36 protein-coding genes and 1 pseudogene are annotated in these 48538 nt (G+C 72.4%); 12 read left to right on the forward strand and 25 right to left on the reverse strand.

Annotated elements, in window-relative coordinates; genetic code table 11:
- Nucleotides 1-460 (reverse strand): annotated as a pseudogene (locus C7C46_RS15395) (hypothetical protein); the annotation flags it as partial.
- Between the two features lie 281 nt (nt 461-741).
- Between C7C46_RS15395 and C7C46_RS15400 the strand changes: the two are divergent.
- Nucleotides 742-2940: an FG-GAP-like repeat-containing protein gene (locus C7C46_RS15400; RefSeq protein WP_181442366.1), complete on the forward strand. Its 2199-nt coding sequence runs from the start codon at nt 742-744 to the stop codon at nt 2938-2940.
- Nucleotides 2941-3027: 87 nt separating this feature from the next.
- Here C7C46_RS15400 and C7C46_RS37315 read toward each other — a convergent pair whose 3' ends face one another.
- Together C7C46_RS37315 and C7C46_RS15410 are read right to left on the reverse strand one after the other, a co-directional pair.
- Nucleotides 3028-4989, reverse strand: a complete 1962-nt coding sequence (locus C7C46_RS37315; protein WP_110669964.1) for an FtsX-like permease family protein — start codon at nt 4987-4989, stop codon at nt 3028-3030.
- A complete protein-coding gene (locus C7C46_RS15410) occupies nt 4986-5744 on the reverse strand; it encodes an ABC transporter ATP-binding protein (RefSeq protein WP_181442369.1) in 759 nt (252 codons plus the stop codon). Before C7C46_RS15410 ends, C7C46_RS37315 begins: the two co-directional genes overlap by 4 nt.
- Before the next feature lie 145 nt (nt 5745-5889).
- On the opposite strand from C7C46_RS15410, the gene C7C46_RS35045 reads away from it, so the two are divergent.
- Nucleotides 5890-6729 carry a hypothetical protein gene (locus C7C46_RS35045; RefSeq protein WP_181442367.1) on the forward strand — a complete coding sequence of 280 codons (840 nt, stop codon included), beginning with the start codon at nt 5890-5892 and terminating at the stop codon, nt 6727-6729.
- Between the two features lie 183 nt (nt 6730-6912).
- On the opposite strand, the gene C7C46_RS15420 is transcribed toward C7C46_RS35045, so the two are convergent.
- The 7 genes from C7C46_RS15420 to C7C46_RS15450 form a co-directional block, all read right to left on the reverse strand.
- Nucleotides 6913-7860, reverse strand: a complete 948-nt coding sequence (locus C7C46_RS15420) for an endo-beta-N-acetylglucosaminidase H (protein ID WP_110669968.1) — start codon at nt 7858-7860, stop codon at nt 6913-6915.
- A gap of 131 nt (nt 7861-7991) precedes the next feature.
- The gene (locus C7C46_RS15425; protein WP_110669970.1) at nt 7992-8282 is read right to left on the reverse strand and encodes a hypothetical protein; all 291 of its coding nucleotides are present in this window, start codon (nt 8280-8282) and stop codon (nt 7992-7994) included.
- A gap of 211 nt (nt 8283-8493) precedes the next feature.
- Nucleotides 8494-11523 carry an alpha-mannosidase gene (locus C7C46_RS15430; RefSeq protein ID WP_110669972.1) on the reverse strand — a complete coding sequence of 1010 codons (3030 nt, stop codon included), beginning with the start codon at nt 11521-11523 and terminating at the stop codon, nt 8494-8496.
- A 213-nt stretch (nt 11524-11736) separates the two neighbouring features.
- The gene (locus C7C46_RS15435) at nt 11737-12993 is read right to left on the reverse strand and encodes a glycoside hydrolase 5 family protein (protein WP_110669974.1); all 1257 of its coding nucleotides are present in this window, start codon (nt 12991-12993) and stop codon (nt 11737-11739) included.
- Nucleotides 12994-13018: 25 nt separating this feature from the next.
- A complete protein-coding gene (locus C7C46_RS15440) occupies nt 13019-13882 on the reverse strand; it encodes a carbohydrate ABC transporter permease (RefSeq protein ID WP_425470079.1) in 864 nt (287 codons plus the stop codon).
- Nucleotides 13879-14769: a carbohydrate ABC transporter permease gene (locus C7C46_RS15445; RefSeq protein ID WP_245984436.1), complete on the reverse strand. Its 891-nt coding sequence runs from the start codon at nt 14767-14769 to the stop codon at nt 13879-13881. Before C7C46_RS15445 ends, C7C46_RS15440 begins: the two co-directional genes overlap by 4 nt.
- A gap of 14 nt (nt 14770-14783) precedes the next feature.
- Complete coding sequence (locus C7C46_RS15450) at nt 14784-16079, reverse strand: ABC transporter substrate-binding protein (RefSeq protein WP_110669976.1); 1296 nt, start codon at nt 16077-16079, stop codon at nt 14784-14786.
- Between the two features lie 195 nt (nt 16080-16274).
- Between C7C46_RS15450 and C7C46_RS15455 the strand changes: the two genes are divergently transcribed.
- Nucleotides 16275-17294, forward strand: a complete 1020-nt coding sequence (locus tag C7C46_RS15455; RefSeq protein WP_110669978.1) for a LacI family DNA-binding transcriptional regulator — start codon at nt 16275-16277, stop codon at nt 17292-17294.
- Between the two features lie 166 nt (nt 17295-17460).
- Here C7C46_RS15455 and C7C46_RS15460 read toward each other — a convergent pair whose 3' ends face one another.
- From C7C46_RS15460 to C7C46_RS15470, 3 genes are all read right to left on the reverse strand, one after another.
- Nucleotides 17461-17880, reverse strand: a complete 420-nt coding sequence (locus C7C46_RS15460; protein ID WP_245984437.1) for an OB-fold nucleic acid binding domain-containing protein — start codon at nt 17878-17880, stop codon at nt 17461-17463.
- 58 nt (nt 17881-17938) lie between these two features.
- The gene (locus C7C46_RS15465) at nt 17939-19867 is read right to left on the reverse strand and encodes an APC family permease (RefSeq protein WP_110669981.1); all 1929 of its coding nucleotides are present in this window, start codon (nt 19865-19867) and stop codon (nt 17939-17941) included.
- Nucleotides 19868-20116: 249 nt separating this feature from the next.
- Nucleotides 20117-21352 carry an MFS transporter gene (locus C7C46_RS15470; RefSeq protein WP_146259095.1) on the reverse strand — a complete coding sequence of 412 codons (1236 nt, stop codon included), beginning with the start codon at nt 21350-21352 and terminating at the stop codon, nt 20117-20119.
- A 370-nt stretch (nt 21353-21722) separates the two neighbouring features.
- Here C7C46_RS15470 and C7C46_RS15480 point away from each other — a divergent pair, with 370 nt between their 5' ends.
- The 4 genes from C7C46_RS15480 to C7C46_RS15495 all read left to right on the forward strand — a co-directional run bounded on the left by C7C46_RS15480 (nt 21723) and on the right by C7C46_RS15495 (nt 30968).
- Nucleotides 21723-23417 (forward strand): CHAP domain-containing protein, encoded by a 1695-nt coding sequence (locus C7C46_RS15480; protein ID WP_110669987.1) that lies wholly within the window; start codon nt 21723-21725, stop codon nt 23415-23417.
- Between the two features lie 259 nt (nt 23418-23676).
- Nucleotides 23677-24123 carry a hypothetical protein gene (locus C7C46_RS15485; RefSeq protein ID WP_110669989.1) on the forward strand — a complete coding sequence of 149 codons (447 nt, stop codon included), beginning with the start codon at nt 23677-23679 and terminating at the stop codon, nt 24121-24123.
- Nucleotides 24124-24225: 102 nt separating this feature from the next.
- Nucleotides 24226-28494, forward strand: a complete 4269-nt coding sequence (locus C7C46_RS15490) for a HAMP domain-containing protein (RefSeq protein WP_110669991.1) — start codon at nt 24226-24228, stop codon at nt 28492-28494.
- A 20-nt stretch (nt 28495-28514) separates the two neighbouring features.
- Nucleotides 28515-30968: a SpoIIE family protein phosphatase gene (locus C7C46_RS15495; protein ID WP_220040630.1), complete on the forward strand. Its 2454-nt coding sequence runs from the start codon at nt 28515-28517 to the stop codon at nt 30966-30968.
- A 23-nt stretch (nt 30969-30991) separates the two neighbouring features.
- On the opposite strand, the gene C7C46_RS15500 is transcribed toward C7C46_RS15495, so the two are convergent.
- The 9 genes from C7C46_RS15500 to C7C46_RS15540 all read right to left on the reverse strand — a co-directional run bounded on the left by C7C46_RS15500 (nt 30992) and on the right by C7C46_RS15540 (nt 40351).
- A complete protein-coding gene (locus C7C46_RS15500) occupies nt 30992-31774 on the reverse strand; it encodes a DeoR/GlpR family DNA-binding transcription regulator (RefSeq protein ID WP_110669993.1) in 783 nt (260 codons plus the stop codon).
- Nucleotides 31775-31785: 11 nt separating this feature from the next.
- Nucleotides 31786-32625, reverse strand: a complete 840-nt coding sequence (locus C7C46_RS15505; RefSeq protein ID WP_110669995.1) for a carbohydrate ABC transporter permease — start codon at nt 32623-32625, stop codon at nt 31786-31788.
- A 3-nt stretch (nt 32626-32628) separates the two neighbouring features.
- Nucleotides 32629-33603: a carbohydrate ABC transporter permease gene (locus C7C46_RS15510; RefSeq protein WP_425470080.1), complete on the reverse strand. Its 975-nt coding sequence runs from the start codon at nt 33601-33603 to the stop codon at nt 32629-32631.
- Nucleotides 33604-33686: 83 nt separating this feature from the next.
- Complete coding sequence (locus C7C46_RS15515) at nt 33687-34961, reverse strand: extracellular solute-binding protein (protein ID WP_110669997.1); 1275 nt, start codon at nt 34959-34961, stop codon at nt 33687-33689.
- Nucleotides 34962-35202: 241 nt separating this feature from the next.
- A complete protein-coding gene (locus tag C7C46_RS15520; protein WP_110669999.1) occupies nt 35203-36039 on the reverse strand; it encodes a class II fructose-bisphosphate aldolase in 837 nt (278 codons plus the stop codon).
- Nucleotides 36040-36084: 45 nt separating this feature from the next.
- Nucleotides 36085-37008 carry a 1-phosphofructokinase family hexose kinase gene (locus tag C7C46_RS15525; RefSeq protein WP_110670001.1) on the reverse strand — a complete coding sequence of 308 codons (924 nt, stop codon included), beginning with the start codon at nt 37006-37008 and terminating at the stop codon, nt 36085-36087.
- Nucleotides 37005-37946: an ROK family protein gene (locus tag C7C46_RS15530; protein ID WP_110670003.1), complete on the reverse strand. Its 942-nt coding sequence runs from the start codon at nt 37944-37946 to the stop codon at nt 37005-37007. The genes C7C46_RS15525 and C7C46_RS15530 overlap by 4 nt, the downstream gene beginning before the upstream one ends.
- Nucleotides 37943-38821, reverse strand: coding sequence for an SIS domain-containing protein (locus tag C7C46_RS15535; protein ID WP_110670005.1), 879 nt, complete (start codon nt 38819-38821; stop codon nt 37943-37945). The genes C7C46_RS15530 and C7C46_RS15535 overlap by 4 nt, the downstream gene beginning before the upstream one ends.
- A 261-nt stretch (nt 38822-39082) precedes the next feature.
- Nucleotides 39083-40351: an extracellular solute-binding protein gene (locus tag C7C46_RS15540; RefSeq protein WP_110670007.1), complete on the reverse strand. Its 1269-nt coding sequence runs from the start codon at nt 40349-40351 to the stop codon at nt 39083-39085.
- Nucleotides 40352-40489: 138 nt separating this feature from the next.
- Here C7C46_RS15540 and C7C46_RS15545 point away from each other — a divergent pair, with 138 nt between their 5' ends.
- Nucleotides 40490-41278, forward strand: coding sequence for a DeoR/GlpR family DNA-binding transcription regulator (locus C7C46_RS15545; protein ID WP_110670009.1), 789 nt, complete (start codon nt 40490-40492; stop codon nt 41276-41278).
- Nucleotides 41279-41459: 181 nt separating this feature from the next.
- On the opposite strand, the gene C7C46_RS15550 is transcribed toward C7C46_RS15545, so the two are convergent.
- Entirely contained in the window at nt 41460-41780 is a 321-nt protein-coding gene (locus C7C46_RS15550) for a UBP-type zinc finger domain-containing protein (protein WP_110670011.1), read from the reverse strand.
- Nucleotides 41781-41882: 102 nt separating this feature from the next.
- Here C7C46_RS15550 and C7C46_RS15555 point away from each other — a divergent pair, with 102 nt between their 5' ends.
- Complete coding sequence (locus C7C46_RS15555; RefSeq protein WP_110670013.1) at nt 41883-42320, forward strand: SRPBCC family protein; 438 nt, start codon at nt 41883-41885, stop codon at nt 42318-42320.
- 210 nt (nt 42321-42530) lie between these two features.
- On the opposite strand, the gene C7C46_RS15560 is transcribed toward C7C46_RS15555, so the two are convergent.
- Nucleotides 42531-43316 (reverse strand): DeoR/GlpR family DNA-binding transcription regulator, encoded by a 786-nt coding sequence (locus tag C7C46_RS15560; protein ID WP_110670015.1) that lies wholly within the window; start codon nt 43314-43316, stop codon nt 42531-42533.
- Between the two features lie 110 nt (nt 43317-43426).
- Complete coding sequence (locus C7C46_RS35050) at nt 43427-43858, reverse strand: hypothetical protein (RefSeq protein WP_181442368.1); 432 nt, start codon at nt 43856-43858, stop codon at nt 43427-43429.
- 679 nt (nt 43859-44537) lie between these two features.
- Between C7C46_RS35050 and C7C46_RS15570 the strand changes: the two genes are divergently transcribed.
- From C7C46_RS15570 to C7C46_RS15580, 3 genes are all read left to right on the forward strand, one after another.
- Nucleotides 44538-46343, forward strand: coding sequence for a ricin-type beta-trefoil lectin domain protein (locus tag C7C46_RS15570; protein WP_110670017.1), 1806 nt, complete (start codon nt 44538-44540; stop codon nt 46341-46343).
- A 351-nt stretch (nt 46344-46694) separates the two neighbouring features.
- Nucleotides 46695-47609, forward strand: a complete 915-nt coding sequence (locus C7C46_RS15575) for a C40 family peptidase (protein WP_146259096.1) — start codon at nt 46695-46697, stop codon at nt 47607-47609.
- Between the two features lie 394 nt (nt 47610-48003).
- On the forward strand, nt 48004-48538 hold a 535-nt coding region (locus tag C7C46_RS15580), incomplete at its 3' end, for an alkaline phosphatase family protein (protein ID WP_281278546.1).

Genomic DNA, 48538 nt, shown 5'->3' on the forward strand with positions numbered 1-48538 from the left:
TCAACTGTGGAACGCAGGGCCGCGGGCCGGACCGGGCGGGCAGGGTGGGCGCGGCCGGTTCGGTGCTGCCCGGCTCGCCGACCGGTGCGGGCGCGGTGGCCGCGTCAGCCGCGGTGGCGGGCGTGGCGGGCGTGACGGCGGGCCCCGGGGCGTCGAGCGGGACGGCGTGCTCCATACGCTCGGCCGTCCAGTACGCCTGCATGGCCTCTGCGGCAGCGGGCGAGTCGACGGGGGTGGCGTCCGGGCGGGCCGCGGGCGAGCTGCTGGAGCCGGCCGTAGCCGGGGTCGTGGCTGCGGTCTTGGCCGGAGCCACGACCGCTGCTGGGGCCGGCCCGGCGCAGGCGAAGGCCAGGACGGCCGCCGTGGCCAGCGAGAGCAGTGCTCCCGGGCGCCGGAACCCGCGCTCGACCCGGCCGCCGTGCCGCCGATCGGGCTGATGCCGTGTCACTTCGGTCTGCACGGCTCACCTCCAAGGGAGTCAATGGTTCCCCCGCTGGCGATCAGGCTAGACGGCCGCCCGGACCTGGACGGGGTGCACCGCCCGGGTGGCTTCGTAGTCGAACCGATTGGACGCAGGGCCTTGCGGTCGCGCCGGTGCCGGCCGAGCAGGATCCTCCTTGACCGCACGGCAAAGCTGATGGTGTGATCAGCTGACTCGCCCGTGCGCCTGCGAACTTGATGCGCAATCAGCCGAGGCCAATCCCCTTTTTCCGTTTCCTCCTTATCTTTCCTGGAGATCCGATGGATCACGCCCCTCCGTGCGCGCGCACGGGCCGGACCGGTCGCGGGGGCCGGTCACGTCTCGCGCTGCTCGCCACGGCGCTGCTGGCCTGCGCCGCGACCGCACTCGGCCCTACGGGCGCCACGGCCGCACCGCTCGCGCCGGCCACCCTGAACGTCGGCAGCCCGTCGGTCGCCACGGCCCCCGTGGGCACCCTCTTCGACGACTTCCACTACAACACCGACACCTCCGACCCGGCCTTCGCCGCACACGGGTGGACCCCGCGCGACGGCCAGCTCGGGTCCGGCCCCGGCCCGCAGGACCCGGTCACCAAGGCCGTCCTCGCCGACTGGTCGAAGGACAACGTGACCTTCCCGTTCGACCCCTCGGTCGGCGGCCCGGTGATGCAACTGCGCGCCACGAACGACGGCAGGACCGCCCACCAGGCGCAGGTCTCCACCACCCAGCGCAAGTTCACCACCGGCACCTATGCGGCGCGGGTCTACTTCAACGACCAGCCCACCAGCGGCGACCCCGGTGCCCGCCCGGTGGAGGCGTTCTACACCATCGCGCCGGAGAACCCGCTGCGCCGGGACCTCTACAGCGAGCTCGACAACGAGTACCTGCCGGCCGGCGGCTGGAGCGGCGCCTCCACCAACCCGTCGCTCTGGACCACGTCCTGGTACCACGTCGCGGAGCCGGCGGCGAAAATCGCCGAGGACAAGGCCAACTTCAACAACCACGACGCGGTGAACCACCTCCAGGGCTGGCACACCCTGGAGATGACGGTCGCCACGGCCTCCGGCGGGGCCGAAGCCGCCACCTTCTACCTGGACGGCGCGCCGTACTTCCCCGCGGACCCGAGTTACGCCCCGCGCGAGCCCATGACCATCGACTTCAACACCTGGTTCACCGCCCTGGCACCGGGCCACCCCAGCACCTGGGACGAGAAGGTGAGCTGGGTCTACTACACGAACACCGGTGCGCTGCCCCCAACCCAGCTGGACGGCCAGGTCAGCTCGTTCCACACCGCCGGCACCCACTTCGTCGACACGGTCCGTGCCCCGAAGACCGCGCACGACTACGACGGCAACGGCCTGGGCGACATCTCGATGGTCTACGACTACGGCCCGAGCGCCCCCAACACGTGCGCGCGGAGCGGTACCCGGCACACCACCTTCTTCGACCTGGCCGGACAGCCGGATCCGCGCACTCAGCTCAGCCCGGCCACCCAGTGGGACGGGCCCTGCCAGCCGGCCGGCCAGCGGTTCACCACCTCGGGCGACTTCAACGGCGACGGCCGGGCCGACCTCGCGGCGCTGTACGACTACGGCCCCACCGCGACCTGTCCGCAGGGCTCCCACGTGGCCGTGCTGGAGTGGCAGGGGACCGCGGACGGCTCGCTGCACCCCCTCGCCCAGCCCGCTTGGGAGAGCCCCTGCTTCGGCAGCGGCACCGCCTACTTCAGCGCCGGCGACTTCAACGGCGACGGCAAGAGCGACCTCGCGCTGCTCTACGACTACGGCGGCGGCGACCTCAAGCTGCTCACCCTGACCGCCGACGGCAACGGCGACGGCGGCTTCGGCGGCCTGGTCCCGCAGTGGGAGGGAAAGACCATGGGCACCAGCACCAAGTTCATGGTCACCGGTGACTACAACGGCGACGGCAAGAGCGACGTCGCGCTCTACACCGACTGCGGTGACGGCAACGGGCCGAACTGCCTGCAGGACGCCCGCCGGGCGGTGTGGACCTTCAGCGCCGACCCGGTCGGCAGCGGCGCTCTGGCCGGCCCCGTCCAGGCCTGGCACAGCCCCGGCTTCGGCAGCGGCACCAAGGCCGTCAGCTCCGGCGACATCGACGGCGACGGCAGGAGCGACCTCGTGCTGCTCTTCGACGACGGCACCCCCACCCTGCAGTTGATCACCCTCACGGCGCACGCCAACGGCGACGGCGCCTTCGGCGGCCTGGTCGAGCGCTGGCACGGTACTGCCCTGGGCGTCGTCCCGAGCTTCATGAGCGTCGGCGACTACAACGGCGACGGCAAGGCCGACATCGCACTCTTCACGGACTACGGCGCCACCGGCAGCAGCTGCGGCCCTGGCGGCCACCAGTCCGTCTACGCCCTCACCGCCGACCCCTACGGCACCGGCGGCCTGCAGGACCCGGTCCGGGTCTGGGACAGCCCCTGCTGGGGGCAGGGCACCAGATCGGTGAACTGACGCCCAGTCAGCGCGAAACGCCGGCGCCGGGCGGACCCCATCACGGGGTCCGCCCGGCGCCGGCCTTCTGTCGGCGGTGCGCAGCGGTCAGGCCGTCCGGCCCGGCCCCGACAGCGCCAGCCGGCTCGGCAGCAGGCTGGCGGCCAGCGCTAGCAGCACGCAGAGCAGACCGGCGCCGCCCAGCGGCAGCCAGGGCAGGTGCAGCGCCACGCTGGTCTGCCCGGCCAGGATCCGGTGGTTGAGCAGGGCGGAGGTGCCGACCTGGGTGACCGCCGTGACCAGCAGCCCCAGCACGGCGGCGGTCGCCACCACCAGCAGCGCCTCCAGTGCGACCATGCCGAGCACCTGGCGGCGCTCGGTGCCGGCCAGCCGCAGCACGGCGAAGTCGCGCCGGCGGTCCGCGGCCGACATCACCATGGTGTTGACGATCGCGAGCAGCGCGTAGAGCAGGGCCGGGCCCAGGACCGTGGTCATCACGATCCAGGAGTAGCGGGCGCCGGGATCGGGTCCGGGGTGCTGGGCATCCGTCAGCACGGTGCCGGGCGGCGGCGCGGCGGGTGCCGTGCCGAGGTAGACCGCGCTCGGGTGGGTGCCGCCCAGGTGGCCGGCCACCGCGTCGCCCGCGATCAGCACCTCGTCCAGACCCAGCTGGGTGCGGTAGACCAGGCTCAGGCGCAGCGACACCACCGTGTCGTCGGCCAGCCGCAGCCGCACCTGGTCGCCGAGGTGCCAGTCGTGCGCGGCGGCCTGGTCGGTGGAGGCGGCCAGGCTCTGGCCGTGCAGGTCGGCGGCGGTCCCGTGGACGGCGGGCAGCGTGAAGGCGGTCGCCAGGTCGCCGTCGACGACGGTGGCAGCAGAGGGGACGGAGGCGGCGGAGTTTTCGGAGCGGTCGGCGAAGGACGCGGCGTCGGCACCGAGTCCGCTGATCACCAGCGAGGTGGTCGCGGTGGCCCGCAGACCCGGCTGAGCGGTGGTCAGCTGCCGGGCGGCGTCGGCGGGCAGCGGTGCGGTGCCCGGGCGCAGCACGTAGCGGGCGGCCGTGGCGGCCCGGCCCTGGGCGGTCATCGCGTCGGCGAAGGCCGCGGTGCTGCCCACCGCCGTGCCGGTCAGCGCGATCACCAGGAAGGCCGGGGTCGCGGTGGAGACCGTGCGGCGCACCGAGGTCAGCGCGTTCTGCCGCGCCAGCAGTGCGGGGGCGCTCACCGTCCGGCGCAGCGGCCAGGTGAGCAGCCGGACCAGCGCGGGCACCAGCAGCGGGGCGAACAGGCTCAGCGCCACGATCGCCATCAGGTCGATCGCCATCACCCACTGGGTGGCGAACTGCGGATCCTGGACCTGGGCGCCACCGCCGCCGCCCGGGGCCGAGGGCAGCAGGGGAGAGCACAGGTAGAACGCCAGGGTGGCGAGCAGCCCGCCCAGTTGCAGCGCGGCGCAGGCCCAGCGCACCGGGGTCATCACCCGGCCGTCCACTGCGGCCTCGCCGAGCGCCTCGACCGGGCGCACCTGGCTGGCTCGGACCGAGGCGGCGAAGGCACCGAGCAGCGCGACCGCCAGACCGACGGCGGCCGCCACCAGCAGCGGTGCCGGCGCGGGCTGCGCGGTGAACCCGGCCGGGGCGGCTCCTCTGGCGACCAGCCAGGCGGCCAGCACCGGCGCCGCCGGCAGGGCCAGCAGGCAGCCCGAGACCACGGCGGCCAGCGCGATCACCAGCGCCTCACCCATGATCAGCAGCTGGACCTGACGGGGCGTCGCACCGACCGCGCGCAGCAGCGCCGTCTCCTGGCGGCGCTGGGCCACCGCGAAGGCGAAGGTGCTGGCCACCACGAAGACCGCGACGAAGGCAGCCATCCCGGAGGCGAAGGTCAGCACCTTGTGCAGGGAGGGCGCACCGAGCGGGGAGTCGTCGCCGATGGTGTCGTTGAGCAGCACCCCGGTGGTGGCCACCAGGGTGACGCCCAGGGTGAGGGCGAGGTACGAGCCGGCGAAGGCGGCCCGGCGGCGGCGCAGGCTCGCCGCGGCGACGGGCAGCAGGGTCAGCAGGGTGCTCACCGGCCCACCTGCGTGGGGCTGTGCGGGGCCGTCTCCAGCGCGGTCATCCGCTCGGCGACCTGCTGCGCGGTGGGCGCCGCGAGATCGTCCACCAGCTTGCCGTCGGCGAGGAAGAGCACCCGGTCGGCGTGCGCGGCGGCGACCGGGTCGTGGGTCACCATCACGGTGCTCTGGCCCTCCTCGTCCACCAGCGAGCGCAGCAGCGCGAGCACGTCGCGGCTGCTGGAGCTGTCCAGCGCGCCGGTCGGCTCGTCGGCGAAGAGCACCTTGGGCCGGCTGATCAGCGCCCGGGCGATGGCGACCCGCTGCTGCTGGCCGCCGGACAGCTGCGAGGGCAGGTGCCCCATCCGATGGCCGAGCCCGACCTGGCCCAGCGCCCGCTCGACCTCGGCGCGGTCCGGGCGTCTGCCCGCCAGGCGCAGCGGCAGGCCGACATTCTGCTCCGCCGTCAGCGAGCCGACCAGGTTGAAGGCCTGGAAGACAAAGCCCAGCAAATCTCTCCTCAGCACCGTGAGCTGAGTTTCCGTCAGCTTCCCGAGCTCCACCCCGTCCAGCACCACCCGCCCCGAGTCCGGCCGGTCCAGGCCCGCCGCGCACTGCAGCAGGGTGCTCTTGCCGGACCCGGACGGGCCCATCACCGCCGTGAAGGTCCCCCGAGCAAAGCCGACGTCCACCCCCGCAAGCGCGTGCACGGCCTCCGGGCCGGTGCCGTAGGTGCGGTGCAACTGTTCCAGTCCTAGGACCGTATCCCCCATGATCATCACAGGGCGTATACCTACCATGCGCCCGACCACCTCGGCCACCGCTATTCGCCCAGCGAGGCCGGGTCGCTCGGCCACTCCGAAGGCGCGGTGCGCCGACACCCAGGTCCGAGTGGCAACGCATCGAAGCCCCCGGACTGTGCTCGACGATTCGCCGAATGTTCCGGTGACCCGGTTTGTCGGACAGACGATCCGTTCGGTTCGGCAGATCGCCTACAACGACGGCCATGTCGGCTTCACAGCTGGCCTCACGCTCCAGTTCCCCAGCGGCAGCATCCGCCTGCTCGGTCTCGTGGACGACCTCCTCATCGCCCAGGACCAGCGACTGGGTCCTGTCGAGGCCTACCTGCACGAGGATGTGACCCTCGCGCGGGTGGTGCGTACCTCCGGGGCCTGCCCGTCGCAGTGGGACGCCTGGACGACCACGGGTCAGTACCTGTACCTGCGGTACCGGCACGGCGAGGGAACCGTCGAGCAGCATCCGAGCGAGGACCTCGACACCTGGGATGGCGAGGCGTCGAGGCTCTGGACCAGTTGGGACGACGGGACCGACGGCGGCTGGATCGAACTCTCCGATTTCCTCGCCATGGCCGGTCTGCGGCTCGCCCCGGACGCCGAGGTCCGACCTCCGCTCGACGTGAAGGCCTGGACCCCAGTCAGCCGGGGCCCGTTGCTGCCGGACGAGGTCCAGCCCCAGGTGATCCCCGACAAGGACCCGGTGCGCGAGCCGACGGTGCGCTCCCGAGCAGGCGAGCAGCCCGGGAGCGCACCGGCTGACCCGGGCCGGTCGCAGCGGCCAGGACCGGGCCGGTCGGGCGCGGCAGTTCGCCGTGGAAGGCGGGGGGGACCGAGCTGCCGACGGCGACGGCGACGGCAGCAGCGGGTGGGGCGGAGGCCGGCGCCGTCGGCGCGGCTGCGGCGGACCCGGCCAGCGGGACGGACAGGGCGAGGGCGAGGGCGAGGGCGGCGGCGCTCGTGATGCGGCGGGTTCGGTTCATGTCCGTGAGCGTAGGTTCGCGCTCCACGGCGCCGGATCGCTCGAAATGATGCGTTCTCAGCTCCCGGTCATCCCTGGGGATCAGCCGTGTCGTCCTTCGGGATGACCGGGTGCGCAGGCCGGTCCGGGCTGACGTGCGGCCTGGACCCGCCGGCCGGGTCGGGTTCAGGGCTTGTACACCGCTCGGCTGCCGTACAGCGCGCGGGTGAAGCTCGAGATGTAGCTGTGGACGTCCGTGCTGGTCAGGTTGTAGGTGAGGTACGCCCCGTAGCCCCCGCTCACGGTCTGCTGCGCGAGGTAGGTCGCGTCGGAGGCCGGGGTCGAGCCGAGGTCGATCGCCGCCGGGCCGAGCCGGCTGTCCGGCAGGGACACCTCCGGCACGCTGAAGGAGTCGTAGTACGGGTTCCACGAGTAGTCGAAGAGCGGGCCGACGTCCGTGCCGTTGTAGACCAGGCTCGACGCCGACGGGCCGATGTCGTACAGCGTGATGAGCTTGTGCGGCAGCGCGCTGCGCAGCGCCTGGACCAGGTAGACGAAGGAGCTGTCGTTGGGCTGGGCGGTCCCGTTCACGCCGTAGTCGGCGTACTCGTCGTCGAAGTCGACGCCGTCCAGGCCGTACCGGGTGACGGCGCTGGACAGCTGCTGGGCGAAGGCCGCCGCGGCGGCCTGGGAGGGGAAGTTGGCGAAGCCGGCGCCCTGGTGGTTGCCCAGGACCGACAGTTCGACCTTGATGCCCTTCGCCTGGAGCGGCTTGATCTGTGTCGCCGCGTTGTCGAGGACGCTCTGCACCTGCGGGTTGAAGGAGAGGTAGGCGTTGCTGCCGTCGTAGTTGATGTTCGCGGCGAAGATAACCGCGATGTCGAACACGTTGGCGCCGTTGCTGGCCAACTTGTACTTGCCCACGTTGAGCATGCTGTTGCTGTTGACCTCCACGTAGGCGATGGAGACCGGTCCGGTCTTCGTCGCACCGCCCACTGGCCGCTGCTGGGCCGGCCCGGGCTGCCCGAGGGGTGCGGGAGCGGCCTGTGCGACGCCTGCCGCCGCGCCCGACGTGAGCGTCAGGACGGCGGTGAGCAGCGACGCCCACCTCACTCCGGATCTGGAACCACGCATGGCCGATCGACCTCCCTGGAGGTAAAACGATTTAGTTGTTGTGAGGATGCTCCCGGAGTCGTGAGTGCGTCAAGACCCCTGCCCGCAGCGGTTGTTGGGGACGAACCGCTGCGGAGCAGGAATCTCGGAGGTCAGCGGACGCGGCGCACCCAGCCGGCCGCGAGGTGGCCCAGGAACAGGTAGACCAGGGCAGGGAGGCCGTAGTTGAGCAGGGTTCGCAGCCAGCCTTGGGAGGGGGTGAAGAGGTCGTGGGCCCACCCGGACAGCCAGTCGGCCGCCGAGTGGACCCAGCTCGCCAGGTCGTTGGAGGGGTTGGCGTTGAGCAGGTAGAGGGCGATCCACAGGCACAGCAGGCCTGCGACGATGTCGGTGACGAGTATGACTGTGCGGGCCGCTCCTGGCCCGGCGTATCTGCCATTCATGAGTGGCGTGTAGCCGCTGTCCGCAACCGCAAACCGGGGCGGTACACGGCAGGCCGCGCCTGGGTGACACGGCGTCGGGCCGCCGCCGGGCGGGGGGCGCTCGCCGCCCCCGCAGAGCGGGGGCCCGGCCGGGAGCAGCCCGCCCGCCCTGGCCGGTATCAGCGACCCGGGCCTGACTGGAAGTCAGCCCTCAGGAAGACCTGACCAGCAGTCAGCCCAGCCCCAGCCGCAGGGTCAGCAACTGGAACGGCCGCAGCGCCAGCGCGACCGCGCCGTCACGCAGCGGTGGGTGCCCGTCCGGCAGCGGCCGTTCGAGCAGGTCGCAGGCGTGGACCGAGACCACCGGCAGGTCCGTGCGCAGCGTGGTCCGGCTGCGGGTACCGGTGGCCTGGTAGAGGCGCACCACCAGGTCACCGCTGCCGTCGTCGGCCAGCTTCACGGCGCTCGCCACCACCTCCTCGCCGTCCAGCTCGACCAGCGGCACGACCGCCGCGGCGGCCCCGAGCACCGTGCGCTCGGGCAGGTTGACCAGGTGGCCCTCCCGGACGGCGTCCGCGATCGTGGCGCCGGGGACCAGGGCGTGGCGGAACCGGTGCCGGCCCTGGTCGGTGTGCGGGTCGGGGAAGCGCGGGGCGCGCAGCAGGGAGGCGCGCACCGTGGTGTTGACCCCGTGGTCGGCCGGGCGCACGGTTCGGGTGACGTCGTGGCCGTAGGTGGAGGCGGTGACCAGTGCGACGCCCCAGTCGGGTTCGGCGAAGTGGGTGAACCGGTGGTTGCAGGCCTCGAACTTGGCGGCCTCCCAGCTGGTGTTGGTGTGGGTGGGCCGGTACTGGTGGCCGAACTGGGTCTCGGCGGCGTAGCGGTCGGCGTGCAGGTCGAGCGGGAAGGCGAGCTTGAGGAACTTCTCCGTCTCGTGCCAGTCCACCTCGGTGTCCAGGTCGATGCGGTGGGCGCCGGCGGCCAGGGTCAGGGTCTGGACCGCGGTGGAGGCGCCGAAGGAGCGGGTCACCCGGACGGCGACGGCCTCGGGCTTGTCGGCGAGCACGGTCAGCTCGTCCACCCCGGTCAGGTCGGTGCCGGTGTTGCGGTAGAACTGGTCGACGTCCCAGGCGTCCCACATGTTCGGGAAGTCGGGGTGCAGCTGCAACAGGTTGGCGGCCGCGCCGGGGGCGACGGTCTCGCGCCCGGCGGTGAGGTCGTAGGCGGAGACCAGCAGGCCGCGCCCGTCCAGCTCGACCCGCAGCCGGCCGTTGGCCAGCACGTACCCGCCGCCCGCCCGCTCCCGCAGGGTGCAGCCGTCCGACGGCGCGGCGGCGGGGGCGGCGCCGCCGGCCGGGACACCCGAGCGCTGGTGCGGGGCGGAGTTGAAGACCAGCGCGGTCCCGCCCTGCCCGGCCAGGGTGCGCTGTGCGGCCTCGACGATCGCCGTCAGCTCGGTGGCGACGGCGGCATAGGTCGCCTCGGCCTCCCGGTGCACCCAGGCGATCGAGGACCCGGGCAGGATGTCGTGGAACTGGTGCAGCAGCACGGTCTTCCAGATCCGGTCCAACTCGGCGTACGGGTAGGGGAACCCGGCCCGCAGCGCGGCGGTGGCGGCCCACAGCTCGGCCTCCCGGAGCAGGTTCTCGCTGAGCCGGTTGCCCTGCTTGGTCCTCGCCTGGCTGGTCAGGGTCGCCCGGTGCAGCTCCAGGTACAGCTCGCCCACCCAGACCGGCGGGTCGGGGTACTCGGCCTGCGCCTGGGTGAAGAACTCGGCCGGCGTCTCCCAGCGGACCGCTGCGGAGCCCTCCAGGCTCCGCAGCCGGGCCGCCTTGCCGACCATCTCCCGGGTGGTGCCGCCCCCGCCGTCGCCCCACCCGGTCGGTGCCAGCGACCGGGTGGCCCGGCCCTTCTCCTTGAAGTTGCGGACGGCGTGCGCGATCTCGCTGCCCTTCATCGAGCAGTTGTAGGTGTCGACCGGCGGGAAGTGGGTGTAGATCCGGGTGCCGTCGATGCCCTCCCACCAGAAGGTGTGGTGCGGGAAGGAGTTGACCTGGCTCCAGGAGATCTTCTGGGTGAGCAGCCACCGCGAGCCGGCCGCCCGGATGATCTGCGGCAGGCCGCCGGTGAAGCCGAAGGTGTCCGGCAGCCAGGCCTCCTTGTTCTCCACCCCGAACTCCTCCAGGAAGAACCGCTTGCCGTGGACGAACTGACGGGCCATTGCCTCCGAACCGGGCATGTTGGTGTCCGACTCCACCCACATGCCGCCGGCCGGCACGAACCGCCCCCCGGCCACCGCCTCCTTGACCTTCGCGTACACCTCCGGCCGGTGCTCCTTGATCCAGGCGTACTGCTGGGCCTGCGACATGGTGTAGACGAACTCGGGGTGGTCGGCCAGCAGGGCGGTCATGTTCGCCGTGGTCCGGGCCACCTTGCGCACCGTCTCGCGCAGCGGCCACAGCCAGGCGGAGTCGATGTGCGCGTGGCCGACCGCGCTGATCCGGTGCGCGGACGGTGCGGCGGGAGCGGCCAGCACCTCCGCCAGCGCGGCCCGGGCGGCGGCCGCGGTGGCGTTGACGTCCTGCAGGTCGACCGCGTCCAGCGCCCGCTCGACCGCGCGCAGCAGCTCCCAGCGGCGGGCCCCGTCCACCGGCAGCTCGGCCATCAGCTCGCCGACCACCTCCAGGTCCAGCACCAGCTCCCAGACCGTCCGGTCGAAGACGGCCAGGTCCATCCGGGTCAGCCGGTACTGCGGTTCACGGCCGGCCGTCGCCAGTTCGCCCAACCCGGTGGGCAGGAAGGGGTGGTAGTCGAGGACCACCGGGTTGGCCGCGGCCTCGACGTGCAGCAGCACCTGCTCGCCGCCGACCGCCCGCCCGGCGATCGGGACCCACTGGTTGTTCGGGTTCAGCCCCTTCACCGGGCTGCCGTCCGGACGGTAGACCAGGCCCTCGCACTGGAAGCCGGGCATGTTCTTGTCGAAGCCCAGGTCGATCAGCGCCTCCACACACCGGCCGGCCCACTCCTCGGGCACCGTGCCGGCCACCGTCAGCCAGCTGGTGCTCCACGGCGCGCCCCACCGGTCGCCGACCGCGACCGGACTGCGCGGCGCGGCCAGCCCCTCGGCCACCGGGACCGGCTCCCCGGGGGCGGTCCAGGCGCCGACCGACAGCGGTACCGACTCCGGGTACACCGCGGGGCGGATCCGCTCCTCCAGCACACGCTTGAGCCGGGCTTCGACCAGGGTGCGGTCGTCATGCATGGGCGCTACTCCCCATCTGGTGGTCCGTCAGGTGCGGCCGTCGACATCCGGTCGTGCGTCAGGTGCGGTCGTCGACATCCGGTGGTGCGTCAGGTGCGGTCGTCGACATCCGGTGGTGCGTCAGATGTGGCCGTCGACATCCGGTGGTGCGTCGGGCGAGGTCGCCGCCGCCCGGTGGTGCGTCAGGTGCGGCCGTCCACCCCCGGTGGTGCGTCAGGTGAGGTCGGCGACCGTGACGATCTCGGTGATACCCCGCGCCGCCAGGCCCGAAGGGTCCGCGACACGCTCGGCCAGCAGCACGGTGGGGCGGGCGCCGTCGGCTGCCAGCCGCATGAAGGCCTCGAAGAAGGCCCCGCCCGGCGCGCAGGTGGAGCGCTTGGGCGCGGCCTCGGGCAGGTCCAGCACCAGCGCGGTGCGCCGCGGCCCGGGCGGGCGCCAGTCCTGCCGCGCCTCGGCCACCGCCTCGGCCAGCGCCCGGCCGCCCGGCTTGACCCGCTGGTCGGTGGTCAGCAGTCCGAGGGTGTACTCCAGTTCGGGGAAGTCGGCGAGCGCGCGGTCCACGTCGTGCGAGCACCACCAGGTGATGCCCCACAGGTCGGGGCAGTCCAGCGCGGCGGCCACGGTGGCGCGGGTGAACGCGCCGGCCCGCCCGGGAGCGATGTGCGGGGCCGGTGCGCCCACCTCCTGCAGCCAGACCGGGCGGTGCGGGTCCTGGGCCCAGGCCTTGGCCAGCTCGACCAGGTAGGCGGCGTGCTGCACGGTGGCCGCCGAATCCGGGCCGTAGCGCTGGGCGGTGCCGTTGAAGACCCAGGAGTGCACCGCCGTGACGGCGCCGAGCCGGGCCGAGTGGGCGGGGGTGAACGGGTGGTCGTCCTGGTAGAACGCGGCGTCGTAGGAGGCGTGCAGGTGCAGCCGGCCCGGCGCGCCGCGCTCGCAGGCGGCCAGCAGTCCGGTCAGCCAGTCGGCGGCCCGGGCGGGGGAGATGCGGTCCGGATCGGGGTGCGGGTCGCCGGAGAACTGGTTGACCTCGTTGCCGACCGTCAGGCCGAGGAAGTTCGCCCGGCCGGCCAGCGCGCGGCCCAGGGTCTCCAGGTAGGCGGCCTGGGCGGCGACCACCGCGGGATCGGTGAACAGGTTGCGCCGGTGCCAGCTGGTGGTCCACGCGGGCAAGAAGTCGAAGCTGGACAGGTGGCCCTGGAGGCCGTCGACCGCGACGTCCAGCCCGCGCTCGCCCGCCGCGTCCACCAGCGCGGCCAGCTGCTCGAGGGCCCGGGGGCGGATCAGCGTGCGGTTGGGCTGGAAGAGCGGCCAGAGCGGGAAGACCCGCAGGTGGTCCAGGCCGAGCGCGGCGATCGCGTCCAGGTCGCGCCGCACCGGGTCGAGGTCGAAGTCCAGCCAGTGGTGGAACCAGCCGCGGCTGGGCGTGTAGTTGACGCCGAACCGCGGAGCGGCCCCCGTCGAGTAGGTCATCCGGTCCTCCGGTCGGGTCGGCCGCTCATCCCTTGACGGCGCCTTCGCCGACGCCGCGGAAGAAGTACCGCTGCAAGGTGACGAAGAGGGCGAGCACGGGCAGCAGGGCGATCACGGCGCCGGCCGCGACGGTGCGCGGGTCGGCGCTGAAGGCGCCGCGCAGGTAGGAGAGGCCGACCGTGAGGGTCAGTCTGCCGGGGCTCTGCAGCACCAGCAGCGGCCACAGGAAGTCGTCCCAGGCGCCGATGAAGGTGAGGATGGCGATCACGCTCAGGGTGCCCCTGACCGCCGGCAGTGCGACGAACCGCAGGCGTTGCAGCACCGTGGCCCCGTCGATGACCGCCGCCTCCTCCAGTTCGGCCGGGACGGCGAGGAAGGCGTTGCGCATCAGCAGCACGTTCAGCGCGCCGATCATTCCGGGCAGCCCCACGCCGAGCAGGGAGTCGCCCAGGCCCAGCTTCGCGACGGTCTGGTACTGCGAGATGATCGTCACCTCGCCCGGCAGCACCAGGGTGGACAGGAAGAGCCCCACCACCAGGCGGCGGCCGCGGAACGGGAGCCGGGCCAGCGCGTAGCCGGCGAGGGTGGCGCCCACCAGGTTCCCCGTGACGTCGGCCAGCGCCACCAGGACCGAGTTGAGTGCGAAGTGGCCGACCGGGACCAGCCTGGCCACCCGGCCGTAGTTGCCGAGGGTCGGGTGCTGCGGGAGCAGCCGCGGACTGGCGGTGTAGACGTCCTCCGCGATGCTCTTCAGCGAGGTGGCCAGTTCCCAGAGCATCGGACCGACGGTGATCGCCAGGACCAGCAGCAGCGTCAGGTAACGCGCCGTCAGGCCGAGCGGGGTGACCGAGTCGAAGACCGCCGAGCGGCGGCGGGGCGGGCGCCTCACCGCTCCCCCCGCCGGTTCCAGCGGGCCAGCAGCAGCAACGGCCCGGCGGTGAGGGCGAAGAGCAGGACGCTGAGGGCGGACGCGTAGCCGATCCGGCCGTCGCTGCCGGCGGCGGCCTGCTGGATCAGCATCACCAGCGAGACGTCCTGGCCGCCCACCCCGCCGGTGCGCCCGCCCAGCACGTACAGCTCGGTGAACACCCGCATCGAGCTGACCGCGATCAGCACCGAGACCAGCGCCATGGTCCCGCGCACCCCGGGCACGGTGACCGAGCGGAACCGGCGCACCGCACCGGCCCCGTCCACCGCGGCCGCCTCGTGCAGGTCCCGGCGCACGTTTCCGAGCGCCGAGAGGTAGAGCACCATGTAGTACCCCAGTCCCTTCCAGACGGTCAGCGCGATGGCGCTGGCGAGCAGCAGCCAGCGGTCGGTGAGGAACGGCACGGCGTGGTGCAGCAGGCCGGCCTGTCGGCCCAGGCCGTTGACCAGACCGCGGTCGTCCAGCAGCCACTGCCAGATCAGCGCCACCACCACGGCGGAGGCGATCACCGGGAAGTAGAAGACGGTCCGGAAGAAGCCCATGAACGGCAGGGTGCGCTGCACCAGCAGGGCCAGCAGCAGCGGCAGCACGGTCAGCAGCGGGACGCAGACGGCCATGAAGATCAGCGTGTTGACGATCGCGTCGCGCAGCAGCGGGTCCTGCCACATCAGCGCGTAGTTGTGCAGCCCGGTGAAGCGGCCGCCGCTGAGGATGTGCACGTTGGTGAAGGAGAGCACCGCGGTGTTGAGCGCGGGCCACAGGCTGAAGACCGCCAGCCAGAGCAGGGCGGGCGCGACCAGCAGCCACGGCGTGTACCGGCGGTGGGCCCTCGTCAGGTGCGGCCGCACCGGCGCCCTCCCGATCACTGGTCGAGCAGCTGGTTCGCGCGGTCCTGGGCGCTCTGCAGCGCCTGGGTGCTGCTCTCCTTGCCGGTCATCGCCAGGGCGATCTGCTGGTTGAGGAAGGTGTCCATGGCGTTGGTCCACACCGGTGGGGTGAAGTTCACCGCCTTCTGCATGTCCTGGTAGGCGAAGACCGCGGCGTCGCCCTGGGGCGTCCCGTCGCTCCTGCTGTACGCCGGGTCGGCGGCGGCCGCCGTGGTGCCGGGCAGGTAGCCGGGGGCCAGTTTGACGAACGCGGCCTGGTTGGCGTTGTCGGTGGCGAACTGGGCGAAGGCCAGGGCGAGCGGCAGGTTCTTGCTCCTCGCCGAGACCGACAGGCCCTGGACGTACAGCGGGGCGGTGTCCAGCGCGGGGGAGGGGATGATCTGCGGGACCAGGCTGGGGTTGGTCTGCCGGGTGCTGGAGATGTAGTTGCCGCCGCCGGTGGTCCAGGCCACCACCTGCTTGTTGAACAGCGCCGAGTTGCCCTCGTAGGTGCTGGTGAGCACGTCGGACGGGAGGTAGCCGGCTGCGTAGGCGGCGGTGTACTTGTCCAGCATGGCGGCCGCGCCCGCGGTGGCGAAGGCGAACTTCTTGCCGTCCGGCGTCATCAGCGGGGTGCCGGAGTTGACGATGTCCGAGAGCCCGGGCGGACGGCTCATCAGGTAGTCCTTGCCACCGGAGCGGTCGTGCATGGTCCTGGCCTGGGCGACCAGCTCGTCGAAGGTCTTCGGCAGGTGGGCCGGGTCCAGGCCGTCGCGCTGCAGCATGCCCTTGTTCCACAGGCTGATGTCGGTGCCCAGGTACCAGGGGAAGCCGTAGGTGCCGGTGCCCAGGTCGGCGTAGGTGTAGGCGGTCAGGCCGCTGCCCACGTAGTCCTTCGTCAGGGTGGGCGCGTTCCTGGCCAGGTCGAGCAGGCCGCCCACCTTGGCCACCGAGTGCGCGATGTCCGGCGGCAGGTTGACCACGTCGGGCAGGTTGCCCCCGGTGACCTGGCTGGTGACCTTGTCGCTGTAGCCCTCGCCGGGCTGGTCCAGCCAGTCGACCGTGGTGCCGGGGTGCTGGTTCTCGAAGTCCTTGACCAGGGCGTCGAAGTAGGGGGTGAACTTCTCGTTCTTCAGTGACCAGGTCTGGAAGGTGATGCTGCCCGAGAGCGGCCGGCCGGTGGCCACGGCCTGGTCGCCGCCGGCTGAACTGCTGCCGCCGCCGACGCCGCAGGCGGTGAGGGTGAGCGACGCGAGGGCCGCGAGGGTGACGGTTGCCCTGACACTGCGCATGGCGGTCTCCGTGGGAACGGGGAACGGGAACGGGGGACGAGGGTGCACGTGCGACTGCTGCCGCTTGCCTGACGTCCAGTCAAGGATCAGGAACGAGAGGGCGGTTGTGGCCCGCACGGACTTACTAAACCGTTCTAGCGAGGTGTGTGGGACTATGCTCCTGCGCGCCAGGGGTGTCAAGAGAGGACCGCACACGTGGGCAGACCGACCATCGAGGACATCGCCCGTGCGGCGGGGGTCTCCAAAGGCGCGGTCTCCTTCGCGCTGAACGGGCGCCCTGGGGTCAGCGAGCAGACCCGCCGGCGGATCCTGCAGGTCGCCGAGGCGATGAACTGGCGCCCGCACAGCGCGGCCCGGGTGCTCGGCGGGGCCAGGATCGGCGCTGTCGGGCTGGTGCTGGCCCGCCCGGCCCGCACCATCGGGGTGGAGCCGTTCTTCGCCCAGCTGCTCTCCGGCCTGCAGGCCGAGCTCTCCCGCCGCCAGACGGCGCTGCAACTGCTGGTGGTGGAGGACACCGCCGCCGAGATCGAGGTCTACCGCCGCTGGACCTCGGAGCACCGGGTGGACGGCTTCGTCCTGGTGGACCTGCAGGTCCGCGACCCGCGGATCGCGGTGCTGGAGGAGCTCGGCATGCCCACCGTGGTGCTCGGCGGACCCGGCCGGCACGGCAGCCTGCCCGCGGTCTGGGCCGACGACCGGGAGGCGATGCTCTCGGTGGTCGAGTACCTGGCCGCGCTCGGCCACCGGCGGATCGCCCACCTGGCCGGCCTGCCGGCCTTCCAGCACACCCAGCGCCGGATCCGGGCGCTGCGCGACGCGGCCGGGCGGCTCGGGCTGGCCGAGACGGTCTCGGTGCCGACCGACTTCAGCGACGCGCAGGGCGCCGCGGCCACCCGGGCGCTGCTGGCCAGGCGGCAGCGGCCGACCGCGATCGTCTACGACAGCGACGTGATGGCGGTGGCCGGGCTCGGGGTGGCCACCGAGATGGGCGTGCGGGTGCCGCAGGAGCTGTCGGTGGTCTGCTTCGACGACTCGGTGCTGGCCCGGATCGTCCACCCGCCGCTGACCGCGCTCTCCCGGGACACCTTCGCCCTCGGCGAGCAGGTGGCCCGGTCGCTGCTCGGCGTCCTGGACGACCCGGCGACGGCGGCGGACCTGAAGACGCCGACGCCGCGGCTGACCGTGCGCGAGAGCACCGGCGTCCCGCCGGGCTGACCGGCCGTCGACTGCGCGGGGCCCCGTTGACGGGCCCGGTGAAGACGAGGCCGGCCGGCGGCTCCGGGCCGGGCCGGGCACCGTCACCCGGGTACGAGTGCGCCCCGGCGGGGTCGGCAGGGCGGCGGGCCCTGCCGACCCCGCCGGGGCGGTCGGTGGAGGTGGGTCAGTGGGCTGCCTGGGCCCGGAGTTCGTAGGCGGGGTTGTAGAGGGTGCGCCGGCCCCGCGCGCGGCTGAGCCGCCCGCGGACCTCGATGGTGCGGCCGGACAGGATGCCCGGTATCTCGCGGCGCCCGAGCCAGATCACCACGACCTCACCGGTGCCGTCCCACAGATGCGCCTCCAACGCCGGCGCCCCGCCCACCGGGCGCAGCGTGACGGTCCGCAAGGTGCCGATCAGCCGGACCATCTCGCGGTCCTCGGTGTCCGCTATCCGGGTGGCGTGCGCCGAGGTGACGGCGGCGGCCAGCTGTTCGGCCTGCAGGTCGCTGCTGGACCGGGAGAGGCGGGCCAGTGCGCGGCGGACCGTGGACCAGCCCGCAGGACGCGGCGCGCTGTGCGGGCCCGTACCGTTCGACGTCTCCATGGCTACGATCTCCTCCGGGTTCAGGGCGCTCAGGCTCAGATCACTCAGGCTCGAACACTCAAGACGTGCGGTCGTTGGCGGACTGCAGCTGGTACGGGACGCTGGCCACCACGACCCGGCGCTGGAACAGCAGCCGGCCCTTGAGCCGCAGCGCCGACTGGTTGTGCAGGATCTGCTCCCACCAGTGGCCGAGCACGTACTCGGGGATGTAGACGGTCACGATGTCGTCCGGCTTCTCGGTGCGCAGCTGCCGGACGTAGTCCACCACCGGGCTGGTGATCTCCCGGTAGGGCGAGGCGACCACGGTGAGCGGGATCTCGATCTCGCGCGACTTCCACTCCTGCTTGAGGGCTTCGGTCTCCACCGGGTCGAGGTCGACGGTGACGGCTTCCAGGCGGGTCGGGCGGGTGGTGCTGGCGTAGCCGAGCGCGCGGATGGTCGGCAGGTGGAGCTTGGAGACCAGCACGATGGCGTGGTTGTTGGAGGGCGGGGTGACGCCCTTGCCGGGCGGCGGGGTCAGCTCGGCGGAGACGGCCGCGTAGTGCCGCTGGATCCCGCGCATGACCAGCCAGATCAGCGGCATCGCGACCACGACGATCCAGGCGCCCTTGGCGAACTTGGTGGTCAGCACGATGGTCAGGACCACGCCGGTGACACCGGCCCCGACGGCGTTGATCGCCCGCGAGCGGATCATGTGGTTGCGGGCGGCCGGGTCGGTGGTGGTCTTCAGGTTCCGGTTCCAGTGCCGGATCATGCCGGTCTGGCTGCAGACGAAGGAGACGAAGACGCCGACGATGTACAGCTGGATCAGCCGGGTCGGCGAGGCCTGGAAGACGACCACCAGCAGGATGGCCGCGCCGGACAGCAGCATGATGCCGTTGGAGAAGGCGAGCCGGTCGCCGCGGGTGTGCAGCTGGCGCGGCAGGTAGCCGTCCTTGGCCAGGATCGAGCCGAGCACCGGGAAGCCGTTGAAGGCGGTGTTGGCGGCGAGCACCAGGATCAGCGCGGTGACGAACTGCAGGACGTAGAAGAGCGGTGACGCCCCGCCGAAGACCGAGCGGGCCACCTGGGCGATCACGGTGCGCGGGGTCTGCCCGTCGGCCAGGCCGACCAGGTTGGCCGGCTCGGCGGCGTGCACGTGGCCGGCCAGCGCGAGCGCGGTGACGCCGGCGAACATCGACACGGCGATCGCGCCGAGCAGCGCCAGCGTGGTCGCGGCGTTCTTGCTCTTCGGCGGCTTGAAGGCGGGCACGCCGTTGCTGATCGCCTCGACGCCGGTCAGCGCGGTGCAGCCGGAGGCGAAGGCGCGCAGCAGCAGGAAGATCAGGCCGACGCCGCCGAACGTGCCGGTCGCCTTGATCTGGTAGTTCTCGCTCTCGGCGTGCAGCGGGTGACCGGTGACGATCTTGAACAGGCCCCAGCCGATCATGACGACGATCGCGACGATGAAGCAGTAGGTGGGGATGGCGAAGGCGGTGCCCGACTCGCGCACGCCGCGCAGGTTCAGCAGCGTGATCACCGCGATGATCAGCACCGCTATCAGCACCACGTGGTTGTTGAGCGAGGGGAACGCGGAGGCGAGGTTGGCCACGCCGGAGGAGACGGAGACGGCCACGGTCAGGATGTAGTCGACCATCAGCGCGCTGGCGACGGTCAGACCGACCTTCGGCCCGAGGTTGGTGGTGGCGACCTCGTAGTCGCCGCCGCCCGACGGGTAGGCGTGCACGTTCTGCCGGTAGGAAGCGACCACGACCAGCATGAGCAGGGCGACCGCGGCAGCGACCCACCAGGTGAAGTGGAAGAAGGCCAGGCCTCCGGCGGAGAGCACCAAGAGGATCTCCTCGGTCGCGTAGGCGACCGAAGACAGCGCGTCCGAGGCGAACACCGGCAGCGCGATCTTCTTCGGCAGGGTGGCTTCGCCGAGCATTTCGTTGTGCATCGGCTGGCCGACCAGCAGCCGTTTGATGAGTCCCATTGTCGAAGGCATGCGGGGCATCGTACGGCCATGGCTGGTGCCATGGCACACCCCGGTCGGCAAATGTCAAGGAAACGGGCATCAGGATGCCGACAGGGATTCCTTGCCGGCTCCTTGGTTCGGCGGTACCCGCACGGTCGGGGCTGACCAGGCAGGGGAGTCGGGGCGGGGTGCCGGCGGCCGGTTCGGCGGGTCCGCGTCAAGGCAGCGGGCGTCAAGGAGGCGTCAAAAGGCCGTCAGGGGCGGGGGTGGCCGCCCGGCTCAGGCGCGGACCTGTGCGCGGCGCGCCGGGGCCGCCGCGGGCCGTGCGTACCGCCGGGCCGTCGCCGTGGCGGCCGCCAGCAGCAGGGCCGAGCCGGCGGCGACGCAGGTGACGGTGAACGGGGCGGCGGGCCCGGCCGCGGCCACCAGCCAGCCGGCCGCCACCGTGCCCGCGGCCTGGGCCAGCGTGATGCTGCTCACCAGGCCGGCCATCGCCTCGCCCAGCCGGGCGGTGGGGACGGTCCGTTCGACCAGGCCGAACATCGTGATCATCTGCGGTGCGACGGCCAGTCCCACGCAGCCGACGGCTGCCGCCAGGCCGCCCAGGGTGCCGCCCACCAGCGGCAGCAGCAGGGCGGCGGACAGCAGCAGCGCCGTCGCCGCGCGCAGCCGGGCGGGCAGGTCGAACCGGGCCGGCAGCGCGGCCATCGCGATGCCCGCGCAGGCGCTCGCGCCGCCCATCAGCCCGTAGATCGGACCGGCGGCGCCGGGGTGGCCCACGTGTGCGGTGGTCGCGGTGACACCGACCTGGATCGACCCGAAGGCCACCCCGAGCAGCGCCATCCCGGCGAGCAGCAGCCCGTAAGGGGCGGTCAGCAGCCGGGCCGGCGGGCGCGGGCGGCCGCCGGTGGCCGCGATGCTGGGCGGGGCGGAGGGGTGCAGCGCGAACAGCGTCGCGCAGACGCCGGCCAGGGCGGCCGCGAGCAGCATCCCGGCGGCCGGCGCGAGCAGGCTGGCCAGCAGACCGACCACGGCCGGCCCGGTGGTGAAGCTCACCTCGTCCATCAGGCCGTCGAGCCAGAGCGCGGCCGAGGCCTGCTCGGCGCGCCCGTCGGCCAGCCAGAGCCAGCGGCTGCGCGCCAGCGGCCCGACCAGCGGCACCGAGAGCCCGGCCACCGCTGCGAACAGCAGTTGCCAGCCCAGCGCGGCCCGCAACTGCGAGGCGGTGACGAGGGCGAGGAGCGCCACGGTGTTCAGCGCAGCAGCGGCCAGTCCGACCCGCCGCTGTCCGCGCCGGTCGGCGGCGCGGCCCACCAGCGGCCCGCCGGTGGCCTGACCCAGCGCCAGCGCGCCGGTGACGGCGGAGGCCCGCCAGACGCTGCCGGTGTGCTGGCTGACCATCAGCAGGGTGCCGATCGGGCACATCGCGGCCGGCAGCCGCCCCAGCAGCGACCAGGCCAGCACTCGACCCCCCGTCAGGTCGACGGCAGCACGGAACTTCCCCACAGCGGCCACGCACGGCCCCCCACCGGGCCGACCCGGGGCGCCCGCCTCCCCGCCGTCGGCCCCCAGGTGAGCAACCAGCGGGTGAGTGCTCAGCGTATGGCGGGGCAGTACGCACCGTCATCGTATGATCCTCCAAGTCGGGCTCGCAGCGCGGGAGCTGCCGGTTCGGTGGACGGAAGGTGCCAGGCCGGAGGCGGCCAGGCGCCACCGGTTCCACGAGCGGCAGGTGGTCGGCAGACTCGTGGTGCGCGGCCGGAAGGCCCGGCGGGTCGGCAGGGTCGGCCCGGTCCCGGAGCGGCTGCGGGTCGACGACCGGATCCGGATCCGGTCCGTTTGCTGACGTCCCGTCACCTCCACTCTCTTCCATCGGAGTACAGCCATGCCCCGCAACCCCTTTGTCCGGACCGCCACCCTGACCGCCGCCCTCGCGGTCGCCAGCAGCAGCATGCTGGCGCTCGCCACCACCCCGGCGAGCGCGGCCGCCAGTCGTAGCGCGATCGTCTCGGCGGCGCACAGCCAGCTGGGCCACAGCTGCAGCTCGGCCTACGACGGCATGGACTGCAGCCTCAACTGGTGCGCCGCGTTCGCCACCTGGGCCTGGGGCCAGGGCGGCGTGGACGTCTCCAAACTCGGCTGGACGGTCACCACCTTCGTCAACTACGGCGACAACAACGGCACCTGGCACGATCCCGGCACCTACACACCGCAGCCCGGCGACGCGATGATCTTCGGCGGCTCGGGCTTCCCGACCAAGGCCAGCGGCGGCGCGCACATCGGCCTCGTCGAGTCCGTCGGCTCCAACGGCACCGTCACCGAGATCGGCGGCAACCAGGGCGGCCTGGTCACCGAGCACACCGGGACCGCCGACCAGATCGAGCACGCCGTCGAAGGCTCCGCCTACAACTTCCTGGGCTACGTCAGCCCTGTCGGCGCCTCGGGGATCCCGGCGGGCTTCAACGTCACCCTGGCCGGCGTCGGTGCGGGCCAGAGCGTCAGCGGCACGCTCAACCTGCGAGCCAACGCGAGCCAGAGCGGCGTCATCGAGTGGCTCGACTACGTGATCACCGGGCCGAACGGGTACCGCAACGAGGTCCGGGCCGGCAGCGGCGCGTCCGGCTACCCGTACGCGCTGGACACCACCGCGCTGGCGAACGGCGGGTACAGCATCTCGATGACCGCCCACGAGATCGACGGCGCCAACCACACCTACGCCGGTACGAACGTCACCGTGGCCAACCAGAGCGCGATCGTCTCCGGTGAGCGGGTCTACGGCCTGGCGCCCGACAAGAGCGCCGTCTCGGTCTACAACGGCAGCGGCACCGGCCCGGGGGCCTGGACCCAGATCGGCGGCGTGGCCACCGACCTCTATGCGAGCGACGCGGGTCTGTTCGCGACCAACCCGGACGACGGCAGTATCAGCCGGTACAACGGCAGCGGTGCCGGTCCGGGTGCGTGGACGGTGGTGGGTGGGGCGGGTGCGCAGTTCGCCACCGGCGGGGGACACCTGTACGGCCTGGCGCCGGATCGGTCGAGTGTCTCCGTGTGGAACGGGACGCCCAACTCCTGGACCCAGATCGGCGGTGCGGCGACCGCCATCTATGCGAGCGACGCGGGTCTGTTCGCGACCAACCCGGACGACGGCAGTATCAGCCGGTACAACGGCAGCGGTGCCGGTCCGGGTGCGTGGACGGTGGTGGGTGGGGCGGGTGCGCAGTTCGCCACCGGCGGGGGACACCTGTACGGCCTGGCGCCGGATCGGTCGAGTGTCTCCGTGTGGAACGGGACGCCCAACTCCTGGACCCAGATCGGCGGTGCGGCCACCACGCTGTACGCCGGCGGGGACGGCCTGCTGGCCGTCAACCCCAACGACGGCAGCGTGAGCCGCTACAACGGCACCCCGGGCGACTGGACCCCGATCGGCGGTGCGGCTAGCGCCTTCGCCGTCGGCGCCGGCCACGTCGTCGGCCTGTCCGTCGACGGCAGCGCCGTCTCGGTCTGGAACGGTAGCGGAACGGGCCCGGGCGCCTGGACGGTCATCGGCTCCGGCGCCAGCGAGGTGGTGATCGGTTCCTGACGGCCGGTCAGGAAGAGGCGGGCGCCCGCACGGCGGTGCCCGCCGGCCGAGGATCCGCCGGCGGGCACCTGGCTGGTGCGGGGCTGCTTCACCATCGGTACCAGCGTCCGCGCTCCCCGGCGGAGGTGGTCCCCCGGGCGAGGAACCGGCCGGTTGCCGGGTACCGGGGGCGACCCGCGCACTCGTTAGTTAACGGCGGTGATCCGGGGCATACGGCTGGCCAGGATGCGTGCGCGCAGGACAGGGGAGGCGAGCTGCGGTGCTGGTGTGGTTGCTGGAGGTGCTCGGCGGATACGGGCTGGGGGCCCTGATGACGGCTCGTGCGGTCTTCGCGTACGGCAGGGCGGGGTACCTCTCCGGTCCGGCGCGGGGCAGGGTGAGCCCGCACTCGGTGGCCGAGTTCGAGCGGCGGGAGCGCGAGCACGTCGAGGCGATCGCCCTGTGCGCCGCGCTGCTGTGGGTGGTCGCCGTCCCCGTCCTGCTGCTGCGGCAGTTCGTCACCAGGGTGCTCTTCGCCCGCGGGTGCACCAGTACCCCGGAGCCGAAACAGGTGCTGGACAGCATCGACGAGCTGGAGCGTGCCCTGGGCATGGGCCGCTACGCGGGCGGCGTTGCGGTGCCCGTCCAGGGCCGGGCGGCCCGAGTGGCCCGGGCGGTCGAGCCCGGGACGGCCGGCGGCCCCGGCCGCAGTTCCCGGCTTACCTGATCCGATCCATGCTGGGGTAGCCTCCCAGCGGTACATGCCCGCGTGATCTGCCCGGCCGCAACTGCTGCCGGGGGCGGGCTTCTGGCAGGGAGGCGACGATCGATGGCTGGCCCAGCAACGCCCAACAGCACGCGCAGGAACGCGAGCTCCGACGCGGCCCAGGTCGGTGTGCCGGAACTGCGACTGCTGCTTGCCGGCTTGACGGCGGTGCGCGACGGTGACTTCGGCACCCGGCTGCCGGACGACGCCGACGACCTGCTGGGCGAGATCGCGACGGTCTTCAACGGCATGGTCGACCAGCTCTCCCGCTTCACCTCCGAGGTGACCCGGGTGGCGCGCGAGGTCGGCACCGAGGGCCGCCTCGGCGGCCAGGCCCAGGTGCCCGGGGTGTCGGGGACCTGGGCGGACCTGACCGACTCGGTCAACGCGATGGCCGGCAACCTCACCACCCAGGTCCGCGACATCGCCCAGGTGGCCACCGCGGTGGCGAAGGGCGACCTGTCGCAGAAGATCACCGTCGACGCCCGGGGCGAGATCCTGGAGCTGAAGAACACCGTCAACACCATGGTCGACCAGCTGGGCTCGTTCGCGGGCGAGGTGACCCGGGTGGCCCGTGAGGTCGGCACCGAGGGCATCCTGGGCGGTCAGGCCGACGTGAAGGGCGTGTCGGGCACCTGGCGCGACCTGACCGACTCGGTGAACTTCATGGCCGGCAACCTGACCGGCCAGGTCCGCGCCATCGCCCAGGTGGCCACCGCGGTGGCCAAGGGCGACCTGTCGCAGAAGATCACCGTCAATGCCCGGGGCGAGATCCTGGAGCTGAAGAACACCATCAACACGATGGTCGACCAGCTCGGTGCGTTCGCGGGCGAGGTGACCCGGGTGGCGCGCGAGGTCGGCACCGAGGGGCGCCTCGGCGGCCAGGCCGACGTCCGTGACGTCTCCGGCACCTGGAAGGACCTGACCGAGTCCGTCAACGTGATGGCGGACAACCTGACCGCCCAGGTCCGCTCGATCGCCTCGGTCACCACCGCGGTCGCCCAGGGCGACCTCTCGCAGAAGATCCGGGTGGACGCCCGCGGCGAGATCCTCGAACTCAAGGAGACCATCAACACGATGGTCGACCAGCTCTCCGCCTTCGCGGACGAGGTGACCCGAGTGGCCCGCGAGGTCGGCACCGAGGGCAACCTCGGGGGCCAGGCGACGGTGCGCGGCGTCTCCGGCACCTGGAAGGACCTCACCGAGAACGTCAACGTGATGGCGTCCAACCTGACCGGCCAGGTCCGCTCGATCTCCCAGGTCGCCACGGCGGTGGCCCGTGGCGACCTGTCGCAGAAGATCACGGTGGAGGCCAAGGGCGAGGTCGCCGCGCTGGCCGGCACGATCAACACCATGGTCGACACTCTCTCCGCCTTCGCGGACGAGGTGACCCGGGTGGCGCGCGAGGTGGGCACCGAGGGGCAGCTGGGCGGTCAGGCGCGGGTGGCGAACGTGGCGGGGACCTGGAAGGACCTGACCGACAACGTCAACTTCATGGCGCACAACCTGACCAGTCAGGTCCGCAACATCGCCCAGGTCACCACGGCGGTGGCCAACGGGGACCTGACCCGCAAGATCGACGTGGACGCCCGCGGCGAAATTCTCGAACTCAAGACCACCATCAACACCATGGTCGACCAGCTCGGCTCGTTCGCCGCGGAGGTGACCCGGGTGGCCCGCGAGGTGGGCAGTGAGGGGCGCCTGGGCGGGCAGGCCGAGGTCGAGGGCGTCTCCGGCACCTGGAAGCGGCTGACCGAGAACGTCAACGAGCTGGCGGGCAACCTGACCCGCCAGGTCCGGGCGATCGCGGAGGTGACCGGTGCGGTGGCGGCCGGCGACCTGACCCGCTCGATCACCGTGGACGCCTCCGGCGAGGTCGCCGACCTCAAGGACAACATCAACTTCATGGTCGAGTCGCTGCGCGAGACCACTCGCGCCAACGAGGACCAGGACTGGCTGAAGACCAACCTGGCCCGCATCGCGGCGCTGATGCAGGGCCGGCGCGACCTCGCGGCCGTCGCCGAGTCCATCATGGACGAGCTGACCCCCCTGGTCGGCGCGCAGTGCGGCGCCTTCTACCTGGCCGAGGAGACCGACGACAGCACGGTGCTGCGCCTGGTGGCCTCCTACGCCTTCCCGCACGACGCGCGGCCGAGCCCGTTCCGCCTCGGCGAGTCGTTCGTCGGCCAGGCGGCGCGCAGCCGGCGCACCATCGCCGTCGACCGGCTCCCGCAGGGGTACCTGTCCGCGGCCTCGGGCCTGGGCCGCACCGAGGCGCTGGCCCTGATGGTGCTGCCGATCACGGTCGAGGACCAGGTCCTCGGCGTCATCGAGCTCGCGGCCGTCCAGCCGTTCACCGCGGTCCACCGCGACTTCCTCGACCAGCTGATGGAGACCATCGGGGTCAACGTCAACACCATCGTCGCCAACGCCCGCACCGACGAGCTGCTCGGCGAGTCCCAGCGCCTCACCGCCGAACTCCAGGCCCGCTCCCAGGAGCTGCAGGCGCGTCAGGAGGAGCTCCAGGTCTCCAACGCCGAGCTGGAGGAGAAGGCGCAGCTGCTGGAGGCCCAGAAGAGCGACATCGAGGCGAAGAACCTGGAGATCGAGCAGGCCCGCCAGGAACTCGAGGACCGCGCCCACCAGCTTTCCGTCGCCTCCAAGTACAAGTCCGAGTTCCTGGCCAACATGAGCCACGAGCTGCGCACCCCGCTCAACAGCCTGCTCATCCTCGCCCAGTTGCTGGCCCAGAACCCGTCCCGGAACCTGACAGCCAAGCAGGTCGAGTACGCCGGCATCATCCACTCCGCCGGCTCCGACCTGCTCCAGCTGATCAACGACATCCTCGACCTGTCCAAGGTCGAGGCGGGCAAGATGGACCTGAACATCGAGACGGTCTCGCTGGCCACCCTGGTCGAGTACGTCGAGGTGACGTTCCGTCCGCTGACCGGGCAGAAGAGCCTGGCGCTGACCGTCGGCACCGCCAGCGGGGTACCGGACGTGCTGCGCACCGACGACTACCGGCTGCGCCAGGTACTGCGCAACCTGCTCTCCAACGCGGTCAAGTTCACCCAGCAGGGCCAGGTCCAGCTGCGGATCGAGCCGGCCGCCGAGAGTGAGCTCCCCGAAGGGGTGCGCCGCGACGGGCTGGTGATCGCCTTCCGGGTCACCGACACCGGCATCGGGATCGCACCGCAGCACCTGGAGACGGTGTTCGGAGCCTTCCAGCAGGCGGACGGCACCACCAGCCGCAAGTACGGCGGCACCGGGCTCGGCCTGTCGATCAGCCGCGAGATCGCCTACCTGCTGGGCGGGGCGATCACGGTGGAGAGCACGCTCGGCCAGGGCAGCACCTTCACCCTGTACCTGCCCACCACCCGCCCGGACCTGCCCGAGCACGGCGTGGCGGCCGCCGCCGCACCCGCCGAGCTCACCGGCCGGCCCGCGCACCGGGAGGCTCCGGACCAGGCGCTGCCCGCACGCCGGCTGCTGGTCGTCGAGACGCGCGCGCACGGACTGCTCGGGCTGGTCTGCGAGAACGCGCTCGCCGACGTGCCCCGCACCGAGGGCCGCGAGCTGGAGATCGTCACCGCGGTGGGCGCGCAGGAGGCGGCCGCCACCCTCGCCGAGGGGCCCTGCCACTGCCTGGTGCTCGACCTCGACCTGCCCGACGGCACCGCCGTCTCACTGCTGAAGGACATGGACGGCGACCCGGTGCTGCAGTCGGTCCCGGTGCTCGCCCACCGCAGCCGCGGCTTCGCCCCCGGCGACGAGCTGCTCACCGGCAGCGCCACCCGGCCGCTGGAGGTCCTGGCCAGCCTCGACGAACTGCGCGAGCGCGTCGCCCTGCACATGAGCGCCGACCGGCCCGAGGACATCCGCCCGCGCACCGCCCGCGCCGCCACCGACTGGGCGCCCAGCGGCGACCGCAGCCTGGCGGGACGCGTCGCGCTCGTCGTGGACGACGACGACCGGAACCTGTACGCGATCACCGGCATCCTCGAGCTGCACGGGATGACCGTCCTGCAGGCCGAGAACGGCCGGGCCGCGCTGGACGCCCTGGCCACCCACACCGTTGTCGACGTCATCCTGATGGACGTGATGATGCCCGAGATGGACGGCTACACCGCGACCGCCGCGATCCGCGCGATGCCCGAGCACGCCCGGCTGCCGATCATCGCCGTCACCGCGAAGGCCATGCTCGGCGACCGGGAGAAGAGCCTGGCCGCCGGAGCCAGCGACTACATCACCAAGCCGGTCGACGCAGCCGACCTGATCAGCCGGATCAGAGACCAGCTCACCGTCCAGACGCCGGGCCCCGAACACAGCTGATCTGCCGTCAGGAGGACGCCGTGCACGAACCCCACGACCCGCCCGCGCGGTCGGAAACCGGTCGTACCGCTGCCCTGGTCGGAGCCCAGCTCGATCTCCCGGCCGACCGGTCGGCACTCAGCACGCCGGTGCCCGCAGCGGTCACCCGACTCGCCGCCACCGTGGAGAACCTGCGGGCGGAACTCGCCCGCTCGCACGCCGACGCGGCCGGCCGCTCACTGATCGAGATGGCCGCCGGCGTACTGATCGAACGGCTGCACTGCGCCCCGGCCGAGGCGGCCACCCAGCTCACCGTGCTGGCCGAACAGGCCAACCTGCCGGTGCTGGAGTTCGCCGCCGACCTGGTCAACCGGGTCGCCGCAGACCGGATCTCCGAGATCGCCCACGACTTCGTCGCCTCCTCCGCCGCCCCGCAGCCCGGCGAGGTGGCGCTGCGGCTGCGCACCGCCCAGGCCCACACGCTGGCCTCCAGCGACAGCCAGGCGGTCGCCCGCTCGATACTGGAGACCGCGCTGCGCCCACTGGGGGCGGCCGCCGTCGCGATCTGGGCCGCCAACGCCGACCAGTCGCTCTCCCTGGAGGGCAGCGCGGGCTTCGGCGAGGACGAGGCCCGCCGGTGGCGGCACGTCCCGCCCGGCGTCGCGACCCCGGCCCGCAGGGCGCTGGACGAGCGGGAGGCGATCAGTTACCCCACCCTCGCGCAGGCGGCCCTGCCCACCATCGGCCAGCACGAGTTCGGCGGCGGACGCATCGTGGTGCCGGCCGGCACCGGCGGGCGGCTGATCGGCGTGCTGGAGATCTGCTGGCCCGGCGACGCACCGACCGGGTCGCAGCCGCTCCAGCGCCAGTTCGAGGCGCTGGCCGAGCTGTGCGCGACCACGCTGGAGACCTGGACCGAGCCGTCCGGGCACCTGGGCGCCGACCGGGATTTCGACGAGCTGCAACGCCTCGTCGACGGGATCCTCGACCCCTGCCTGGTCCTCCAACTGGCCCCGGGCAGCCCGGACTTCCCGCTGGACTTCGCGGTGCGGCACCTCAACCCCGCCTTCGTCGACTTCGCCGGCCGGCCCGCCGGCTCGGTCGCGGGCGCGCGGTTGCTGGAGGCGTACCCGCTCGCCGCCGAGGCCGGGGGACTGGCCGAGAAGGTCGAGCACGTCTTCGCCACCGGCGAGCCGTTCCGCACCCGGGACATGCGGCTGGCCACCACCGTCGACGGCGTCGCGCTGCACGCCCAGGCCCAGCTGAGCATCAGCCGGCACGGCCAGCACGTCGTGGTGATCTGGCGGCTCGACGACGGGACGCCGCGGGTGGCCCGTCTGCTCCAGCACGCCCAGCGGCTGGGCCGGATCGGCGGCTTCGAGGAGAACCTGCAGAGCGGCCAGATCGCCTGGAACGACACCCTCTACGACCTGCACGGACTGCCCCCCACCGCGCAGCCGATCTCGCTGGAGCAGCTCGCCAACTACGCGCACCCGGACGACCGGGCCGCCATCGGACGGTTCCTGCGCACCCTGCTGCACCATCATCGCCCGGCCGCCACCGCCTTCAGGCTGCACCGCCCCGACGGGGTCGCCCGCCACATCCGCGTCGTCGCCGAACCGGTCCACGACCAGCACGCGGTGGTCACCGTCATCCGCGGTGCCTACCAGGACGTCTCCGCCCAGCACTGGACCGAGGTGGCGCTGGCCGCCACCCGCGACCAACTCGCCCACAGCGAGAAGCAGGCCGCCGAACGCAGCCGACTCGCCCTCCAGCTCCAGCACGCCATCATGCCGCCGGCCCGCGGCCCGGTCAGCCTTCGCGACCTCCAGGTCGCGGTGCGGTACCGGCCGGCCGAGAAGGACCACCTGGTCGGCGGCGACTGGTACGACACGCTCACCCTGCCCTCCGGTGAGATCCTGCTGTGCGTCGGGGACGTCGCGGGCCACGGCATCGAGGCCGCCACCGGCATGGTCGCCCTGCGCAACGCCCTGCGGGGCCTGGCCGCCACCGGCGCCGGCCCCGCCCAACTGCTGGCCTGGCTCAACAGCGTCACGCACCACCTGATCGACAACGTCACCGCCACCGCCGTCTGCGCGCTCTACGACCCGGCCACCCGGCGCCTGCGCTGGGCCCGGGCCGGGCACCTGCCGCCCGTCCTGCTGCGCGCGGGCCGGGCCCGCGCGCTGCCCCAGCCGAGCGGGATCCTGCTCGGCGCCCTCGACCAGGCCGACTACGAGGAGGCCCACCTCGACCTGGAACCCGGGGACACCCTGGTGATGTTCACCGACGGTCTGATCGAGCGCCGCGACCAGTCCGTGCAGGCCTCGCTCGACAGCCTGCTGGCGTTGAGCGAGAAGGCCCCGAACGCCGCCGACCCGGCGGACACGCTGGAGAACCACCTGGACCACCTGCTGCGCTACAGCAGCGCGGACACCGACGACGACACCTGCCTGGTCGGCATCTGGGTCCGCGAGGCACCGTCGACCCGGTGACGGACCGTTGTGCCGACACCGGGTCAGCAGCGCTGGACCGGGATGCCCCGGATCTGGAAGGCGCTGACCAGGGTGTCGGAGGCGCGGGTGTCGGTGAGCAGCAGGTCGATCTGGTGCGGCGGGCAGAAGGTGGCGAAGGCGCGGCGGCCGAGCTTGCCGGAGTCGGCGACGACGACCACGGTGCGGGCCCGGTTGGCCATCACCCGGTTGACCTGCGCCTCGCTCTCCTCGGCGGTGGCGGCGCCGGCCTCGGGGTCGAGAGCGGCCACGCCCAGCACCGCGTAGTCGAGCGAGACGTGCTCCAGCACCAGGGTGGCCGGCAGGCCGGTCAGCTCGTAGGAGGTGGGGCGGGCGAGGCCGCCGGTCACCACGGTCCTGATGTGCGGGCGGACGGCGAGCTCGGCGGCGATGTTGATCGCGTTGGTGACCACCGTCAGGGCGGTCCGACCACCCGTCATCAGGTCGGGGCGGGCGGCGAGTTCGCGGGCCACCTCGGTGGTGGTGGAGCCGCCGTTGAGCCCGACCACGGCCCCGGCGGGCACCAGGGCGGCTGCGGCCTGCGCGATCCGCAGCTTGTCCTCGGCCCGCCGGGTGCTCTTGTGGCGCAGCGGCAGCTCGTGGCTGACACCGCTGGGCAGTGCCCCGCCGTGGGTGCGGACCAGCAGTTGACGGTTCGCCAGTTCGCGCAGGTCCCGGCGGACCGTGGCCGCGGAGACGCCCAGCTGGCGGGCGGCCTCGTTGACGTCGATCCGGTGCCGGTCGCCGAGCAGTTCGAGCAGCCGGGCCCGTCGGGTGTGCGTGGTCACGGCGGACCGCCCTACTTGACCGAGCCGGCCGTGAGACCGGCCACCACATGGCGCTCGATGGCGGCGAACAGCACCACGACCGGCACGATCGAGACCAGCGAGGCGGCGAACATGTAGTTCCACTGCGGGTGGTAGGCGCCGATCATCGAGTCGATGCCGACGGTGAGCGGCTGCTTGGCGGGGGAGTTGACCAGGATCAGGCCCATCACGAACTCGTTCCACGCCGTGATGAAGGTGAAGATCACGCAGGTCACCACACCCGGCAGGGCCAGCGGCAGGGTCACCTTGAACAGCGCGCCGACCCGGCCGGTGCCGTCGATCATGGCGGCCTCCTCCAGCTCGGCGGGGATGGAGGAGATGTAGGCGGACAGGATCCAGACCGCGAAGGCCAGGCTGAACGCCGCGTTGGCGACGATCAGGGTCAGGTCGGAGTCCATCATGTTCAGCGAGGTGAACTCGCGCGCCAGGCCGACCTGCAGGGCGGTGGGCTGGAACATCTGGGTGACCAGGACCAGCAGCAGGAAGGCGGTGCGGCCGCGGAACCTGATCCGGGCGGTGTAGTAGGCGGCGGGCAGCGCGACCAGCAGGGTGAGCAGGGTGGCGCCGGCGGCCACCAGGACGGAGACGCCCAGGTTGGTGCCGATGGTGGTCCTGGACCAGACGTCGACGAAGTTGTTCCAGGCGAAGTGCTGGGGCAGGTAGCCGTTGTCGCGCAGCTCGCCCGCGGGGCGGGCGGCGGTGACCACCATCTCCAGGTAGGGGGCCAGGAACAGCGCGGCCAGCAGCCAGGCGGTGGCGGTGACCACGGCCTTCTTGACGGTGAAGGGTGACTTCTTCAGCGCGGTTGACATGGGTCAGCTCTCCTCGTTCCAGCGGCTGACCTTGAGGAAGAGCAGCACCATGACGATGACGACGGCGAAGTTGACGACCGACATCGCGGCGGCCTCGCCGACGTCGGTCTGGCCGAGGATGTACATGAACACCGTGGAGGTGGAGGTGTCGGTGTTCGGTCCGCCCTGGGTCATGCCCCAGATCACGGGGAAGGAGTTGAACACGTTGATCAGGTTGATCACCAGCGCGACCAGGAACGACGGGCGCAGCAGCGGCAGGGTCACCCGCCAGTAGGTCTGCCACTTGCCGGCCCCGTCCACCCGGGCGGCCTCGTAGACCTCGCCGGGCACCGTCTGCAGGCCGGCCAGCAGGGTGTAGGTGGTGAACGGCAGCGAGACGAAGACCGCCACCAGGATCAGCCAGGGCTTGGCGTGCGCGGCGTCGCCGGTCCAGTTCTCGGCGGAGTGGATCAGGCCGAGGTCGAGCATCGCCCGGTTGAGCACGCCGGCCACCTCGTCCAGCATCCAGCGGAACCCGATCGAGGTGACGATCACCGAGGAGGCCCACGGGATGATCAGCGCCCAGCGGGTGAACCGGCGGCCGGGGAACTTCTGGTTGTACAGCTGCGCCAGGGCCAGCGAGACCACCATGGTGAAGGTGACGACCAGGACGGTCCAGACGACGGTCCAGGCCATCACCGGCCCGAGCCGGGCGTCGTCGAAGAGCTTGCGGTAGCGGCCTATGCCGTCCGAGCCGAAGTCGATGCCCAGCCCGCTGATCTTGTGGGTGGAGGTGATGACCATCTCGACCACCGGCCAGACCACGACCATCAGGATCAGCACGACGCTCGGGCCGATCCAGGGCCACGGGCCCAACCGGGCCAGGCTGTTGCGGGCACCGGCGGCGGACGGGCGCCGCCCGGAGGCCCTGGCGGGGCGGGCCCCGCTCGGCGGGGGTGCCGGGTGCGCTGCCGGCGTGGTGGTGGTCTGCTCGGGCACGGGGTGGTTCTCCTACCGGGATCGGGGCGGCGCGGTGCGGGTGCGGGCGGCGGCGGACCCCGACGGTCCGCCGCCGCCGTCGGTCACTGCCCGGCCGTCGCGGCGGCCTTCTGCAGGGTGTCCAGCACGCCCTGCGGGTCCTTCAGGGCGCCGCCGATCTGGGTCTTGACCTGGGCGTTGACGGTGTCCCAGGCGGGGTTGGCGACCGGCACGAACTGGGCGGCCGGCAGCGCGTTCAGGAACGGGACCAGGGCCGGCACGTCGGTCTGCACCTGGGTGATGGCCGACTTGGTCACCGGGAGCAGGTTGTACTCCTCGTCGAACTTGACCTGGTTGTCCTTCTGGAAGGCGAAGTTGAGGAAGGCCTTGATCTGCGCGGCGTGGCCGCCCGGCTTGAAGCCGTAGATCCAGTCGCCGACGCCCAGCGTCTGCGGGGTGCCGCCGGCCTGGGCGGTGGGCAGCGCGGCCCAGGTGACCTGCAGGTTGTTCTTCTTGATGTCGTCGAGCTGGGTGGGCATGCCGTTGAGCATGCCGACCTTGCCGGAGGCGAAGTCGGCGTACAGGTCGGTGCGCTTGACCGAGCCCGGGTCCTTCTCGGTCAGGCCGGCGTCCACCCACTTGCCCAGCTGCTGGAAGGTGGCCACGTTCGCCGGGGCGTTCACGGTCCACTTGCCGGCGGCGTCGGTGTAGCCGCCGCCGTTGTTCATCTCCCACATGAAGGACTCGGCCTGGGCCTCCTCCGAGCCCAGCGGCAGGCCCAGCGGAACCTGCACGCCGGCCGCCTTGAGGGCCTTGGCGTCGGTCTCGACCTCGGCCCAGGTCTTCGGCGCGACGGCCTGGCTGCCGCTCATCGGCAGGCCGGCCTTCTGCCACAGCGCGTTGTTGATCAGGAACGCGCGGGACGAGGAGACGAACGGGATGCCGTAGGCGGTGCCGTTCTGCTGGCCGGCCTTGGCCAGCGCGGGGACCAGGTCGGACTGCACCGAGGCGTCGAGCACGTCGTTGGCGCCGTACAGCAGGCCGTTCTGGGCGAAGCTCGCGTAACCGGGGCCCTCGACGACGTCCGGGTACTGCTTGTTCTGCACCATGGTGGCGAGCTTGGCGCTGATGTCGTTCCAGTTGATCACCTGGAGGTCGACCTTGACCTTCGGGTTGGCCTGCTCGAAGGCCTGGACCACGCCGTCCCAGTACGCCTGGCTGGGGTTCTGGCCGTTGGACCCGTAGTCCGCCGCGACGAACTTGATCGTGGTGGTGCCGTCGGCCGAGCTGCCGGAACCGCTGCTGCTGCCGCCGCACGCGGTCAGGGCGAGGGCGGCGGTGGCCGCGGTGGCCGTCGCGATCCAAAGACGCTTGTTCATTGCTTGCTCCTAGATCCCGGGACGGCGAGTGGGCGGCCGGTTTGCGGGACGGGTCGTCGCATGAGGGGGAGGGCGGTGGACCGGCGTCGCGCGGGGTGCCTGGTGCGCGGGGGTCGTGTGATCCGCCTGCTGTGTGAGTGATGCTAGAGACTCGGATGCGCGGATGAACAGCCCTGGATGCTCATTCCTGCGTAACTTCTTGATAAAGCACTCAAAAATGTGCAGACGCTTGCAGGGCCGGTCACGCCGCGTTCAGGATCCGGAGCAGCCGGGTGACCTCGGCGGCCGTCGCGGTGCGGGCCGGGCCGAGGTACTTGCGCGTGTCGACGAGGCTCGCGTCGCCCGCCAGCGCGGTGCGCACGGCGCCGCTGAAGACGGCGTTGAGGTGGGTGGCGATGTTGACCTTGGTCATGCCGCGCTCGACCGCGGTGGTCAGGTCCTGGTCGGCCACGCCCGAGGAGCCGTGCAGCACCAGCGGGACGGGGACGGCCTCGCGCAGCGCGGCGATCAGCTCGAAGTCGAGCGCGGCGTCGCGGGTCAGCATGGCGTGCGAGGTGCCGACGGCCACGGCCAGCGCGTCCACCTCGGTGGCCTCGACGAACGCGGCGGCCTCGCCCGGGTCGGTGCGCACCCCGGGGGCGTGCACGCCGTCCTTGCCGCCCACCTCGCCCAGTTCGGCCTCCACCCAGCAGCGGGCCGCGTGGCAGCGGGCCACCACCTTGGCGGTGGCCGCGACGTTTTGCCCGTACTCCAGCGTCGAGGCGTCGAACATCACCGAGCCGAAGCCGAGCGAGACGGCCTCGGCCACCAGGTCGGTGCTGGTCGCGTGGTCCAGGTGGACCGCCACCGGGACGGTGGCGCCCTCGGCGACCGCGAGGACGGCCCGCCCGATCGGGGCCAGCGCGCCGTGGTAGCGCACCGCGTTCTCGCTGACCTGCAGGATCACCGGCGCGTTCGCCGCCTGCGCGCCGGCCACGATGGCCTGGGCGTGTTCGAGCTGGATCACGTTGAAGGCGCCCACGCCGCGGCCGCGGGCCCTGGCCCTGGTGACCAGGGCCGCGGTAGGTGTCAGGGGCATGACGGTACTCCTCTGCTGGTGGTGGAGCTGCTGGCTGACGGGTCGTCAGAGCTGGGTGAAGGGGCCGACGGCCACCTGGTCGCGCAGGCGCTGGTAGAGCACGGCGTCGTAGCTGCCGGCCAGCGGTGCGGCGACCGAGGCGGCCGACAGGGCCACCGCCCGGGCCAGCACGGACTGCCACGGGGCGCCGTTCGCCAGGCCCACGGCCAGCGCGGCTACCGCCGCATCGCCGGCCCCGGTCGGGTTGCCGGCCACCCGGTGCGGCGGGCGGGCCCGCCAGCGGCCCTCGGGCGTGACGGCGACCAGGCCCTCGGCGCCGAGCGAGGCGACCACGGTGCGCGCGCCCCGGGCCCGCAGCTGCTCGATCGCCGCCAGCGGATCCGTGAGCCCGGTGGTGGCCACCAGCTCGTCGGCATTGGGTTTGATCAGCGCCGGCCGGGCAGGCAGCGCGGCCAGCAGCGGTTCGCCCTCGGTGTCCAGCACCGCCGGCACCCCGCAGCCGCGGGCCAGCCGCAGCAGGCTCGCGTAGGCGTCCACCGGCACGCCGGGCGGCAGGCTGCCGGAGAGCACCACGGCCTTCGCCGACGGCAGCAGGCCGGCGTAGCGGGCGGTGAAGGCCCGCCACTCGTCGCCGGTCACCTGCGCGCCGGGCTCCAGCAGCATCGAGGTCTCGCCGGCCGCCTCGTCGAACACGGCGACGGTGCGTCGGCTCTCCTGACCGATCGTCACCAGGGCCTCCGGCAGCGCGGCCAGCGCCAGGTCCTGGCGCAGGGACCGGCCGGTGAGACCGCCGACCAGCCCGGTGACGGTGGTGTCGACACCCAGGGTGTGCAGCACCCGGGAGACGTTGATCCCCTTGCCGCCGGCCCGTTCGGCGACCGACAGCACCCGGGTGCTGGCGCCCTGGTGCAGGCGCGCCACCCGGTAGGTCACGTCGAGTGCGGCGTTGAGCGTCACAGTGAGGATCACCTGCGCTCACCCGCCCCGACGGCGAGCAGGTCCAGGGCGAGCAGCCCGGCGCCCAGGCTGCCGGCCCGGTGGCCCAGTTCGGCCGGCACCAGTTCGGGGCACAGCTGGAAGGTCAGCCGGGCCTCCAGTTCCCGGCGCAGCGGATCCAGCAGGGCGGCGCCGGCCCGCGACAGGCCGCCGCCGATCACCACCCGCTGCGGGTCCAGCAGGGTCACGGCGGTGAGCAGGCCGTCGGCCAGCGCCGCGACCGCCTCCCGCCAGGCCCGGGCGGCGAACTCGTCGCCGGCCTGCGCCCGCAGCTGGACCTGCTCGGCGGAGACCTTCTGCTCTTCCGGCAGTTCGGCGAGCAGGCGGTAGCGGCGGGCGATGGCCGAGGCGGAGGCGACGGCCTCCACGCAGCCGGAGCCGCCGCAGGCGCAGGGCGGACCCTCGACCCGCACCGGCAGGTGACCCAGCTCCCCGGCACCGTCGTGGGCGCCGGCCACGGTGCGGCCCTCCACCACGATGGCGCCGGCGATGCCGGTGCCGACCGGGACGAAGAGCAGCGAGTGACAGTCGCGCCCGGCGCCCAGGCGGGCCTCGGCCAGGCCGCCGGCCCGTACGTCGTGGCCGAGGGCCACCGGCAGGCCCAGCTCCTGCTCGGCCCGCTGGCGCACCGGCACGTCCCGCCAGCCGAGGTTGGCGGCGAACCGGCACAGGCCGGCCGCCTCGTCCACCACGCCCGGCACCGCGATGCCGACGGCGGCGGGCCGGTGCTCCTGCACCAGGGCCCGGGCCAGCGCGAGGACGGTCGCCAGCACGGCCTCGGGGCCCCGGTCGGCGCGGGTGTCGGCGTCGGCGCTGTGCAGCACGGTGCCGTCGGCGGCGAGGACGGCGGCCTTGATGTGGGTGCCGCCCACGTCCAGGGCGGCGACCGCGGCGGCCTGACCGGTCGTCACGGGGTGGCCAGCACGATCGAGCGGGTCAGGTTGCGCGGCTGGTCGGGGTCCAGGCCCTGGGCCTCGGCGAGTGCCACGGCCAGGCGCTGGGCCCGGACCAGGTCGGCCAGCGGGTCGATCCCGCCCAGCCAGACCTCGGCGCCGGTGGCGGCCGCCTGCTCGACCAGCCCGGCCGGAGCCTCGCCGAAGATCCACACCACCCGGCCCGGGCCGCTCACGCTGATCGGTCCGTGGCGGTACTCCATGGCCGGGTAGGACTCGGTCCAGGCGCCCGCCGCCTCGCGCAGCTTGAGCGCGGCCTCGTGGGCCAGGCCGACCGTCCAGCCGGTGCCGAGGAAGGTGAACTGGTGCGCGGCGAGCAGCGCCTCGGGCAGCGCGGTGCCGACCGCGGCCTCGGCCTGCCGGGGCAGGTCGGGCGGGGTCAGGGCGAGGTGGGTGCGCAGCAGGACCAGGCCGGTGCTGGCGAACCTGGTCTGCACCACGGACTGCTCGTCGGCGAAGGAGAGGTCGATCACGGTGTCGGCGGCGCCGGCGATCGGGGTGGCCGGGTCGCCGGTGAGCGCGGTGGTGGGGAGGCCGGCGGCGCGGGCCCGGGCCAGGGCCGCGAGCACCTCGGTGGTGGTGCCCGAGCGGGTGATGGCCAGCACCCGGTCGTAGGCCCGGCGGGCGGGGTACTCCGAGGCCGCGAAGGCGTCGGTCTCGCCGAGGCCGGCCTCCTCGCGCAGCACGGCGTAGGCCTGCGCCATGTACAGCGAGGTGCCGCAGCCGATCACGGCGACCCGCTCGCCGGTGCGCGGCAGGCCCTCGGGCTGCAGGGCCATCGCCCGGCGCCAGCACGTCGGCTGGCTGGCTATCTCGGTGGCGACATGGGTCATGGGTCAGGTCCTCCCGGGCGGGCTGCCGCAGCAGCCCTGATTGAATATGCAGCTTTTATAGACTAAGTAATCATGTTTGAGCAACAGCGTCCAGGGTGTGAGGTGGCCTCCCACGGGTGAACGGGAAGTAGGCCGCCACCGGTGCGCGGTGACGGCCTGGTCAGGGCGTGCGGGCGGATCAGGGGGCCGGTGGGGTGCCGCACGGCGCGGCCCAGGTCCGGTCGGTCGGAATGGGGGCGGAGGCGGGGCCGCAGCCGGTCGTCAGTGCGCGCCCTGCGCGGCGGTCCGCTGAATGTCGCTCAGCCCCTGCGGATCCTCGAGCAGCCGACCGGCCCCGGACTGGATCGCCTTCTGCACGGCGCTCCAGCCCGGCAGGTCGGCCGGCAGGAACTGGGCCGCCGACAGCGCGTCGATGAAGGGGGCCAGCTCCGGCTGGTCGGCGCGGGTCTGGTCCAGTGCGTCCAGGGTCACCGGCAGCAGGTCGTACTCCTTGGCGAACGCCACCTGCCACTGCTTCTGGTACGCGAACTCCAGGAACGCGTCGATCTGGCGCTGGTGGCCGCCGGGTCTGAAGGCGGAGATCCAGTCGGCCACCCCCAGGGTCTGCGGGACCTGCCCCTCCTGTGCGGAGGGCAGCGGCGCCCAGGTGACGTCGAGTCCGTTGTGCGCGACGTCCGCCAGCTGGATCGGGGTGCCGTTGAGCATGCCGACGCGGCCGGCCGCGAAGTCGGCGTACAGCGCGGTCCGGTTGACCGAGGCGGGCGCGTGCTCGGTCAGCCCCGCGTCCACCCAGTGCTTGAGCTGGGCCAGGGTGGCGCGGTTCTGCGGCGAGTCGACCGTCCAGGCCCCGGACGGGTCCGCATAGCCGCCCCGGTTGTTCATCTCCCACATGAACAGCTCGCCCTGCGCCTCTTCCGGCCCGAGCGGCAGCCCGAGCGGCACCGGCACGCCCGCGGCCTTCATCCGGCGCGCGTCCTGCTCCAGCTCCGCCCAGGTGCGCGGCGCCACGGCCTTGCCCTGGGCCGTCGGCAGGCCCGCCTGCTGCCACAGCTTGTTGTTGATCAGGAACGCCCGCGAGGAGGAGACGAAGGGAAGGGCGGTCGCGGTGAGGTCGCCGCCGCCGGTCGCCTGCAGCGAGGGGACCAGCCGCATCTGCACCGCGCCGTCCCCGCTGACCTGGTAGGCCGGGTAGAGCAGGCCCTGCTTCGCCCAGGCGGCGCTGCTGGGCCCCTCGACGATGTCCGGGTACTGCTTGTTCCGCACCATCTCGTCCAGCCGGGCCCCGATGTCGTTCCAGTCGTAGACCTGGACGCGCACCGTGACGTGCGGGTGCACCCGGTGGAAGGCGGCGGCCATGCCGTCCCAGTACGCCTGGCTCGGGTTGGCGCCGGCGGAGCCGTAGTCGGCCGCCACCAGGGTGATGGTGCCGGACGGCACCGGGTCCGAGTCCGACCGGGCGTAGATCCAACCCCCCGTCACCAGACCCGCCGTCAGGGTCACCGCCAGTGCGGTCAGCAGTCGCCGGTTCACTTGGTCCACTCCTTGAGTTCGATAATGATCATGATCGATCTTGTTCGAAGTGCAAGGAAGTTATACAAAATAGCGCACTAGGGCTAGGCATTGAGCACAACTGGTCCCTAGCATCGCTTCACTACCGAAGGGCTCGTTGTGAACACCCACGACCGCTGGACCCGCCTGATGGACCTGCTCGGCGACCGGGGCCGGATCGAAGTGGCCGAAGCTTCGCGGCTGCTGGGCGTCTCACCCGCGACCGTGCGCCGCGACCTGGAGGAGCTGGCCCGCCAGCAGCTGCTCACCCGCACCCACGGCGGGGCGGTGCGCGCCGGCGTCAGCTACGACCTGCCGCTGCGGTACAAGGCGACCAGGCGGGCTGCAGAGAAGGAGCGGATCGCCAAGGCTGCCGCCGCCCTGGTGGCACCCGGTTCGGTGGTGGGCCTGACCGGCGGCACCACCACCTCCGAGGTGGCCCGCGCCCTCGCCACCCGCGCCGACCTGACGGCGGCGGCCGAGGGCGGCCCGGCGCTGACCGTGGTCACCAACGCGATCAACATCGCCGGCGAACTCGCCGTGCGCACCCACATCACGACCGTGATGACCGGCGGCGTCGCCCGCCCGGCCTCCTACGAGCTGACCGGCCCGCTGGCCGCCGCGGTGCTGGAGACCGTCAGCCTCGACTACGCCGTGCTCGGCGTCAACGGACTGGACCTGCGCATCGGCGCCTCCACCGTGGAGGTGGGCGAGGCGAGCATCAACCGGGCGATGGCGGTGCGGGCGAACACCGTGGTGATCGTCGCGGACTCCAGCAAGCTCGGCCGGCGGACCTTCGCCACCGTCAGCTCGCTCGCGGAGATCGACGTCCTGGTCACCGACGCGGACGCCCCGCCGGAGATGGTCGAGGCCCTCACCGCCATGGGCATCGAGGTCCACTGCGTCTAGGAATCTGAGGAAGACCTTGAAAACGCGGCCGACTTGCACCGGTTCAACCGGATTTGCGGCCGGGGCGGGCGAGTTGGTCCGGCATCGGCGCGACGGCGGTCGCAGATGCGCGAACCGTTGCCTGGCCGCCGTCCATGCGGTCCACCGTAGAGCGCCCGCGCCGGCTCCGGCCGGCGCCCGGTCAGGCGGGACGCAGGAAGAGCTCGTCGCTGTAGCACCAGGCCCAGTCCTCGCCGGGCTCCAGCGAGCGCGCAATGGGGTGACCGTCCGCGGCCTGGGCGTGCTGGTGGGCATGCTGCTTGGGCGAGCTGTCGCAGCAGCCGACGTGTCCGCAGCTCAGGCAGGCGCGCAGGTGCACCCAGGTGCTGCCGGTCCGCAGGCAGTCCTCGCAGCCGGAGGTGCGGTTCGCGGGAACCTCCCGCAGGTCGTTCAAGTGGTTGCAAGTCGGCTGGACCACCAGGCCGGGGTCCAGCGCGACGCGCCATCGGCGCCGGCCGTTCATGGCCCCACAGTACCGCCGCGAGCGCCGCGGGCCGGGACGATGCCTGATCCGGTGATCGGCGGTGCGCGGCACGACACCGGCGATCCGCTCCTAGGATGAGCCGTGGCCCGTTTCGTTCTGACCCGTCGTTCACCGCTCACCGCCGAGGCCTGCTGGGACCGGCTCACCGACTGGCCCCGCCACGGCGACCGGGTGCCGTTCACCACGGTCCGTGCCGACCACGGCTCGGGGCGGCAGGTGGGTGACACGATCCTGGCCCGCACCCGGGTCGGACCCCTGGCCTTCGACGACCCGATGGAGATCGTCGACCTGGTGGCTCCTGGCCCCGGGCGGGACGGCTCCTGCCGGCTGGAGAAGCGCGGGCGCGTGGTGCGCGGCTGGGCGGAGCTGACGGTCCGCCGGCTGCACCCCGAGGGCGGGACCGAGGTGACCTGGACGGAGCAGATCTCGATCGCCTGCTTCCCCCGGGCCGTCGACCCGGTGGTGGCCTGCTCGGGCCGGGCCGTCTTCGGCCGGGTCCTGTCCCACCTCCTGTCCTGACCCGGCCGAGCGCACGGTGTACGTCGACCGCTCCCGGGAGCTTCGCGGCGTCGGCCACGCCGGTCGCCGGCGCGGGCCAACCCGTCCAGGTACAGCTCGAAGTGGCCGGTGCAGCTGACCACCCGGGCCCGGATACGCCGAACGCCCCGGTGTGGAGGGCACCGGGGCGTTCGGCTCGGGCGGGGTTCCGGCGGCGCGCCGGCGGGCGGGTCAGGCGCAGATGACGTCCACACCCTTGGCGGTGAACTGCTCGACCACCTCGTCAGGGGCGTTCTTGTCGGTGACCAGGGTGGAGATGTTCTCCACCGCGCAGACCTGGGCGAAGGCGCGCCGGCCGAGCTTGGTGGAGTCGGCGACCACGATGACCTTCTCGGCACGGTCGGCGATCGCGCGGTTGACGCTGGCCTCGCCCTCGTCGTGCGCGGCCGCGCCGTTCTTCGGGTCGACGGCGTTGACGCCGAGGATGGCGAAGTCCAGCGAGATCTCCCGCAGGATCAGCGGGGCCATCGGGCCGGTCAGCTCGAAGGAGTTGGGCCGCACCACGCCGCCGGTCACCACGGTCTTGACGTACGGTCGGACTGCGAGCTCGTTGGCGATGTTGATAGCGTTGGTGACCACGGTGAGCGCCACCCCGTCCGTGTGTTCGGCCAGGTCGGCACGGACCGCCAGCTCGCGGGCGACCTCCGAGGTGGTGGTCCCGCCGTTGAGCCCCACCACAGCGCCGGGCGGCACCAGGCGCGCCGCGGCCTGCGCGATCCGCTGCTTCTCGTCCGCCTGACGCGCCGTCTTGTAACGCAGCGGCAGGTCGTAGGCGACGCCGCTGAGCACCGCGCCGCCGCGGGTGCGGGTCAGCAGCTGCTGCCGGGCGAGTTCGTCCAGGTCTCGGCGCACGGTCGCCGTGGACACGTTGAGGAGCTCGGCGGCCTCCGTGACCTCCAGCGTGCCCTGTTCGCCGAGGATGGCGAGCATCCGGGTCCACCGCTCGTGCGTGGCCATCGTCACTCCTTTTTCTGTGATCGACAAAAGCCTAGCGAACAGCGCACATCAGTGTCTCGCCCGCCACCAGGTTCGCGCAGAACCGCGCAGGGGTGCGGTGCGGCGGATGTTCATTGCCAGGAGTGATCGTGCTCCAAGTGGTTCGAATTGCTCATGCGCACTTCACGGGAAACCGGCGGAATCCCGTAGTGTTCCGGCTCGACGGCCGCCGTGGGCAGCGGGAGTTCCAGCACCGCGCAGCCGGCCGCGGTGAGCCGGCGGGCGATCCGCAGGGCCTCCTCGTCGTCGAGCGCGAAGACGAACCTGCCGGGCACCAGCAGCAGGCAGACCACGCCGAGCCGGACCGCGGCGGTCAGCCGCTCCAGGGCGGGCCGCTCCGTGCCGGCGGCGCAGCCGTTGTCCAGGAACTCCAGCGGCCGGCCCAGCCGCCACAGCTCGGCGAACCGGACGGCGGCGAGCCTATGGGTCTCCATCTGCTTCTCGTCGTAGGGGAAACAGCGCAGGTACAGGGCCACGGTGCTGGGGGTGCCGACAGGGCGCATGGTGATCCCCGAATGATTGCGGGTGCAGTAAATTGGACAGATTAGAGCGTATACGCTCATCGGAGTTCTGCGAATGGGCTGAGCCGGGCCAATGTCCGCCGGCCCGCCGGGTGCGGCGGCGTGCCGCTCTCTCGGGCTGATCGGCGCTGATCCACCGCACCGTCAGCCGCACGGCGAAGGGCACCTCCCGCAGCGAACGAGCCCAAGTTGGCGACGTGCTGCGGGTCGCTCGGGGAGTACAGGCTGAGCCGACGTTGAAGCCGGAGGACGGCGCGATCGCCTGGTTGCTGCAGTTCAGGCCGGCGGCCGGGGCGAGCACCGCCGACGAGTGCCCGGGGCCGACGGTGATGCTGCCGGTGGCCGCGGAGGCGAGGGTGTAGCCCTCCTGGCCGATTGATCAGGGATGAGCAGAAAATGCCGGGGCGCTGCGGGCGCTGTCAAGGGGCCAGGTCGCGATTGCGCCACGGTGTGGCGGACGGGCGCCCTGCTCTCTTGACTTTGGCGTGCCTCCGCTCCACAGTTTGCAAAAACCTGATCAGAACAGCGCCTAGAAGCGCAGATTCAAGCATCTGGTCATAGTGCGGCTGCCGGGACCGCCTGGCGCCGTACCCCCCGTCACCACCCTGGTCACCCCCCGCCAATCCCCACACAGCAGACCCACCTGGCAGGAGAACACCCCATGAGCTGGAGCAAGAGACTGGGCGCGGCGTCCGTCGCCACCGCCACCGTCGCAGCGGCGCTCGTCATCGCCGCAACGCCCGCCGCCCAGGCCGACCCGATCGCGGCCAACACCAGCACGCCCGTCGGCGTCACGCCGCTGATGGGCTTCAACGACTGGGCCCGCTTCACCTGCTCGGCGCAGGCCCGGCTGGACGGCACCACCGCCGGCTACTCCTTCCAGCAGTTCATGGAGGACCAGGCCAAGGCCATGTCCGACACCGGCCTGGTCGCCGCCGGGTACAAGAACCTGACGGTGGACGACTGCTGGATGCAGCGCAACTCCGCCGGGTACCTGCACGGTGCCACGAACTGGGGCTCCAGCTCCCAGCCCGGCTTCGACTCGGAGCTGACCGCCTACGCCGACTACCTGCACAGCCTGGGCATGCAGGCCGGCCTCTACACCACCTCCGGTGTCAACACCTGCCAGGGCGTGCCGGGCGGGATCATGGGGCACGAGCAGGCCGACGCCAACTCGCTGGCCTACTGGGGCATCGACTCCATCAAGTTGGACAACTGCGGCACCACCTCCAGCAACCGCCAGAGCGAGTTCACCAGCTTCGCCAACGCGCTCGGCACCGCTACCGCCGGCCACAGCCGCAAGATCCTGTTCAACGAGTCGGCCCCGGCCGGCGCCGGCCCGGCCTCCGCGACCAAGTACCAGACGATGGACTGGGTGCGCGGGCTCGGCCAGATGTGGCGGGTCAGCCCCGACATCAACGTCTGGCACCCCAACCCGGCCGACTCCTGGGACTCCCCGCATGCCGCCGACTGGTACGAGGGAGGCATCTACCAGAACTTCACCGACACCGTCGCGCTGGCCCGCTACAACAGCCCCGGCAACGCCAACGACGCCGACATGCTGCTGATCGGCGACAACGGCCAGCTCACGCTGCCCGAGCAGCGCACCCAGTTCGCCGTCTGGTCGGCGATGGGCTCGCCGCTGATGATCAGCACCGACGTCCGCAAGATGGCGGCCGACCCGGTCACCTACGCCCCGCAGCTGGCCATCCTGAAGAACGCCGACATCATCGCCGTCGACCAGGACGCGCTGGGCGCCGGCGGCTACCTGGCCTCCCGCGACAACGCCTCGGCCACCGCGGGCATCGACGTCGTCGTCAAGCCGCTCGCGGGCGGCAAGCGCGCGGTGACCATCGTCAACAAGAACGCCACCGCGACGAACTACACGCTGGACCTGGGCCGGGTCGGTTTCGGCAACCTGGGCTGCGCGCGCACCGCCAAGGACCTGTGGAACCACACCAGCAGCACTGTCACCGGGTCGATCACCACCACCATCGGCTCGCACGACAACGCGATGTACACCATCGACCCGGGCAACTGCGGCGGCGCGACGGCGACCGGCATGATCCAGTCCGCGCAGTCCGCCTTCCAGACCACCCCGTTCTGCCTCGACGCCTACGGCGGCGCGACCCTGGGCGCCAAGGTCGCCCTCTACACCTGCCACGGCGGCAACAACCAGCAGTGGATCCGGCAGGCCAACGGCCTGATCGCCTCCTACTCGAACAGCGGGCTGTGCATCTCGGGGTCCGCGACCGGACTGGCCCTGGCCAACTGCAACAGCACCGACGCCACCCAGACGTGGACCTACACCCGTGCCGGGCAGCTCAAGCTGGCCAGTGGTCGCTGCGTCGACCTCAACGGCGGTGACCTCACCAACATGAACGCCGCTGTCACCGCCTACGGCTGCGGCAGCTACCAGCCGAACCAGACCTGGAGCGCCCCGTTCGACACCCCGCCGGCGGCCTGACGAGCCCGGTGTTTCCCGGCCCCCGTCGGCGTCCCAGGACGCCGGCGGGGGCCTGCGCGTCCCCGGTCCTCACCGAGCGTGGTGCCCTCCTTCGGCGTACTCGGGTGGACCGCGCCCCCTGGACGCTGCCTACCGTGGCGGCCGTGGGAACACCCACGATCGTGGCCGTCCAGCTTTGTCCGGCGGCCGCAGTGCAGCGCGCGAGGTGCCTCCGTCACGGGGCCCGCCGCGCCGACCCGGCCGCCCGGCCGGGCGCACGGAAGGAAGCACCGGAACATGAACCCGGACCTGAACCCCGACCTGAAGCCTGACCCGAAGCCTGACCCGACGTCCGACCGGACGCCTGGCGAGATGCCTGACGAGGAGCCGCAGCAGCCCCACGCCCCGGCCGGCACCACCCGGCGGTTGCGCCACCGGGTCGGCCTGGCCGCGGCCACCGTGGCGGGCGCGGGCTCGCTCGCCCTCGGCGCGGGCCTCGCCCAGGCCGCGCCGGCCGCGGCCGCCCCGGGCGTGGTGGTCGCCGACGACCCCGCGCAGGGCGAGGAGGACGGCACCGCCTGGGACACCGGCAGCTGGGCCCAGGACGACAGCAGCGAGGCCGCCGATGACGGGCAGTCCGCTGACGAGGTGTCGTACTCCTCGGACGATTCCGCTGACGAGGACTCGTACTCCTCGGACGACGCGTCCGAGGACGTCTCGGACGACACCGCGGACAGCGCGGACAGTGCGGACGACCAGGCCGGCCCGCGCCAGGGCTGGGACGGCTCGGTCTACTGGTTCCGCAACAGCAGCGGCGAGTGGCGCTACACCGCGCACCGCGACGTCTACCTGAACCGGGTCGGCAGCAGCGGCGGCAGCGGTAGCGGCAGCAGCGGTCGCCACACCACCGCGACGGCTGCGCGCGGCGACGTGGAGAGTGCCGTCGAGTTCGCGCTGGCCCAGCTCGGCACGCCGTACGTGATGGGCGGCAACGGCCCCGACGGCTACGACTGCTCGGGCCTGATCCAGCAGTCCTTCCGGCACGCGGGCATCGCGCTGCCCCGGATCGCCAGCGACCAGTACCGGGCCAGTACGCCGGTCGGCGCGGGTGACCTGCGCCGCGGCGACCTGCTGTTCTGGTCGTACGACGGCAGTGTCGGCGGCATCCACCACGCGGCGATCTACCTCGGCAACAACAAGTACGTCGAGGCCGCGCACCAGGGCACCAACGTGCGGACCGCCACGCTGAACCACGGCTACTGGCCCACCCAGATGGGCCGCCCGTAGCAGTAGCGAGCCCCCACAGGGCCCCGGCGTCACGCCGGGGCCCTGTTGCACGTGGCGGGCACCCAGGGTCCGGTCCGGGAGGTGACGGACCGGCCCCTGGGTGCCCGTGGGCAGGTGCGCCCGAGCGCGGCGGCTGTGAACACCCCGGCTGCCGCGCGCACCCTTGCGTGCACCCGGCCCGGCGCGCTGACCTCCGACGGCTGCCACTTCTCGCTGTCGGACCTCTTGACGCCTGTACAGCGAGCTGCAACTCTTTGCGCCAATCGGCACTGAAGCAAGCATAAAAATGCACTGCCGATCATGGGTTCTGCGGGCCGCCCCCGCTCGCAGACGCTCACTCAGCCTGCCGATTCGCCCTGCGCCACCTTCCCCCACCGCTCGAAGGAGACCACCGATGGCCGTGCCGAACCGCAGGACATTCATCGCCATGACGGCGGGCGCGGCAGCCGGCGCGACGGTGGCCGGGACGGTCGGCACCGGGACGGCGCCCGCGGCGACCCCGGGCGTGACCGGCACGATCGCGGATGTGAAGCATGTGGTGATCCTGATGCAGGAGAACCGCAGTTTCGACCACTACTTCGGGACTCTGCAGGGCGTGCGGGGTTTCGCGGACCGTGCCACGATCCAGCTGGCGGGCGGCTACTCGGTCTTCAACCAGCCCAACGGGGGCGGCCGGCAGTATCCGTGGGCGTTCAGTGCGGGCAGCAGCGAGCTGGTCTCGCAGTGCAACGGCGACCTCTCCCACGCCTGGTCCGACCAGCACGCGGCCTGGAACGGCGGCAGGATGGACGCCTGGGTGGCCGCCAAGCGGACCAACCGCACCCTGGGCTACCTGCAGCGCAAGGACATCCCGTTCCACTACGCGCTGGCCGACAACTGGACCATCTGCGACGCCTACCACTGCTCGGCCCTGTCGGCGACCGGCCCCA

The sequence above is a fragment of the Streptomyces tateyamensis genome (genome assembly GCF_003205575.1).
Classification (GTDB): domain Bacteria; phylum Actinomycetota; class Actinomycetes; order Streptomycetales; family Streptomycetaceae; genus Kitasatospora; species Kitasatospora tateyamensis.

Coding starts and splice junctions, on each gene's coding strand:
- C7C46_RS15420 (WP_110669968.1), bottom strand. CDS start 7,860: ATGCGTGGTTCCAGATCCGGAGTGAGGTGGGCGTCGCTGCTCACCGCC.
- C7C46_RS15465 (WP_110669981.1), bottom strand. CDS start 19,867: ATGCCTTCGACAATGGGACTCATCAAACGGCTGCTGGTCGGCCAGCCG.
- C7C46_RS15410 (WP_181442369.1), bottom strand. CDS start 5,744: ATGGGGGATACGGTCCTAGGACTGGAACAGTTGCACCGCACCTACGGC.
- C7C46_RS15425 (WP_110669970.1), bottom strand. CDS start 8,282: ATGAATGGCAGATACGCCGGGCCAGGAGCGGCCCGCACAGTCATACTC.
- C7C46_RS15490 (WP_110669991.1), top strand. CDS start 24,226: ATGGCTGGCCCAGCAACGCCCAACAGCACGCGCAGGAACGCGAGCTCC.
- C7C46_RS15505 (WP_110669995.1), bottom strand. CDS start 32,625: ATGTCAACCGCGCTGAAGAAGTCACCCTTCACCGTCAAGAAGGCCGTG.
- C7C46_RS15435 (WP_110669974.1), bottom strand. CDS start 12,993: ATGACCTACTCGACGGGGGCCGCTCCGCGGTTCGGCGTCAACTACACG.
- C7C46_RS15430 (WP_110669972.1), bottom strand. CDS start 11,523: ATGCATGACGACCGCACCCTGGTCGAAGCCCGGCTCAAGCGTGTGCTG.
- C7C46_RS35050 (WP_181442368.1), bottom strand. CDS start 43,858: ATGCGCCCTGTCGGCACCCCCAGCACCGTGGCCCTGTACCTGCGCTGT.
- C7C46_RS15570 (WP_110670017.1), top strand. CDS start 44,538: ATGAGCTGGAGCAAGAGACTGGGCGCGGCGTCCGTCGCCACCGCCACC.
- C7C46_RS15400 (WP_181442366.1), top strand. CDS start 742: ATGGATCACGCCCCTCCGTGCGCGCGCACGGGCCGGACCGGTCGCGGG.
- C7C46_RS15515 (WP_110669997.1), bottom strand. CDS start 34,961: ATGAACAAGCGTCTTTGGATCGCGACGGCCACCGCGGCCACCGCCGCC.
- C7C46_RS15460 (WP_245984437.1), bottom strand. CDS start 17,880: ATGGAGACGTCGAACGGTACGGGCCCGCACAGCGCGCCGCGTCCTGCG.
- C7C46_RS15560 (WP_110670015.1), bottom strand. CDS start 43,316: ATGGCCACGCACGAGCGGTGGACCCGGATGCTCGCCATCCTCGGCGAA.
- C7C46_RS15520 (WP_110669999.1), bottom strand. CDS start 36,039: ATGCCCCTGACACCTACCGCGGCCCTGGTCACCAGGGCCAGGGCCCGC.
- C7C46_RS15535 (WP_110670005.1), bottom strand. CDS start 38,821: ATGACCCATGTCGCCACCGAGATAGCCAGCCAGCCGACGTGCTGGCGC.
- C7C46_RS15550 (WP_110670011.1), bottom strand. CDS start 41,780: ATGAACGGCCGGCGCCGATGGCGCGTCGCGCTGGACCCCGGCCTGGTG.
- C7C46_RS15450 (WP_110669976.1), bottom strand. CDS start 16,079: ATGCGCAGTGTCAGGGCAACCGTCACCCTCGCGGCCCTCGCGTCGCTC.
- C7C46_RS15480 (WP_110669987.1), top strand. CDS start 21,723: ATGCCCCGCAACCCCTTTGTCCGGACCGCCACCCTGACCGCCGCCCTC.
- C7C46_RS15575 (WP_146259096.1), top strand. CDS start 46,695: ATGCCTGACGAGGAGCCGCAGCAGCCCCACGCCCCGGCCGGCACCACC.